The sequence below is a fragment of the Christensenella minuta genome, assembly GCF_003628755.1.
Taxonomy (GTDB): Bacteria; Bacillota; Clostridia; order Christensenellales; family Christensenellaceae; genus Christensenella; species Christensenella minuta.
Window position 1 is genome coordinate 2,536,762 of record NZ_CP029256.1, and the last position, 57,671, is coordinate 2,594,432.

Here is a 57,671-nt window from a genome sequence, read left to right on the forward strand (position 1 = left end):
CGATCCGGACCTCCATATCATCGAGGTGGGGGAAAGCATGCGTGTGGTGTGCAAACGCTTCCTTGGCGAAGGGATGACGCCGGAGCAGGTGGCGGAGCGCACGCAGATGCCCGAACGCTTTATCAAAAACTGCATGAAATGACGCAGGAATGCAAAAACAGCCGGGGCAGCCCGGCTGTTTTTTGTTGACAGGCGGCGAGATGCGAAGTATGATTAGTATGAAAAGTATAATAAGTATGAAAAGTATGAATTTTCAGAAAGGGAGGAACCGTATGAAAGGAAAGTATATGGGTACCGTCAAAGTAGGGTCGAAGGGGCAGGTCGTGATCCCTAAGGAAGTGCGGGATCTGTTTCATATCGAGCCAGGCGAGACGCTCTTGCTTCTTGCCGACATCAATCAGGGCATTGCCATCGTGAAGAACGACGCTTACCTTAATTTCGCGCAGGAAGTGTTCCGGGCGCAGGAAAAGCCGGAGGAACCGGAAGGATAACCAAAATGGATGTATTGGCTGTCAAAAACTTATGCAAAAAATATGAATCGTTCGAGCTCAGGAACGTCTCGTTCGGGCTGCGGGAAGGGACGGTCACGGGCTTCATTGGCCGCAACGGCGCAGGAAAGACGACGACACTGAAATCGCTCCTTAATTTTGTGCATCCGGACGGCGGGGAAATCCGCTTCTTCGGACAGGAATTTGTAGGGCACGAGCTTGCAGTCAAGCAAAGGATCGGCTTTGTTTCGGGTGGAATCGACTATTACCCGATGAAGAAGCTCAAGGCTATCACTGACGTGACGAAGCGCTTTTACCCACAATGGGACGGCGGCGCCTACCGCCGCTACATGAAGCTTTTCGGCCTTGACGAACGGAAAACGCCGAAGCAGCTTTCCGAGGGCATGAAGGTGAAATATTCCCTTGCGCTCGCGCTTTCCCACCATGCAGAACTGTTGCTGTTCGACGAACCCACGAGCGGGCTAGACCCGGTCTCGCGGGATGAACTGCTGGACATTTTCCTCAGCCTTGTGCGGGATGAAGGCATCACGCTGCTGTTCTCCACGCACATCACCACGGATCTCGAAAAATGCGCGGACAATATCCTTTATATCAAAAACGGGGAGATACTCGCGGATATGGCGTTGGACGATTTTCTCGCCGGATATAAAGTAGCGCGCTTCGCGGGAGACGTCCCGCGGGACGATAGGCTGATCGGCATCAAGCGTGAACGCAGCGGCTGCACGGCGCTTGTGCGTGCCGGGGACCTGCCGGCCGAAGGCGCAGAGCTATCGGATGCGGGCCTCGAGGAGGTCATGGTCCATATGGAAAAGGAGTAAGCGGATATGAAAGACCTGGTTTATAAAGAACTGAAGCTTGCGCTGCACCCGGCGGCAATCATCTTTTTGTGTTTGTCGTCCATGCTCATGATTCCAAGCTATCCGTATTTCATTATTTTCTTTTATACCTGCCTCGGGGTGTTTTTCATCTGTATGTCGGGCAGGGAAAATAAGGATATTTATTTCACGATGCTGCTGCCGGTTCAAAAAAGGGAAATTGTCGGCGCGCGTTTTTTACTGGTGGCGCTGATCGAGCTGCTGCAGTTTGCGGCAGCGGTGCCTTTCGCGTTTCTGCATAATGCTGCGTATCCCGGGCCGAACGCTGCGGGCATGAACGTAAACGTGGCCTTTTTCGGGTTTGCGTTCCTGCTGCTCGGTCTTTTCAACCTCGTGTTTTTTACAAAGTATTACAAGGACCCGAACAAGGTCGGCACACCATTTTTGCTTGGCTGCATTGCGTTTGCGGCGGGTATGCTGCTGGTCGAGGCATGCATGCATGCCCTGCCCTTTGCGGCAGCCTATCTGAACGCGCAGGGAACGCAAAACCTGCCGCACCAGCTTGCCGCCCTTGCGTGCGGCGCGGCCCTGTGGGCGCTTTTCACCATGGCTGCCTACCGCAGGTCCGTGAAGCGGTTTGAAGCGTTTGACCTGTAAAACCCCTATGCCGGAGATGCGAAAACGGCCCGGGACCCGGGCCGCGGTTTTTACCATTTTCCTGCGGAGGAATCCTCCATCATTATATCCATATCCGCGGCGGAGATGCTTTTGCAGGTAAGCCTTGTGCGGTTCATTCGGGAGTTGCGGTAGAAAAAATAACGCAGGCGGTCGGCTACGATGCCGCAGTTTTCCTGCTTGATTTCCATCAGCATCAGCACGAACTGCGAAGGGCTGTACCGCGTATATACGTCGCTCTTGCGCAGAGAAGCGCTTGCCGCGGCAAGGAACTGCTCCACTGTTTTTTTGGTCTGCCCGCCGCTCGTGAGCGGCGTCCCGTCAAGCTCCGAAAGCGTGCACAGCATCAGGAATACGGACTGGCCGCTGCGTTCCATGTGCCGGACGACGAAGCGGTATATGTTGGTGAACACCTCCAGATTGCAGAAAAGCGCACCCGAAGCGCCGGCTTCCGCAATCTTGCTGCGTACCTCCAAAACGGAAGGAACGACCTCCTGCATGCCTCCTGTGATCTTGCTTCGCAGCGCACGCATTCGCTGTGAAGGCTTGAGGCCAAGGTCGTCGAGCATCAGGTTGGCTGCCGCATCGTAGGCCTCGAGGGCTTCCTGCACACGCTTTGTTTCATAAAGGCAGTCGATATACATCAGCGAGAGGTCTTCCTCGTAAGGATAAAGGCCGGTCGCCTTTTTCAAACGGGCGAGAAACGCGTCGTAGGCTTCCTGCTCGCGCACGAGGGGCTGGGCCGTACGGAACAGGTCGCAGTACATTCCTTCATATCTCACAAAAGCGCCCATAACCCAGGGCTCGCCCGAGGAATGGGGCAGGAATCCCTCCCGGTACAGGTCCATTGCTCGGAAACACAGCGCCAGCCTGTCCCCGGCCGCCTGCCCTCCGTCCTTCAGCTGCCGCACGGCCTCTTCGTATTCCTCGATATCGATCCGGCAAGGCATTTCCCCTGAAAAGCTGTAAGAGCTTTTGGCATGGAGGATACATTCCCGGGGAACGCCGCGTTCCCCGAGCAGCTTGCGCAGCCGGTATACGATATTTTTCAGGACGGCGAGCGGGTTTGCGCAGTCCGCTTCGCCCAGCAGCACCTCGATCAGTTCGCCTTGGGGGATCATGCTCCCGCGGCGGCACAGCAAATACTGGAAAAGCTGCACAACCTTGCTGTTGCGTGCGTCCCTGGGGATGACGGCTGTTTCGCCATAAGTTACTTCAAATCCTCCGAACATAGTTACGGTTAATTCCTTCAAATAAAACACTCCTCCCACATATGGCGGTCACTGTTCCAGCTTCCGTCTTACGGTGTCGGGCGACAGGCTGTGGGCAATTGCTGTTTCCGCGCTGATTACGCCGTCCGTGCACATCTTTATAAGGCTTGCGTCCATGGTGGCCATCCCTTCCGCCGCCGCCGAGGCGATCGCCGTTTCGATCTGGTGGGTCTTTGCCTCGCGGATCATGTTGCGGATGGCCGTGTTGCACCGCACGATCTCGAACGCGGGTACGACATTGCCGGACACAGAGGGCACAAGCTGCTGGGAGATGGTCGCCTGCAGCACCATTGCCAGCTGCGTCCTGATCTGCCCCTGCTGGCCGGGGGGAAATGCGTCGATAATCCGGTCGACAGTGTTTCCCGCACCCATCGTGTGCAGGGTAGAGATCACAAGATGCCCGGTTTCCGCGGCTGTCATGGCTACGCTGATCGTTTCGTGGTCGCGCATTTCACCCAACAGGATCACGTCCGGCGCCTGGCGGAGCGCAGCGCGCAGGGCGACCGCATAGCTTTCCGTATCGGTCGCGATCTCCCGCTGGCTGATAATGCTTTCCCCGTGCCGGTGCAAATATTCGATCGGGTCCTCGAGCGTGATTACGTGGCTGTTGCGCGTCCTGTTGATGCGGTCGATGATGCACGCAAGCGTCGTGGATTTTCCGCTTCCCGCCGGTCCCGTTACAAGAACGAGGCCCTTGGGCATACTGCCGAGGGAAAGGACGCTCTCCGGGATTCCAAGCTCGCGTGGGTCGGGCAGGCTGAAAGCGATTACGCGTACGACCGCCGCGAGCGAACCGCGCTGGCGGTATATGCTTACGCGGTAACGCGATATGCCCGCAAGGGAAAAGGAGAAGTCGTCGTCCCCGTGCTCAAACATGTTCTTCGGATCGCGTTTGCCGAGGGCATACAGTTCCCGGATCATAAGATCCGTATCCTCCGGCCGCAGGAGCGCGTCTCCCTGGCGCACGATCCGGCCGCTTACCTTCAGGGCGGGCGGCATGCCCGCGATAATGAATATATCCGACGCCTGCTGCACGGCCGCCGCTTTGAGTAACTGTTCCGCTTTCATTGTCTTTATATTCCTCCGCTGCCGTTCTGCCGGAAAAGGCCCCGGCCGGCATTTTAATCCATAGATAAAAGGTTCGTTTCCCGCTTCGTTTCCGGATAGGGCAGCGCCCGCACCTGCCAGAGGACGCGCTCCCATTTTCCGGTGGGCGTTCCGCCCGGACCGAGTCCGAACAGCACCTGCACGCACAGCTCGCGCGTGTCGTCCACGGGCTGCGTAAAGCTCACGAGGATTCCGCCGTCCCGCGTTTCCGCCGTATACCCGTCCCCGCCGAGGGCGGCCGCCCAACCGGGCTCTTCTGCGGTTTCCGCCAGCTGTGCAAGCCGCCGCTCCGCCGCCGTATCCGCCGCATAATAGGCGCGCGCGGCCTGCGCGGTCTTTTCTGAAAACGTAAGGTCCGCCCGCGCCGACGCAAGGGCCAGCGCGGCGAAAGCGGTCAGGCACAGAATCACGAATACTGCCAGGATAGACACCCCGCCGATGCCGATGCCAACCTGCGCGCGCTGCGCTTTTTTATCCTTCATGGGTCCCTCCATAGCGCGCCGTATCCACGGCGAAAAGCGCCGTGCCGTTTTTTTCGAGCGAAAGGTGCACGGACAACAGTCCGTCCTTTTCCGAGGCCCCGGCCTTCAGCACATACGCCGCCTCTTCCACGTCCTCCACGGGCCTGAAATCTGCGCCGTAAAACACAGCGCCCTCCGGAATTTCCCCGGTTGCCCGGAACGTTTCCGCGCTTTCCTGCACGAGCATGACCGCTGCGGAAAGCTCCGCACTCTCCCTGCTGAGCGTTTTCGCCTTTGCGAACATACTCGTGCATACGGCGGCTGCGATGGAAAAAAACAATATGATAATGACGATTTCCAGCAGAAACAGCCTGCCCTTTGATTTTTCCATCCTTATCCCCGCTGAGCCGCGGCCCTCTGGCACACCGCGCTTTCAAATTCGTTGCCGAGCGTGTCCGTCACACCGATCCGCAGGAGGTCTCCCTCCCGGGAAAGGCGCAGCCCGGAAAGCTCCATGATCGGCTGGCCATAGGCCGCATCCACCGCCGTGCCCGTTTCCACGGTCGCTTCCATCAGCTTGTCCCCGCTGACGAAGATCCACGTCTCATAGTCCTTCCCGTTTGCGGAAGAGGGCAGTACCAGCGCGTCGCCGCCGTCCACCTCGGCGGTGGAAAATCCATCTGCGCCGCCTGCCTGCCGGACCTTTTCCGTCATATAAACGAGGGAACTGCGCATATGGTAGCCTGCCGTCATCTCAGACGAGATACCCCGGTATACATTCGCGCCCATCACCACGACAAAAAGGGACAGCACCGCGAACACGCAGAAAAGCGACAACGCAAATACGATATCTATAGTATGCTGTTTTCGGTCCATCCGGCTTCCTCCCTTCCGGGTACGGCTCATCCGTCCAGTAAAAATACAAAGATTTCGGGCATCAGGTTATCGCCGACGGGTTTCAAATGGCAGGAATATTGCTCCGTATCCAAAATAAGCCCGTAATGCTCTTCCAGATATGCCGCGTCCCGCGGGTAGCGCCCTTCGATGGCATAGCACTGTACGGCTGCCCGGCGCACCGCTTCCTCTGCGGTCGCCCGGCCCTGCTCGCGCGTCCGGCGCCCGATCCCCGCGGTTCCCAGCAATACGGTGACGAACACTGCGAGGAAGCATAAGGCGGGAACGATGATTTTCCATGGAACGGCGCTTTTTTCGCGTCCGTCTGTAAACACATTGCGCATCATAGGCTCCTTATCCGATGGCGGACATCACGCCGAGGAGCGGCAGCATCACCGCCAGCAGGATCATCCCGACAATGACGGAAAGCACCGCGACGAGCGTCGGCTCGAGTGCGGAAACGAACGCATTCATCCGCCGCGCCGCCTCTTCTTCATACCGCGCGGCAATGCGCTCCATCACGCTGTCGAGCGTTCCCGTCCGAAACCCCACAGAGATCATTTTTCCATACAGGCCGGAAAACATACCCGCATTCCGCGCCGCATCCGCAAAACCCATGCCTCCGGCCATTTTTTGCTTCATCAGGGCAATCCTGCGGCGGCTTCGTTCATCTTCCGTCAGCTCCTCCGTCATAGAAAGAGCCTCGTCTACGTCCATCCCGCTTCCAAGCATCAACGCCATCGCGGAGGCGAATTTGCCTGAAGCAAGGGCGGCAGACGTTTTTTTGAACATACGCGTCCGGCAGGAAGCAAGGAAATTCCTGCCGCGTTTCGATGTGCGCAGCAGGAAAAAGAGGACAACGAGCGCCCCGGTCACAATCACGATCACCGCCGCATACCGGCTTACCGCGCTGCCGAACTGCAGAAGGCCCTGCACAAATCCCGACATTTCGCTTCCGAGGCTGCGGAAAACCTCCTGGAAAACGGGCAGTACCTGGGTCACGATCACGAGGATCACGGCAGCCATCATAACGATCATCACCAGCGGATAGGTGACGGAACTTTTGATGTTGCGCGCGAGGGCTTCCTGCCGATCGTAGTAGGCGGCAAGGGAGGAAAGCACCTGTTCGAGCCTGCCCGAGGCCTCGCCGATCTCCACCATCTGCGCCATATAATGCGGGAACCTCCCGGATGCGCGCAGCGCGGCGGCGAGCGTGCCGCCCGCGCCCACCGTATCCGCAAGCTCCAGAATGATGCGCGCCCCCTCCGTATTTTTTAGGTCTTCCCCAATCACGAGGAGTCCCTCCTCAAGTGGGATTCCCGCTTTCAGCGTATAAGCGAGCTGTTCACAAAAAACCGTGATCTCGCCGTTTGTCAGTTTTTTGATTCCGGCCATAACCGTTCCTCCCGGGCCCGTACCCGTCTTCCGCCAGGCGCCGCCCGGCAGAAGGGGATGGGGCGTTCGCTGCAGCTTCGGGCCAAAGGCAGGATAACCCCGAACCGAAGCGTAGTCTCAGTAATTGTACATGGCGTTGTAGCTGTCGCCGCCGCCCGTATAGTTTTCCTTTTCCCCGCTCGATGCCGCGAGCGTGGGGTCCATGCGTACCCAGTCCGTCCCGTCGAAATAAATGATGTTGTCGATCCATCCCGTGCCCTCGATATATACGCTGATCCACGCGTGGTAGATTTCTTTGCCGCCCGTGGTCACATAGCCGATCACGAGCCGGGTGGGGATGCGCTGCGAACGGAGCATGGCCGTCATCAGGGAAGCATAGTCGAAACAGATTCCCTTTTTGGTGCCGAGGGTCTCGTCGGCGTCCGGTAGGTACCCGGTCTCGCCCGCCACTGCGTCCGCCTTGTCGTAATCGTAGGAAATGTTGTCAATCACATAATCATAAACCCGTGCAATAACGTCAAGATCATCCGCCGCGCCTTCTGCAAGCGCCGCTCCCTGCGCAACCGCCGCGCTCTGCGGCGTGAAATTTACATACTGGTTAGGGTAAAGGTAGGGAAGGAATTCGTTTTCCAGCACCACGTCCGCCGTCCCGGCGCATACCGCCGCATATTTGTCGCCCTCTATGTTCCTGAGGATTGAAAACCGATAGGAACCGTTTCCGCAGTTTAAAGGGAATACCTCCTGCTTACCGGTGCGGAGGTCGTAATTATAGGTCTCGCTGCCGCAGGATATCTGGAATTTCACTTTTTCGCTGTCGCCCGTATACAGTGCGCAGGCATAGCCCTGGGATACGTTCGACAGGTCGATCACGGCGTCTTCCGCCGCAAATTCCTGCGTGCCCGGCGCTTCGGGAACCAGGACGGAAGGCTCGCTGCTGCGCGTACCCGTCCCCGCGGATGCCTCCGCCGGGGAAGCCGGTACAGGCCCGCCGCTTTGCTCCGCGGATACACCGCCGCAGGCGGAAAAAACAAGTGCCGTAAACGTCAGCGCCGCCGCAGCCAGGATTTTGATGAAATTTAACCGACGCCCCATTTAAATACCTTCTGAATAATGTATTATTTATGTTCAGTATAAACGACCGGACCGCCAATGTAAAGCAGGGCAAGACGCGGAAACGGTTAAATTTGCGCTGAAAACGCCCCCTGCCGGGGGACGCGGACGGGTATGGAGGCACGCCCGCGCAGCCGGGAAAAACAGGCGGCGGGGAAAGGCATGCCTGCGCTCCTTGTGCGAAATATCCGGCTGGGGCGCAGGGATGCGGGCGGAAGCTCCTGCGCAAACAAAAACGGAGCAAGCTTGCTTTGCTCCGTTATCGCTGCTCTATGCTGCGCAATAGGCCGCGTCATTGCTCCTGCGTCCCGCCTGCCGGTTTTGGCGGGGAGAGTGCTGGCTCGCCGTTTTCCCCGCCGTCCTTTTTCTTCTTTTTCCCGAAGGAAAGCTTTAAAAGGATCGGCGAAAGGATCGTCGTCACGACCACTACGATGACCACCGGGCCGAACAAAAGAGGCGACATCAGGCCCACGGCCGCGCCCTTGTTGGCCACGATCAGGGCAACCTCGCCGCGCGACACCATACCGCAGCCTATCTGCAGGGATTCCCTGTTGTTGAATCCTGAAAGCCTTGCGCCGATCCCGCAGCCCACGATCTTGGTAATAATAGCCACGCCGAGCAGCACCAGCGCGAACACCACGATCATCATGCTCATATCCGTCAGCACGACGGACAGGCCCACGCTCGCGAAGAAGATGGGCGAGAGCAGCGTGTAAGAAAGCGTCTCGAACCGCGACGCCATATATTTTGCGTGGCTGGTGTTGGAAAGAATCAGGCCTGCGATAAACGCGCCCGTAATATCCGCGACGCCGAACCATTCCTCCGCACAGAAAGACATCAGCAGGCAGATTACGAATGCCATCACCACAAAACGGCGGTGATCGTCGATGTGGCGGTCGGACCATTTTTTAAATAAAATATAGGTCACAAAACCGACGCCGACGGCGAACGCAAAGAAACCGACGATCTTAAGGAGGACAATGCCCACCGCGACGGATGGGTCCGCAAGGCTGGTAATGATCGTCAGGGCAATGATGCCGAGGATATCGTCGATCACAGCCGCACCTAGAATCGTAATGCCCACCTGGCTGTTCAGCTTGCCCATTTCCTTGAGCGTCTCCACCGTGATACTGACGGATGTCGCCGTCAGGATGACGCCAATAAACACATTCTGCAAAAAGCGGTTGGCGTCAAGGTCAGTCTGGATCACGGAAGGATCGTTGAACACGCCCGCGACCGCAAAGCCGACGACAAGCGGCACCACCACGCCGAGCGCCGCGATGATGAACGAAGCCTTGCCCGCTTTTTTGAGCTGGTGGATGTCGGATTCCATGCCTGCGGAAAACATCAGGACGATCACGCCGATCTCGGAAAGCGCTTTAATAAAGTTCGTGTTGTCGATGATCCCGAGACAAGCGGGGCCGAGGATGATACCCGCGAGAAGTGCGCCCACCACCTGCGGCATTTTAAACTTGCGGGTTACAAGACCAAGCAGTTTGGTGCTCAGCAGGATAAGCGCCAGATCGAGTAAATATTTGTAGTCCATAAGTCCACTTCCAAACTAAAAAATTTATCGAACGGCCAAAGGCCGATTCTAACCTATAGGAACCTCTATCATTATACATCCCGTTTCCGGAAAAGCAAATAAAAAATTCAGCCGCAAAAAAAAGGCCCGCAAAATGCGGGCCGGACGTTTCATTTTTCCGTTTTTTTCCTTTTGAGCAGGCGTTCCATCCTGCCCTTCAGCAGGGCCCTGCGCCGGGCTGTTTCCGCGGGATCAACGGATACGCATACCACGTCGCCTTCACGCGCCCCGGCGGGCAGCGCGGCTCCCGGCAGGGAAACCATACTGCCGTCCTCGAGCTCAACGACGGCGCGGTCTCCTTCAAAACGGTCGATCACATAACGCATATCCCATACCTCCTGCTGCTTTTATTTTAGCACAGCGTCACATAAAAATCACGATTGGGCCTTGGATGTGCCCGATTCGAGGATGGAAACGATGGCGAACAGCGTGAAGCATACCGCGCCCAGCCCTACCATAATATGGGCGGGAACAAAAAAATTGGTATTGGCATACGACGCTTCAAACAGGAACGCCGCAAGGAACAGGCAGGAAAGCGCGGTCATCACGGGGATCATGGGAATGCGCTTTGAAAGCGGGGCGTCCCGCCGCCATACGGACGCAAGCAGCAGAACCTTGCTCGAGATGCTGTAGCAGATGAGCCCGAGGCCGATGAGGACAAAGCCCGGGGCGACGGCCGCCGCGCTGTAGGGGTTCATAATAAGGATGCCCCAAAGTATGCACACGGTGCCGAGCACGCCCACCATAACGCTCCACCTCCAGCGTTCCCGGCTGCCGAATTGGTTCTCGGTCTGCCGCAGGATTGTCGCCACGAGAGCAATCAGGCTCGCACACACGAGGCCGAGCCCGATCATAACATGCCCAGCCACAAAATCGGGTGTGGTGCCGCCCGCAAGGAGGAACGCCCCACGGACGAGCGCAATCGCCGCGCAAATGACGGGGACGGCAAAATAAACGCCATAGGTGCCCTTGGAATATCCGCCGGAAACCGCCTGTCCATAAGCCAGCTTGGCCGAGTTTTGCGGGATCATCGAGAATTTCCCCGACGAAACCGCGACTGTCGCCACACAGCAGGCGACAAGGCCGACCCCGAATACGACGTTGCCGGACACATAATCCGCGGACGTGCCGCCGGAGGAAAACAGCGCGATGCCGCAGGCCGCCGTACCGATGCCCGCCGCATAACCGAGCAGCGGATAAAAAATACGGTCGGCGCGGTTGAACCGCTTGATGATCTGCCGGATGATCGTCGCCGCGGTGGAAAATAGCGCGATACAGATCGCTGTCAGGGAAATAAGCACATTGCCCGCGATCACGTAGCCATCGCCGATGCCCATGCCCCGGACATAAAGGCCGAAGCCCAGACAGACCGCGCCCATGATAAGAGGGATCGCGCGGAAAAACACACTGATTTTTAGATTCATAGCCATTCACTCCGTAAAAATATTTCATGAAACTGATGCTTTTATCATAACCGCCGCGCTTCCCCCTAACATTAAAAAAGGGCTTTCCCCGACCGGGAAAAGCTCTTGAAGCCACGAAATATTGAACAAGAGGGATCGCCTTGCGGCGAATTGCGGCGCGCTCCGGTCCTTTGCAGAACGCGAGTAGTTTCCGTACGCCCCGCTGCCTTGCGCCCCGCGCCGGTGCCTGTTTGCTGCCAGGCGCTTCACATTTAGGGCGTCACGCATACCGGGAGTCCGTGCAGCCGCCGGATTTGTGCAGGAATGCCGGTTGCTTTGTCCTTAGGGACATTCGGATCATTTCAAAGCTTCGGTGAATACGCGCTCGACCTTGTCCTTAGTGGGAACTCCCTCGTGAACCTTCACGTCGTCCACGAAAAACGTAGGGACATACCAATAATCGTACCCCTGCGTTTTCCCTGCCTCGCGGTTTTCTTCGATTACCTCAACGTCCACCTGGTTATATTCAGGATGTTCTTTTTTCAGCTCATCCATTAATTCAAACGCGTGCCTGCAATGCGGACAGCCGTCAAGCACCATCATCTTTACATGCCTTGCCATAATATCGCCTTCTCCTCCCTGTGCATTTTAATAAAGATACCCATTTGCACGCTTTTTTAAACCGCTGTTTTGCAGTATAATGAAGCTAAACGGACAAAGGAGACGTAAGGGATTGAATTTTTTCGAGACTGTATATACAATGGTAAGTAAGATACCGCGCGGAAGGGTTGCTACCTACGGTCAGATCGCGCGTCTCGCGGGCAATCCGCGTGCGTCGCGTATCGTGGGCTGCGCGCTGCATATGTGTCCCGCGTCCGGCGGCATTCCGTGCCACCGCGTGGTGAACCGGGAAGGGCGGCTCGCCCCGGCGGACGCGTTCGGCGGCGCTGGGATGCAGAAAAGCCTGCTTGCGGCGGAGGGCGTGTCCGTAAACGCGGACGGTTATGTGGATTTGGAAAAGTATTGCTGGGACGGCAGGGAACACGTTCCGGAATAAGTGATAAAAAAGGAGAAAGAACATGGCTGAAAAAAAGAAAAAAGGACTCATACAGGAATTTAAGGAGTTCATCTCCCGCGGAAGCGTGATTGACCTTGCGGTCGGCGTAATCATCGGTACTGCGTTCACGGCAATCGTCAATTCGCTGGTGAACGATATCGTAATGCCGCTGATCGGTCTTTTGACGGGAGGGCTTGATTTTTCAATGTTCAATATCAAGCTCACCGGGGATTCCGCCCTTATGCTGGGCTCGTTCATCGGCGCGGTCATCAATTTCCTGCTGATCGCCCTCGTGATCTTCCTGGTCGTCAAGGGGATCAACAGCATCCACCTGAAAAAGCCGGAACCGGAAGAACCGGAGAAGGCGCCCCGCCTGTGCCCGTACTGCAGGACGGAGATCGCGGACGACGCGACGCGCTGCCCCCACTGTACGTCGATCCTGCCGGACGACGCGTGTGCCGACGAAGCGGCGGCCAGGGCCGAAGCGAAATAATTCCTTCCTGATATATAATAGGAATAAAAATGCCGGGAATCATTCCGGCATTTTTTAGTTCCGGCAATTTGCGCGCCCCGGAAGGGAACGGACCTATCCGGTCATTGCGCTGCAGCATGAAAAAAAGGGGCAAGGTTGCGGGGAAGAGACAAACGTGCTATGATAGGGAAACCGTTACCGAAAGAAAAACAGATAGGAAATCCTATCCGCCTTGTTGCGATAATACGCATTAAAAAAATAAATCCCACGCTTGCGGCGTGGGATTTTATGTGTTTTTAGGCACCTGCTTTCAATTTAAACGCCAGGACAAAAATTTAATTGTATTATCCTGCCGGTTTCTTCCACGGATAATTGACAATAACAAGTCCGGATGATATATTATTCTCGAAAAGTATAATTTTGAATGGCTGTCGTTTGATATCTTAATGCGTATTATCGCAACAAGGCGGACGGCCCCCCGCAGGCTTAAAGGAATTCTGGAAATTGATTGCATGATGGATGGGCCCGAAAATGAATTGAAGACGCTGCGTCGAAAATAGTACCGGGAAAAAATGGTATTATTACTGACAGTGCGATAAAATACGATTGAATTATAGTGCATAAAAAAAGAATAGTCAACAATAAAGAAGACGATGCGTATATTAAAATTTTAAAATAAATATTTTAAAAGCATGAACTAAAAGACAATGCGAATTAAAAAACGAGGGGCGAGAAAATGAAAATCACTACAATCTATGCGGCGAAAATACTTGGATACATCACGCAAAATGGAAATTCGCTGACAACTGCGGGAGAAATCGTGGAAAATGTGGGAATTTCCTATCAGTATTGCCTGAAAGTAATGAACGAAATGAAGCATGCGGGAATCCTGGTCTCGGAACAGGGCTGCAAGGGCGGCTACCGGTTGAAAACGAAGCCGGAAGACGTCAGCCTGTACGATATACTCGATTTGTTTGAATACAGCCGTTCCGCGGAGAAAGAGAAAGAACGGGAAGGATTGGAGAACGATCCTTTCAATCGGTTCATGAAGCATATTCATGAAAAGGAGGCGGAAGACCTCAGGCATTTTACCATCCGGGACGTTTACGGGAAGGAAAGCAATATCGAAAAACTCATACAGGAAAAATTGGCAATGGCAAAATAATGAAAACGGCAGAGAGAAGGGAGTATGACATGAAAACGCGCAGAAGCTGCAAAAGGATGATCTCCGTGATACTGTGTGTTGCGGTGGCGCTGACAGTTGTAAGCGGCGGCGTCGCTTTTGCACAGGAAACAGGAACGGCGGGTACGGAAGGAGGCATGTGCCTTAAGGGCTGCACGCTGGAATCAGGACATGAGGGAGAATGCGTCCTTGCGCCCGCGGGCACGGAAGACGGCCCGGCCGATGAAGAATCAACAGAGGCGGAACAATTACAGGCGAGGATCGACGCACTGCCGGCTCCGGAAGAAACGGTCGGCATGGACGATGCTTCGCTTGAAGCGCTGAAGGCAGAGATGGACGCGATCTATGCGGAGATCGACGCGCTGGCAGACGGCGCACAGGCGCTGGATACGGCAAAACTCGGCGCGCTGGCACAGGCATTTGCGCCCGCGCCCATGATGGCGGTGGTACCGGTGCAGGTGGATGAAAGCGGATATACGGAATGGACTTCCACCGATTCCCTGCCTTCCAGCGGAAAATATAAATTGATGAACAGTGTTACCCTGTCCGGAGATGTGACGGTCGGCAAATGGGCGGGTTCGCGCCCGGGGACGCCATCTGACACACTGGTGCTGGACTTGAACGGGCATACGGTAACGGCGGCAGGCGGCCGGGCGTTTTTTGTACAGGTGACGGGCGGGCTTACCATTGAAGACAGTGCAGGCGGCGGAAAAATCACGAACGCAGGAGTTTCCGACAGCATGAAAACACTGGTTCAGGTTAACGGAGGAGCCTTTACACTAAAAGGCGGCACGTTGGAAAACGTTACTTCCGGTGGAACGGCTCTGTTTCTGAACGGCAATAGTACAACAATTATTTCAGGCGGTACGGTGGAAAACGTTGCGCAAGGCGCCAATGCGGTTTATGTAAACGGCGGTTCTTTCTCAATGGAGGGCGGCTCGGTGAAGACCAGCACGACTTATTCTTCCAAAGCGGCGATCTATGCAAATAGCAGCGCTGCCTCCATCGAGATTTCAGGAGGGAACATAGAATCCGCAACGGTAGGCGTCTATGCGGCGGTTACCCCTGTCACGGTAACGGGCGGAGCGATTACTGCCGGCGCCCAGGCTTTTCAGACGCGCTATGCCACCATACCGGAAGACAGTACGGTGACGGTGGAAAGCGGCGGGGCAGTGTTTTATACATTCAGCGGTTCTGACAACAAGGTATACGGCGGGGATTTTGACGCGCCCGCAATCGTGGAGGAATACACCTCGGAACAGCCGGGAACCGCAACTATATTTGGCGGGACTTATACGGTGTCCCCAATGGATTATGTAGATGGGGGAAGCGCTGCGGCTAGTTACACGGAAGCTGGGAAAGACGGCGTCTTTGTAGTCGGAACGAGTGATAAAATCGCCGATAAGGTCAGCTTGGCGCCAACGGGTTCTCAAATTGAAGTACTGCAGGGGGATATCGATTTATCGATCGCGGCAGACGGCGTGACTGTAATAAATTCCGGCAACGGCACAGTAAAGGTAAACAATGCGGAAGTTACCCAAGATCCGCTGGTCACGCACACGCATCATGCCGTTAAGATAGATGCGAAAGAGGCGACGGCAACGGAAAATGGAAACATTGAATATTGGTATTGCGCGGATTGCGGAAAATATTTCAGCGGCGAAGCGCTGACGCAGGAGATCAGCCTTGCCGATACGGTGATTCCGGCAACGGGCGAACCGGGCGCGCGGGATGTTTATTACAAAGACGCGTCGACAGGCATAACGCTGCACGCGGATACCAGGGCGGTGCCGGAAGGCACGTACCTGGTCGCAAAGCCGGTCACGGAAGCAGAACAGGATTACGCGGCCGCGAAGGAACTGCTGAAGGATAAGGCGGGCAAATTCGTGCTGTACGACATCACGCTGGTGAACGCGCAGGGTGAAGCGATCCAGCCGGCAGGCCCGGTGATAATCGGTATCCCGGTTCCTGACGGATACGATAAGACGGCGCTGACGGTGCACCATATAGGCGATGATCATACGGCGGAGGAATACGGCGTGGCGGAAAATGAAGGAATGGCATATATCCAGACGGAGCACTTCAGCAAATATGCGCTGGCCGAAAAGGGAAGGATGAGTGGAACGGGCGGCACGGCTGCGGACGGCGGCACGCCGAAGACGGGAGATACGGCGGATATGACGCCGTACATCCTGCTGGTGACGGCAGCGGCGGCAGCGGCGGCAGCGGCGGCCGTAACGCTGGTGGTGCGGAACAAAAAGCAGCATCAGGCAAAATAAGCGGACAGACCGCAAAACGGCGGCTATGACTTTCATAGCCGCCGTTTTATTATAATCCTGTGGCGCAGGCTCAGGACTCCGTTTTCCCGGCGCTCTTTTGCGCCGCAAGCGCGGCCCTGTGCTTCTTTACGCTGTGTGCCGCGACGATTTCTCCTACGGCCACCGCACAGGCGACGCCAATCACCAGGGGCATGTTCACCATGTCCGTTCCATCCGGCGCTTCTTCGAAAAAGGTGAAAAACAAGGTCATACACAGCAGCGCAAACGGGACCGCGGCGACGAGAAAAATCCGCGCCTTCCCACCCTTCACGCGGTAAGGACGCTCCCGGTCCGGATCCACCCTGCGCAGCTGCCAAAAGGAGGGAAACAGGAACAGGTAGCACGCGAGCAAAAGGTCTACATTGAGCGCAAAAAACATCCAGAACACATCCGTGCCGCCGCCCGTTGCCTCCAGTATGGCAGCAGCCGCCAGAAGCACGGAAATCACGGTTCCATTGGTGATATTCGCGCCAAGGGGCATGCCTTCCTTTTTGCTTTTAGAGGCGAGGAAGCGCGGCAGCGTGCCGTACTGCGCGGCATGCTGGGTCACATAGTTCACCCCAAGCGACCACGTGAGCATGTTGGTGATGAGCGTAAACAGGAACAGGAAGCCGCATATGAGGATCAGCGGCCCGCCCGAAGCTCCGGCAAGGATGCGCAGGCTGTCAATAAACCCGCTCGCCTTGGAAAGCTCGTCCGTGGGAATGGCTGCGCCGATGCCGAAGGTGGCAAACAGGTAAAAGGCGGTAATCAAAAGACCGCCCCAGATGATGGCGCGGGGCAGCTCCTTTTTGGGATCCTGCATGTCGCCCGCGTAAGTAGTCACGACTTCAAAGCCGATGAAATTGAAGATGATGATGGAGATGAAAGGAAGCCCCGCCGCACTGGGCAGGAAATCCGCAAAGGAATCCGCAGGATTCGCGACCCCGCGCGTCACGGCGGCATAAACGCCGAGTCCCCCGAGGACAAGGATCAGCCCGGCCTTTAAAAGGGCGCCGATATTCACCAGCCACTTGCTTTCGCTGATGTGGTAATTGGAGAGCAAAACTACCAGCCAGACGATGCCAAGCTGGACGGCCAGCCCCGCAAGCGGCGGAACGGCGATTCCCGTCGTCGCCGTAAACACCTGCGTGAACATCACGAGGGTGGAAGTGATCCAAATGGGAAAATTGATCCAGTAATAAAACGCGGCACGCGATCCGGTACGGATGCCAAAGGCACGCTTCACCCAGTCGCACAGGCCGCCCTGGTCTTCATAGGTCGTGCCGAGTTCGGCGTTCACAAGTCCGTAAGGCACAAAGAAACCGAGAAGCAGCAGGATCCACCAAAAATACTGGGAATTCCCGATTGCCGCCGCGGGCGCAACCGCGTCGATCGTAAGCACCACGCATACCGCGGCAAGGATCGCGTCGAACAAACGGAGTTTTCTTTTTGCCATAGTTTTCTCCCGGGCCAGAGTGTGACGTGGAAATGGTGCTTCTGGTAAAGTGCCTCCATGATACCATGTTCCTAAAATAGCAGTAAATACGTTTCAAATAAAAGGATGCCGCGTTCCATCATGTGGAAATTCGTTCCGTCCGGCGGAAAAATATTTCATCCCTTCACTAAAAACGGGCCGCACCGCGGCCCGTTCCGTACCTGCGCATACGCCTTCCGGCGATGCCTATTTATAACCGGTTTTGTAAAGTCTCAATCATCGTTTCAAGCGTCTTCAGGCGCGCGTACCGTTTGCAGTTTGATTCTACCGCCACCCACGGCGCGAAATCCGTGTTCGTATAGCGGAACATATCATCCGCCGCCTGCGTATACGCTTCCCATTTGTCGCGGTTGCGCCAATCCTCCTCCGTGATTTTCCACCGTTTTTCGGGCGTGTTCTGCCTGTCCTCGAACCGCCGCAGCTGTTCGTCCTTGTCGATGGCCAGCCAGAATTTGAAAATAACCGCGCCCCACCTTGCCAGCATGGATTCAAATTCGTTGATCTCGTTGTATGCCTGGCTCACCCTTGCCGCAGGCGTCAGCCCCTCCACGCGCTCCACCAGCACACGCCCATACCATGTGCGGTCAAAGATCGCAAAGTGCCCGGTGCGGGGCAGCGCACGCCAAAACCGCCATAGGTATTGGCGGTGCAGTTCGTCCGGCAAGGGAGCGGCAATGGGCGTGACCGCATACCCGCGTGCGTCAAGGGCCTCGGCCACGCGCTTTATGTTGCCGCCTTTGCCCGCCGCGTCGTTGCCCTCATAGGCCACAACCACGGGAATTTTTTTGAGATACAGTTTGTTTTGCAGCTTAAAAAGCTTGTCCTGGTATTCCTTGAGGCGCTCGCGGTATTCCTCTTCTCCCACGCTTTTTTTCAGGTCAAGCTCCCCGATGGTTTTGTGGGGAAGCAGCCTGAAGCGCGGGTCGATTCTTGGCGTAAAGGCCCCATCCGATATTTCCTTCCGCTTCTTGGCGAGCGCTTTTTCGAGGTTTTCCACAATGGAGGAAAAAACCGCGGCCCGCACATACCGCTTGTCCGTAGCGGCAACCGTGCGCCACGGAGCGTGCGGCGTATCCGTCGCGCAGATCAGCGAGTCGTAGAAATCCGTGATCTCGCCGTGGCGTTTCAGGTTTTTAAAATCATTTTCGGTCACCCGCCATGCCGTGCTCTTTTCCCGCGCCAAAGCCTCGAGGCGTTTTTTCTGTTCTTTTTTATCGATATACAGGAAATACTTAAGGACCAGGTAGCCGTCGTCCGCCAGCTGGCGCTCGAATATGTTTACCTCCCGGAGGCGCTTCTTCAGTTCTTTTTCCGAATCCAGCCCCATAGACAGGGCGCTGTACCATGCGCGGTCAAAGATTGCCATACGGCCCCGGGAAGGGATCTTCTCCACAAAACGCGCGAGCCACGGAAGGCGCAGCTCGGAAGGCTCCGGGGGACGCGTATTGTATACGGTAAAGCCCCGTGCGTCGAAGTTGAGGATCAGGGAATTCGTAACCGCACCCTTGCCTGCGGCGGAAAGCCCTTCAAAAAGGATGATTACGGGGATATTCTCGCGGATGGCCTCCTGCTGGAGCCATGCCAGCCGGGGCTTTAACGCCTCCGCCAGCGGCGCATATTCGTCCTTTGGCATATTCGCACGTAAATCCAGTTCCTTTAACATAGCGGTCTCCTTTTTCCTATCCCCGGATGGCAGGGGCCATAATATATCCCTGCGCCTGCCTGCCGTGATCGTAAAATGTTCCCGAGAGCTTCCATACGGGCAGGTTTTGTCCGGCGGCGGACATGCCCCAGTCGTAAACCAGTTCGGCCCGGTCCAAAACAGCCTTTTGCGGGTGGGAGGTAACCGTACCAAATTCAACGGCCACATAACAGCGGTGTGTTTTCATGATTTCCGCGAGCGCCTCTCCCGGCGGCATCAGCTCCGCTTCGCGGTAGGGCGCGTATTGGTACAGGCCGGAATAGACCTCATAAATTCCGTCGTCATCGAACAGTATATCGATCCCGCCCCATAACGCGGGATCGTTTTCCGGTGCGCGGAAGACGGCCTGCTTTCCATTCACGCGCTCCGTACCGTCAAAATCCACGCCGAACGTATCGTTTATGTCCGCAGGGCCGAAGGCCTCCTGCCAGAACCCGTGCTCCTGCAGGAATTTCGCGGCGTCGGCGGCGAGCGCTTCGTCCGGCTCGTCGGGCGGGAAGCCGTCCGGGTCGCGCAGGTGAAGCATCCAGCCCCCGTCCGGAAAAACAGTCAGGGATTCTCCGCCCTCAGCCTCGAGGATCAGATGCCCGCCGTCCTCCCGGGGCTGTCCCGCGATAGACAGCTTTTCGGCCAGCCCGGCCATTATGCCTTCCTGCGATACGGCGCGCACGTAGGTCATCGCCGTCCTGGGAACTTCTTCCTGTCCCGTGAATTGAGCCTCTTCCGGCACCATGAGGGTGTAAGAAAACCCATATTTGAATTCACGCCCGTTTTCCGCCGCCGTAAAGCCGAGCGCGACGGCGGGCAAGAGGGCAAGCACCGCGGCGCAGGCGATCTTTTCACGCAGGAGGGCTTCCTTTTTTCCCGCAAGCATGGAAACGAGTGCGAAAAGGGAATAGCCGATCGCGCCGCCGAAGGCGTTCAGCAGGATATCGTCGATATCGAAGGCCCGTCCGCCCGGCAGTACCGCCTGCAACAGTTCGATCAGCAGCGTAGCGCCGAGGAAAATGAGCACAGCCTTATACAGCCTGTCTAATTTGGGAAATACCCACGGCAGGAATACGCCCATAGGCACGAACATCAGGATATTGAGGAAAAGGAGCTGTAGGGCCACCTCCGACGTGCTGAGGAGGGCGTCGGCAATACTCGAAAAGGGAACGAGGTTCGCGCCGCCCGCCGCGTCAAAGCCGCTTGGCACAAGCGTCATCATACCCACGCAAATAAGGTAGGTCAAAAAAAGGTACCGCAGCACATGTATGCCCGCGCCGGCAGGGAAACGCCTGCGCGTAAAAAGCCATATCACGGCATAAACGGGCGCGGCTGCCAGCAGGCCGAAAAGTCCGGTCCAAAACATCGTATGGATATTGCTTCCCATATCTCCAAAATACATGATTCACCTCATACCGGTTTGATGGAAACAGGATCGCATACTCTTGTAAATTTTTTGTATCATAAGAACCGGGTGAAACAGGAAATAGCGAGATACCTGCTCCGGCGTTATTTCAGCATTTCGCGGACGATGGCCGCAATGTGGATCTGCGCCGTATCGAGCGCAGGCACCGAAAGATCGCCCGGGCGGAGCATCAGCGGAAGCTCCGTACATCCCAGCACAACCGCGTCGGCGTGTGAATTGCGGATTAATTCCTCCGCAAATTCAATCATGTCTTCCTTATCTTCCGGGTCCACGATACCGTCCGCCAGCCGCGGGAAGATCATGCTGTGCACAAATTCCCGGCCCTCCCAGTCGGGGATCAGCGCCTCGATCCCGTACCGCGGGAAGATTTCCGTGTAAAGCCCGCTGGTCATGGTGAATTTTGTACCCAATATGATGACCCGCGCGCAGCCCGCGTCGGCGGCAAAGCGGCAGGTGGCTTCCACAATGCTCACGAGGGGCAGGGGAGACTTTTCCTCCAGCTCACGGAACACGATGTGCGGCGTATTCGCCGCAATAGCTGCAAATTCCGCGCCCGCATTTTTTAAGTTGCGCACGGCGGCAAGCAGCATGGAAACAAGTGGACTCCAGCTTTCCAGCTTCACAAACGCAAGCATTTCCGCCATGTTCACGCTTTCGAGCGTAAGGGAAGGATAGCTGCCATCGTTTTTCGCGGCGCGGTATCCGTCTATGATCCCGCTGTAATAATCGAGCGTGGACGCGGGCCCCATCCCGCCAATGATGCCTGCTTTTCTCATAAGGTTCCTCCGATGCGTTTGTCCTGATTCCAGTGTACCGCCTGCACGCTGCCCCGTCAACGCAAAAAACCGGGGAGCAGCCCCGGTTTTTTGCGCTTCAAACAGCCGCATGTCCTTCCGGCCGGCTTGCTTAAAAGCTCTCGAACTGTGCTGCTCCCTTGGTCATAAGGTTGCGGTACAGCACGACGTCCAAAACGACAGCAAGCGCAAGCGCCGCAAGCATCACCGCGTGGCCGAAGAACAGCGCGAGGACCGCCGGAACGATGGTGAGGAGCATCCCCACCAGCATAGTGACGAGTGTGGGCTTGCTTTGCTTAATCACCGTCACCTCGTTCGTCCAATCAAAATTCGGGCTGTTCAGGTTCGCCTTCAGCCCGAAAAGGGCAGTGAAGTAGCTGTACGCAAGCGGGACCGCATACATCAGTACGATGAACAGCGGATCGGGCTTAAGCGCGATATTGAACAGCGTCCCGCAGATAAGGACCGTAGGGATATAAAGCGTCATCGCCACGTTGAGCTTTGCTTTCAGCACAAGGCGCGTATCCACGGGAAGCGAACGCACGATCCAGAGGTTTTTCCCTTCGAGGGAAACGGACGCCGCCGTGGTGCAGCCGATGGCGATAAAGAATGCGATCCCCATGGGCGCGGCCGCCGAAAGCAGCTGCCCAAACTGCGGGATATCGGAATAGACCCCAAAGCCGTCTACCCCCGAAACGAGGAGGATAATGGCGGCAACGACAAGCAGCAGCGGACCGACCGCCGTATTCAACACATACTGGGAAGAGGAAAAATACCGTTTCATTTCCCGGCGGTAAAGCGCCTTTTTCGGCGTTGCCTCCTTAAGCTCCGTCATCTTGTAGTTTGCCGCCGCGCGGGTTGTGGTGATGGAGGTGTTGAGCCGTTTGAACAGCTTTGAGACCACCGCCGTAAATACCGCGAACGCCCCAAAGGAGATCGCGAGGAACAGTACGAGGGCAAGGACGTCGAAGCCGCCCACCGCGTTGCCGTAAAGCGCGGTCATAGGATAGACGCCCGTAAGGACATTGTTGACCATTCCGCCCACGTCCGCAAAATTCACCATGATGTCGCCGGAATTGGTCCAGAACCCGAGCCAGACGACCATGAACGCCATAAACGCCGCCACCGTCAGGATCACGTTCATGCCGTTTTTGCGCTTGAAGCGGGAAGCGGCCATGGCAATCAGCGTACCAATCACCGTCGCGATGATAAGCGGCAGCATGGGGATGGCAAACAGCGTCACGATAAAAATGGGGTAGAACGCCGCCGCGGGCTGCGCGACGATCGCGTAGGCCACCCCGGCAGGCGCCATTACGCCGAGGACAAACAGGATGTTCAAAAAGTACAGGATCAAAACGCGGCTTGCAATCAGCGTGCTCGTTTTAATGGGAAGCGCCATCTGCAAATCATAATCGCGGAAGCCGAACAGCGTGCCGTTCACCTTATAGATCGTGGTGAACAAAACCATGACGGATGCGGCCATCATCATGATATTCAGCACAATATATTCGGCGTGCAGGGATTTCAGGCTGTCCATCATCCCCATGCTCATGCCGAATACGGCAAAAATAATGATGATATAGCATACCGTGAGGAGCACCGTCATACCCGTCGACTTCGAATGCTTTTCATGCGTATACCTGGCCTTGTTGAAGCCAAACGAGGTGCGCATATATGTTTTCAGTAATAAACCAAGGTTATTCATCGATCAACTCCAAAAATACGTCTTCCAGACTCTCGTCGCCCTTAACGTCCTCGAGGCTCCCTGCGCGCAGCAGCTTGCCGTTTTTGATGATGGCAATTTTGTTGCACAGCTTTTCCGCAACCTCCAGTACATGTGTGGAAAAGAAAATCGCGCTTCCGTTCGCGCACATCTCGTGCATCAGCTGCTTGACGATGTGCGCCGCTTTCGGGTCAAGACCCACGAACGGCTCGTCCAAAACAAGCAGCTTCGGCTTATGGATCAGCGCGGAGATCAGGGCCAGCTTCTGCTTCATACCGTGCGAATACGAAGAGATGAGGTCGCCGAGGTTCGCGGTGATCTCGAAGAGGTCCGCATACTGCTTGATGGAAGCCTCGCGCTCCGCCTTCGGGATGACGAAAATGTCGCCGATGAAATTGAGGTACTGGATGCCCGTCATGCTGTCGTATAGGTCCGGATTATCCGGGATATACGCGGTGATCCGCTTGCATTCAATGGGCTTCTCTCTGATGGACATGCCGTCTATCTCGATTTCGCCGCTGTCAAAATCCATAATGCCTACCACGGCCTTGATCGTCGTGGTCTTGCCCGCGCCGTTATGCCCGATGAAGCCGTAGATGTCCCCGTCTTCCACGGTAAGCGACAGGTCGTCGACCGCCTTTGTACCGCCTTTGTAGCTTTTGGTGAAATGTTTGATTTTGAGCATGTTTGTTTTCCTCCGACAAAATTCCCCGGGCGCGCCCTCTTTCCGCCTCCCGGTTATGGTCACATCATAACACATGGTCATATGACCGTCAATAAGTCTCAGCTGATTTAATTAATTTTTAATAATTATCCGGCCTCCCGGCAGCAAAAACGGCCCTGCCGAAGGGCCGCGGGCTATGCTCCCAGCAAATGCTCGACCAGAATTTTTGCCCCGATAGCCACGAGGACCAGCCCGCCAATAATCATGGCCTTTTTTTCAAATGCGCTGCCCAGGCGTTTTCCCGCCACCGCGCCCACAAAGCTCAGAAGGAAGGTGGTAACGCCGATGACCGCCGCGCCCACGGCAATGCTGGCCTTCACCATGGCAAGGCTTACGCCTACGGCAAGCGCATCTATGCTTGTGGCGACCGCCATAAAAAACAATGCTTTGTGGGTAAGCATATCGTCCCGCCGTCCGCACGCATTTTTTTCTTCCTTGCCGCGCACAGCGTCCCCCACCATCTTGATGCCGATGACGGCCAAAAGCCCGAACGCAATCCAGTGGTCAAACGCGCTGATATAGTCGATGACCGAGGTGCCGAGCAGCCAGCCGAGGGTGGGCATCAGCGCCTGGAATCCACCGAAATAAAGGCCGATCTTCACCGCTTCGCGCTTTTTGAGGTCGGGCACGCAAATACCCGTGGACACGGAAACGGCGAGTGCGTCCATCGAAAGACTCACGCCAAGCAGGATAAAGGATAAAATGTCCAATGCTACGTTCTCCTAAAAATTGAATGGACTTCATTATAATATGAAAGCCCCGCTTTTACAATACATACGCGCCGTTTCCATAGCTGCGGGCGGAACCACATAAAAATGCGGCGGGAGAAATTCCCGCCGCGCGCGTGCCTCTTACATCGACGCCCGATAAAGGGCGACGGCGTCCTCCGGTGTGACGGGCACGGGGCATACGCCCATATTGCCGCCCATTGCCTCAAACGCATCCGCCGCCATCACGGGGAGCATCTCCTCCGTTACGCCGAAGGAGGAAAGCGAAACGTCCTGTCCGAACTGCGCGAGGAACCGTTTCATGGTTTTTGCGCAGCCGCTGGCAAGGGCCACCTCGTCCAGCAAAGGATCGGCTCCCATAATAACGGCGGCCCTGGCGAATTTTTTGGGGTTGCTCTTCCATGTATAATCCGTCACCGCCGCCGCGATGGAACAAAGGGCGAGGCCGTGCGGAGTATTATAATGCCCGCTGATGCTGTGGCCCATACCGTGAATGATGTGCGTGCCCGAAATACTGATGGCCGGCCCGGCGATCGTATTCGCGAAGGACATCGCGCTGCGCGCCTCGATATCCTGCGGGTCGTCGAGGCACTTTTTCAAATTCTCCGCAACGAGCTCCATCGAACGCACGGCAAAGATATCCGTGAAATCGTTCGCAATGGTGGAAACGTACGCCTCATAGGCATGGAAAAATACGTCGATACCCGTATTGGCGGTAACGTTTTTCGGCATAGAGAGGGTAAGCTCCGGGTCCACGATGGCAACGGTGGGGTACATCACAGGCGACCAGCCGAAGCCCGGCTTTTTGCCCGTTTCCGGATCGGTCACCACCGCCCACGGTGTGGCTTCGCTGCCCGTGCCCGCCGTGGTCGTAATGGCGATCATGGGCAGCGTTTTGATTTCGTCCGCCTTTTTCCGGGCATATTTTCCATCCAGCACGTAATCGCGCACGCTGCCGCCTGAAGCGCACACCATGGCGATGATCTTCGCCGAATCGAGGGAACTGCCCCCGCCCACGCCGATCACCAGGTCGCAGCTGTTTTCGCGCGCAAATTCCACGCCCGCGTCCACCACTGGAATCAGGGGATTTTCGTTGATTTCCGCATATACGAAGGACTCCACGCCCTGCCCGCCGAGCAATGCCCGTATTTTATCCAGCAGTGCCGTTTTTTCCGGCCGCACGCCCTTCCCGGCAATAATCGCCGCCCGCCTGCCGAGCGGTTTCGCATATTTCCCGACCGTATCCACACAGCCCGCGCCAAACACGATCTTTTCCGGTATATCCGCAACAAAGCTTTTCATATCGATCCCTCCCAAAGGTTCATTTATTCCCAGTATAGCACAGCCCCGCCTTTTTGGCAGAAAAAATTCCCGGCGGCAAAAGAGGCGGCCTTTGCCGCCTCCGAAAAATGTTCTGCGCTCCCTTGCGGAAAAACCGTCAGGCAAAGATCACTTCCGCTGCCTCACCCACGGCCTCTGCCGCCTCCCGCGGCGCGCCGCCGTCCGTTATCAGCACGTCGATATCGCGCCACTCGGCATATTGCACTACCGCATTGGTCACAAATTTGCTGCTGTCCGCCAGTACGATCTTCTTCCTGCTGTTTTTCAGCACGTCCTGCTTCATCTGCGCGTCGGGAAAGGTCTTGACACTGGGGCCGCTGTGCGACTGGAAGCCGCTTGTCCCAAGCAGCGCCACATCGAATTTAATGGTGCTCACCGCATTGGTCGCCCAAAAGCCGCTGGTCGCCATCGTCACATCGGAAAACACGCCGCCCACAAAGTGGAGGTCGAGTCCCTTGCCCGTGAGCGCGTTCAAAGCGGCAAGGGAATTGGTCACGAGGGCAACGTCCATGCCGCTGTGCAGAAGCTTTGCAACCTCAAGCGCCGTGCTGCCCGAATCGATGAACACCACGCCGCCGTCCGAAAGGAAATCCAGCGCGCGCAAAGCGATCGCCGCCTTCTGGCCCGCGTTTTCCATGGACCGGCCGGAGACCGGGCGCTCGCGGTATTCGCTTACTGCCACCGCGCCGCCGAAGCTCTTTTTAACCGCGCCGCGGTCGTTGAGGTAGATCAGGTCCTTGCGGATCGTTTCGGAGGATACGCCGAAAAATTCGGCGATTTCACCGATACGTACGCTCCCACTGCTGCGCACCATCTCCGTCAGCTGTTTGCGCCGTTCCGCGGCGAGCAGGTTTTTCTTCATTATAGTATTCCCTCCTTTTAGTGCGCGCCCATCTTTTCGCGCACAATGCCCGCGGCCTTTGCCGGGTCGGAAGCGCCGGTGATACCCTCGCCGATGATAATAACGTCCGGGGCCATGGACGTATAGCTCTCGATGTTTTCGGGATTGATACCGCCTGCGAGCGCAAGCTTCGCATGCCGCACAAAGCCCCTCATCTCACGCATAAAAGCGGCAAAATCCCTGCCGCTGCCCTGCGTGTCTTTGGCCGTGTGCAGGCAGATATAGTCCGCGCCCATCGCGTCCAATTCGCCGATGCGCCGGGGAAGGTCGGGGTGCGCGATCGTATCCACCATGATCTCGCCGCCGTGTTTTGCCGCGGCCTCGACCGCTCCCTTAAGGGTCGCGTCCTCTGCGGCGGCCAGCGCAGTCACGATGTCCGCGCCCGCTTCAAAGGCGGCGTTTGCCTCGTAAAAGCCGCCGTCCATGATCTTGAGGTCGGCAAGGATCTTGAGATGGGGGTAACGCGGGCGGAGCTCGCGTACGGTTGAAAGTCCCTTCTCAATAATCAGAGGCGTGCCCACCTCGATAAAATCCATATATCCGGAGATGCGGTCCACGCAATCGCAGATCGTCCGTGTATTGCAGCCACAGTCGAATGCCACCTGAAGTTTCATAGCCTATTACCGCCCTTTTGATTATTGAACTGCCATATTGTTATTATAAGCGGAAAGCATGTTGGAGTCAATTGGAAATAATATGGAATAAAATTGGATTAATTGCGATTGATTGTGAAATTGACTGTGGAAAAAGGAAAGGATTCCTTTCGTATTTTATGGTATACTGGGGGTATCCAAAGGCACAACGGAAAGAGGTGCGAAAAGGTGACGAGAGCAAAGCGCGTCCTGCGCGTAATTGGCATTATCCTTGCGGTGGTTGCAGTCCTGTTCGTAATCCTGCTTGTTTTCCTGACTGTGGCGGAGTACCGTCCCCAACCGGTGGAAGAGGTTGCGGTCACGGGGACGTCCGGTGCGCCCATAGACGGGCATGTGCGCGTGCTCACCTTCAATATTGGTTACGCGGGCCTTGGAAAAGACCAGGACTTCTTCATGGACGGAGGCGGCATGGTGCGCCCGGACAGCAAGGCCGATGTGGAAAAAAACCTGAGCGGCATCGGAAGCACGCTGGCCGGACACCCGGCGGACGTGGTGTTCATTCAGGAAGCGGACGTCGGTTCGCACCGCTCGTATTACCTTGACGAGGCCGGATACCTCGCGGACCTTACGGGGAAAAACGCCGCCTTTGCATATAATTACAAGGCCGCATTTGTTCCATACCCCATTCCCATGATCGGGAAGGTGGAAGGCGGCCTTTTGACGCTTACGGACTACGGGGTGGAAAGCGCTTCGCGCGTGGCGCTGCCCGTACCCTTCAAGTGGCCAGTCAGCACCTGTAACCTGAAACGCTGCCTGCTGGTGTGCCGTGTGCCGTACGGGGGACATGAACTCGTGCTTGTAAACCTCCATCTCGAAGCTTACGACGGCGGGGAAGGAAAGACCGCGCAGACGAATATGCTGATGGATTTCCTGACCGAAGAATATGAAAAGGGGAACTATGTGATCGCGGGCGGGGATTTCAACCAGACCTTCCCGGATATCGGGGGCTATCCCGTGGTCGATGCGGAAAACTGGATGCCCGGGGTCCTCAGCGCGGACATGCTGCCAGGGGGCTGGCAGTTCGCGGTGGATGCCTCTTCGCCCACATGCCGGCTGCTTTCCGGCCCGTATACCGGGAACCGGGAGCAAACGCAGCTCTATGTGATCGATGGTTTCATCCTGTCGCCTAATGTGGCTTTAAACTCGGTACACACCCTTGATCTCGACTTTGAATATGCAGACCATAACCCGGTCATGCTGGATGTGGAGTTACAATAAAATTATGGATCAAAACGATATGGTTCCGTCCGGGAAAATGCCGGACCCTGTAGATCAAAAGAACGAACCGGCCGCGCCGGAGGCCGGGAAAGGCCCGGTGACGCTCGACGAAATGGAACAGATGCTCGACGAGCTTGCGGAGGAGCTGCCGGAGGCGTTTTTCTACGGGCTGAACGGGGGCGTCGTGCTTCTTTCGCAGACAGAGCGGCATCCGCGCGGGCAGGGCGGGCTTTATACGCTCGGCTGTTATTTCTCCGGCGGTGAAATGGGCCGTTATATCGCGATTTATTACGGCTCGTTTTTGCGTGTCTTCCCGGGCGCGTCGCGGGAAAAGATCCGCAGGGAGCTGCGTAAGACCCTGCGGCATGAGTTCCGGCATCATGTGGAATCCCTGTGCGGGGAAAACGGCCTCGAGGTCGAGGACGAAGTGTTTTTACAGAATTACCTGCGTTCGCGGGGCGGAAAATAAAGGCGGTTATTGCGGAGGACGGGGTTTGCCTATGAAAAAATTAGCTGTATTGTTTCTTGCGTCGGTCTTGGTTTTGAGCGCGTGCTCGGGCGGGCCGCTTTCTTCGGGAAGCCCGGGCCCAGTGCAGTCGGCGGCTGAGGCAACGGCGAGCCCCGCTCCCGCGCCCACAGGCCCGCCGCCGGACATAGGGGAACTGGTGGCAGGATTTTCTTTTGAATATCCTCCGCTGGCCGCGCTTTATCCGCAGGACGGAGAACGGGGCTATGAAACCGTCGTTAACAATCCGGATATAACGGGCGGGCTCATAACGGCTTACGAGGCATGGGCTGAAGCGGTGTCCGCACATTGCGCCCGGCAGTTTAAGGCCTATTATGAAGACTGTACGTGGAGCGTGGGCAGCGAAATGCAGGCTCCCGGCTGGCAGGTGCTTGCGGCAGCGGCGCTTGCCTGTGAAACGCCCAGGGAACTTATTGCCCGGTTCCAAACGCTTGTCACGCCCTCTGTCAGCGTGGCCGCGGATGGGGAAGGACACACGGATTTTGAATTTGCGTTGCTCCCGAAAACTCCGCAGGAGGCGTTTCCCCTGTCAGATATCAAAGGAGATCCGATCCCTGCGGAGCTTTTCACGAGCACTTATCTGCTGACCATTTACGACGAGACGGGGGAGCTGCGGGAAGACAGCGGAGCGTTTGCAGGGCTTTCAGAGCGGCTCGCCTTCCCGTTTGCCGAGCGGTACGGCTTCAGCGACTGTTGGTACGACGACCGGGACGGCGGCGCGCGGCGGCATACGGGAACGGACATCCTGTGCCCCGAGGGCACGCCCGAGCTTGCTTGTGTAGACGGCGCAATCCTTGCCGTGGGCGGCGGGGAAGGGACCGGGAACTATGTGGTGCTTGAAGGTGCGGACGGTACGCAGTACCATTATTATCATATGGTGGAGGTATCGCAGCTCGTGCAGCCCGGGAATACGGTGAAACGCGGGGACCCGGTGGGCCTCGCGGGAAATACGGGCAACAGCACGGCAAATCACCTGCACATTGCCATCATTGCGCCGGACGGCGTATATGTGAATCCATATCCCTATCTGCTTGACGCGGAGGACGCTCCGCGTCAGGCCACGGCCCGGTAGCTCACTGGAGCATCCATATCTATAATTGACTTTGAGCCTCAAATATCCGATAATAATAAGGTATATCGAAATTTATTGATTGCCGGAGGCGAAAGTAAGTTGAACTTCACAGAGAATGAAAAAAAATGGCAGGAAAAATGGGCGGAAACGGGTATTTACAAATACGATAAAGACAGTAAGAAACCCAAGCACTACGTATTGGAAATGTTTTCCTATCCCTCGGGCGCAAAGCTGCACGTAGGGCATTGGTATAATTACAGCCTTTCGGATACCTATGCGCGCTTTATGCGTATGAACGGCTATAATGTGTTCCATCCGATGGGGTTTGACGCGTTCGGCCTTCCTGCGGAGAATTACGCGATCAAGACGGGCATCCATCCGCAGGATTCCACCATGCAGAACATTGAGACCATGGAAGAGCAGCTGAAGGCCATCGGCGGTACGTGGGACTGGGACTATGAAGTCAAAACCTGTATGCCCGACTATTATAAATGGACGCAGTGGTGCTTCCTTCAGCTCTATAAGCACGGCCTTGCCTACCGCAAGGCGGCGCCGGTCAACTGGTGCCCGTCGTGCAATACCGTACTCGCGAACGAGCAGGTTGTGGAAGGCTGCTGCGAACGCTGCGGAACGCAGGTCACTAAAAAACACCTGACCCAGTGGTTCTTTAAGATCACGGACTATGCGGAGCAGCTTTTAGAGGGTCTTGGCCGCATCGACTGGCCGGAAAAGACCAAGCTGATGCAGAAAAACTGGATCGGCAAATCCCAGGGCGGCGAAGTGAAATTCGATATCGTGGGCGGCGGGGATTTCACCGTGTTCACAACCCGCGCAGATACGTTGTTCGGCTGCACCTATGTGGTGATCTCGCCCGAACATCCGCTGGTGGAACAGATCACTACCTCCGTCCAGCTTCCGGCCGTGAAGGAATACCAGGAATACGCGGCGCGGGCAAGCGAGATTGACCGCCTGTCAACCACGCGCGAAAAGACGGGCGTATTCACGGGCGCATATGCGGTCAATCCCATCAACGGGCGCAAGGTGCCGATCTGGACGGCGGATTACGTGCTTGCCAGCTATGGCACAGGCTGCGTGATGGCGGTTCCCGCACATGACGAGCGCGATTATGCCTTTGCGGAAAAATATAATCTGCCCATCGAGCGGGTCATCAGATCCAAGGACGGCTCGGACGATGCGCTTCCCTTTACCGAGCACGGCATTCTCGTAAACAGCGGGAAATACGACGGCCTCACCACCGAAGAGGGAAAACAGGCGGTTTTGGGCGCCCTCGCAAAAGAGGACCGCGGCGGCTTTAAGATAAACTACCGCCTGCGCGACTGGCTGGTTTCCCGCCAGCGCTATTGGGGCGCGCCCATCCCGATGGTATACTGCGAAAAGTGCGGGGAGGTCCCCGTGCCGGAGGATCAGCTTCCCGTACAGCTTCCGTATGACGTGGACTTCACGCCGGACGGGACTTCGCCGCTCGCAAAGAACGGGGAATTCGTAAACACCACCTGTCCCGTTTGCGGAGGACCGGCGAAGCGCGACGTGGATACGATGGACACCTTTGTGTGCTCCTCGTGGTATTATCTGCGTTATCCCGACAATAAAGATAAAAAGGAAGCGTGGAACAGGGAGCTTATTGACAGTATGCTGCCCGTGGATAAATATATCGGCGGCGCGGAGCATGCGTGCATGCACCTGCTGTACGCGCGTTTTTTCACCAAGGCCTTTCATGATATGGGCTATGTAGGCTTTGACGAACCGTTCTCGTCCCTCGTGCACCAGGGCGTGATCCTCGGGCCTGACGGCGAGAAGATGAGCAAAAGCCGCGGCAACGTGATCTCACCGGACGAGCTTATCAAAAAGTACGGCTCAGATACCCTGCGTATGTATCTCGCGTTCGGCTTTAATTATGTGGAGGGCGGTCCGTGGAACGACGACGGGATCAAGGCGGTGAGCCGTTTCCTCGAACGTGTTGAGCGCCTTGTGGATGCGGTGGCTCCCATGCAGGGCGGCAGCGGCCAGCTGGATTTCGACGTAAATTACCAGCTCAATTATGCGGTCAAAAACGTAGCGCGGGATATCCCGCAGTTCTCGTTCAACACTGCGGTCGCGCGTATTATGGAACTTGTGAACGCAATGTATAAATATATGGACGGCCAGCCGGACGCGGCCTTTTTAAAGGAAGCTGCGAAAAAGCTGTGCCTGCTCCTCGCACCGTTTGCTCCGCACTTTGCAGAGGAAATGTGGTCGCGCCTCGGCGGGGAATATTCGATCTTCAATCAGGATTTTCCAGTGTGCGACGAAAGCGCGCTTAAGCGCCCGGTCGTAAATATGGCGGTGCAGGTAAACGGCAAGGTGCGTGCGAAATTCGACATTTCCGCGGACGCGGGCAGGGAAGAGATCGAGCGGTATGTGCGCGGCGAGTTTGCAGAGCTGTGGGAAGGCAAGGAGATCGTGAAGTTTATTGTGGTCCCCGGCCGCATCGTCAATATCGTGGTGAAATAATTAAGGAAAAATCCCACATGTGAATAAAGTGCTTGGGAATATTGAAAAGTTTGTTGAAAGTTCTGCAAACGGCGTTCGTGTTCCGGCGGGAAAGCCACCGTGTGGAGAGGCGCGCCGCGCCGGATATTTGTCCTCGCGGAAAAAAGGGATATTGCCGCGAGAAAAGAATAAAAAATGCCTTGTCCTCACGAATTTTTTGTGGTAAAATCATTAATGCTGTAACGAATGGAATTCATATTCCGGAAAACCAAATTTAAGTGGAGCAGTGGCTGAGATGGCTTAAGGCGCACGATTGGAAATCGTGTGAACGTTAATAGCGTTCCGGAGGTTCGAATCCTCTCTGCTCCGCCAAAAAGAAGCTTGCGCCGAAGGTGCAGGCTCTTTTTTGATAAAATGGGAAGGATTCGAACCGAGGGAGGTTCAACAGAGCGGGAGCCATCGGCGAAGCGCGATGTATCCTCTCTGCTCCGCCACATCGCAGTAAACTACGCTGCGCTTCAAAGCCTCGCTTTTAGCGAGGCTTTTGCGTATGCTCCGTTGCTGCTCCTTTTCCCCACGCGACCCGCTTCGCTGAGCTCGCGTGGAGCCCCGTTTTTAGCTGCATCTATTTCGCATCAATGACACAAAAACAGAACCCGGTTTTTAGCCGAGTTCTGTTTTTCTTATGCGGATTGTAGAGCTTTTTTTCATTCTTCAATATTTCTAATATTAGCGGGATGAATCAACTGACAGGATTTGCTTTACATGATATAATCAAATAGTAAATTGATATGACTAGGTGAAGAATGTGGCAAATAGAAAATATAAACTCATTGATTTATTTTGTGGTGCCGGAGGCCTTTCGTTAGGTTTTAGTAATATTTTTGGACATCATTTTGAATCGGTATGGGCAAATGATATGAATCAATATGCGGCAGATACCTATAATGAAAATTATGGAAATAATTGTGTTGTCGGCGACATAGTAGACTTGTTGGCAGATCCACATATAGAAATTCCAAATGCCGATATTGTTATTGGCGGGCCACCATGTCAAGGATTTAGTCTGTTAAATAAAAAAAGAGACGGAGACAAAAGAAGAAGCCTTTGGCGACCATTTATGGAAGTAGTGGAACGTTCGGGAGCGGAAGTGTTCGTAATGGAAAATGTCCCACAATTACTCAACTCAGAAGAACTTGAAGAAATTGAGCAGTATGCTACACGTTTAGGATTTTTTCCATTAGCGAAAGCTAAATTGTGTGCGGCTGATTATGGTGTGCCACAAATCAGATATAGGGCATTTATAATTGGTTGTCGGTCTACAGACCCAAATAGTAATTTCCCTCCATTAAAAACGCACTATAATCCTTCCGATTTGAACTCTACAAAAGGGCTTAATTTGCAGGAAGGATATGTCAAAAATCCACAACCGTGGACAACGGTGAGGGATGCTATTGGAGATTTGCCGGAGCCACGGGGAACCGAGATTAGGAAGGACATAGATCCACCTCTTAATTTGCATTTTGGACGTAATCCTACAAAAATTAGTATGAAACGTTATAAGTCAATCCCTGATGAAGGGATGAATCGATTCGATTTGCAACGGATTGCCCCGGATATAACCCCAAAATGTTGGAAAAACAAAAAATCCGGCGGGACGGATTTATTTGGACGACTATGGTGGGATCGACCATCTGTGACTATACGCACCGAATTTTTCAAACCGGAAAAAGGACGTTATTTACATCCGGTGGAACATCGTCCTATTACGCATCGTGAAGCTGCTAGAATACAATCTTTTCCGGATTCCTTTCGCTTTGTAGGAAGCAAAATAGAAATTGCCAAACAAATTGGTAATGCTGTCCCGCCGTTATTGGGTGCAAAAGTTGCCGAGTGTGTAGAAAAACTTTTGAGGACTAAATCGAATAAGAATGACTGACGTATTTGATCCCATAAAAAGAAGCCAAATAATGGCGCATGTGAGAACAAAAAATACGGCGCCGGAAGTCAAATTAAGAAGTATCTTACACAGGAACGGCTTCAGATTCCGTTTGAACCGCAAAGATCTTCCCGGTAAACCCGATATTGTATTGCCAAAATATAAAGCGGTTATATTCGTTCATGGATGCTTCTGGCATGGACACGCTTGTCCACGTGGACAAAGGCCACAAACAAATATGGAGTTTTGGAACAAAAAAATCAATAAAAATATAGAACGTGACAAATCGGATATAATCAGGCTTAGAGAGCTTGGATGGCGAGCATTAGTAATTTGGGAATGTGAACTTAAAAAACAAAATCAAAATGCTTTAGTGCTACGCTTAAAAAATTTTTTAGCTGGAAAAAATAATGAGAAAGAGAGTGATGATATGGCCCGTCGTTCCCGACCAAACGATATTCCCGAAAAACTCCGTCAATCACTAATAGAGCTACTGACAAATTTTTCAGAGGAATTAAAAAAATCCAATTTGCGATCTAAGGTCGTCGCATTGGTACCTGCATTTCATACCTTGCGAGATTTAGGCAGCTCACTCATTCCTAAGAGTCAAGCTATCTCCGCTCGTGATCGTATTATTTCTTATCTCAAGCAATATCCGAGAACGGTAATTGATGGGGATGAGTTAATGGTCGTTTCGGGGATCAATGAATGGGCTAGAAGGGTCAGAGAATTGCGAGTGCAATTTGGGTGGTGGATATATTCCGGGGTGACATTTAATCAGATGGCTCAAAACTCAGATGATGTAGCTTCATTTAAAGAGATGGGGGTCGATCCTTCTAAAGTCAGGCCGGATCAATATGTACTTATGCGTACTGAACAAGATAGAGATGCAGCACATCGCTGGAATGTGCTTAATGAAATACGCAAAAAGAAAATTGCAGTTAAAGATAAAATTATTGAATACTTGAGGAAAAATGTTGGTGTTCAGGTTACGGGTGAAGAATTGAATTATTTGGCTGGTGATACAAAAGAATGGGCTCGACGTATTAGAGAATTACGTACGGAAGAGGGTTGGCCAATAGTTACTAAAAATACCGGGAGATCGGATTTGCCGGTCGGGGTTTACCTTTTGGAGGAAGATCGTCAGGCATATGAGCATGATAGAAAAATTCCAGATCCTGTACGAGTGGCAGTATTGGAACGTGATCATTTCAAATGCGTGGAATGTGGTTGGGATAGAACTATGATCTCAAGGGAAGACCCACGGAAAATGCTTGAACTTCATCATAAGCAGTATCATAAAAATGGTGGGGATAATACTAAAGAAAATCTTATTACACTGTGCAATGTATGTCATGACGACGTGCATCGACATAGTTGATTTAGTAAAATGCTACTATCAACCACCAAAAACCTTTACTTAATCACGTTTCTTTGCATAGTTCGGTTAGGAACCCCCATGCCACGTCGTAGCAAACTACGCTGCACTTTAAAAGCCTTGCTTTTAGCGAGGATTTTGCGTATACCCCGTTGCTGCTCCTTTTCCCCGCGCGATCTGCTCTGCTGGGCTCGCAGGGCCCCGTTTTTTGCCTGCATCTATTTTGTATGAACGACACAAAAAGAAGCTTGCGCCGAAGGTGCAGGCTCTTTTTTGATAAAATGGGAAGGATTCGAACCGAGGGAGGTTCAACAGAGCGGGAGCCATCGGCGAAGCGCGATGTATCCTCTCTGCTCCGCCGCGCCGCGGCAAGCTCCGCGGTTTCAAGGCCCTCGCTTTGCGAGGGCTTTTTCGTGCTCCGGTAAAAACTTCATTCGCGGTCCCCGTTCCGCTGAAGCAGCCCCCGGGCCGCATCCATGCGGAAATATTGCCCCGTATATGCAAGGGGCGTTTTTTTCCATTCTTTGCGGCTTCTTGAAATGATCTTCTCCAGCGGCCCGATCCCGCCGGTCGCGGAATAGGCCGTAACGCACGCAGCTCCGGTCGCGCAGGCGATGTCTACGGAATCAGCCAGCGAATATCCGCGTATGAGCGCCGCAAGGAAACCTCCGATGCTGGTATCCCCGGCCCCTGTCGCGGACCTCACGTGGTCAATGCGGTAAATGCTGGTGAAAATCTCCCTGCCAGCCCATTGCCCGGGTTCCGCGGGCATGCCCCGTCCCATACCGGCAAGGGCCTCGGCGCCCTGCGTGGCGGCGTAATATCCCCGGGTCCCGCATTTGATAACGACGATCTTCGCGCCCATATCCAAGAGCTTTTTCCCGAGGCGGGGCAGGTAGTCGATATCGAGATTTTTCAAAATATCTCCATCCATTGCCTTCAGGCGGCAAAATTCATCATGGTCGAACATAAACAGCGCCTCTTCGATGCTGGGCATAAAAATGTCAGTAAAGGGCAGGACGTTGCCAAAAAGCCCCTCCCAGTCGGCATTGATGCCGTTTGCATCCTCATCCGGGTAAGAGGTGTCAATGGAGGTCGTGACCCCAAGCTCCTTTCCTTTCCGCAGGATATTCCGCAGCTCGGCCCCCTTGTTTTGCGCAAGCTTTTTCATACAGGTCGGGTAGCCGATGTGCAGGATTTTAGCCTGCCGCACCAGATCGAAATCGATATCATCCGCCCCAAAAGTGTGGTTTGCCGCCGGATTGTGCAGGAACATGCGGTCAAATCCGGGCGGCGCGAGCACAACGCTGTAGGAAGTAAGTTCGCCCCGGCCGGCGGAGAGATATTGCGCCTGCCCAACCTGTTCCTCCAACAACCTTTTGACAACGTCCCCCGGGATGTCGTCCCCGATCCTGCCTATCAGCGCGGTCCTGATGCCGAGCTTCGTGAGGGCGATGCCGGTGTTTGCCACGCTTCCCCCGGTCGAAAGAACCAGCTCATCCGTTTCGAGCAGCTTCCCGGGCTGGAACACCTTGTCGGCCCGGGCGAATTTAGAAGGTAAAACGGGGGTGATATCGAGGCAGATATGACCCGCGCATATAATATCGCACATCGTTCAGTCCTCCAGGATCGGTTTGGCATGTTCTAAAAGATATTCCTCCGCCTCCCTGCACCACAGCATGTTGCTTTGAGCGCAGATATCCCGCAGGTCCGCAAAAAACGGATCGGACTTGCCTTTTTCGGCGAACTCGTCGATCGCCGTGAGCGGCAGGTCGGCGTTGCAGTAGATCAGCTTTTTTGCACCGGGAATGCGGGGGAGGCTTTTCGTAGTCTCCGCGGCGCAATTGAGCCCGCCAATGTGGGAGATCAAAACGGATACGTCGATCTCTCCGGCCTCGATCAGCCGCAAAGCCTCCCGCATATCGTCGATATCCCCGCCGGATGTGCCGATGATATGCTTATAGTTGTAATGAACGTCGTAAAAATTGATGGATGCGTAAAAATCCTTCCGGGTCGGGCCCGCGAAGAAATTGATGCAGGTATCAATCCCCGAAAGGGAGTCGGCCTGCTCGATCACGCCGGGGACCGGGGCCATGACCAGGATATCGTCGAATTGGTTCCGGCCCGCGCCCAGAAAGCCCGGAAGGTCCCCGATCCCGTTCGTATTCAGTATTTCAAGTTTCACTCCGTTTTTGCCCTTTAACAGGGCCTGGGCCCGGGCGACGCGCTTTTCGTCGATGTCCGTTAAAACGATCCGCGCAGGTCGGTTATCCAAAGCCATGGCGGCTTCCGCCGCACCGAGGCCCATCGGTCCGCATCCGGCAAGAATCGCCATGCTCCCTCCGGGACGGAGGCCCATCATGTGGTCCTTGTTGTTGGGCGCAAGGTGAAAAGAAGAACGCAGCGCCGAAATCAGGCAGGAAATCGGCTCCGCCATGGATGCCTTGAAGTAAGCGTCCCCGTCAAACGGCAAGAGATACCCGCCGTCGATCACCTCGGAAGGGACGATGATGTTGGTCGCGTTGCCGCCGTAGGTCGTATAGCAATATCCGGGCGATTTGATCTCATCGCCGAAAAACATTTTTGCCTGCACCGCAAATATGTCCCCGGGCTTGTAATCCTTTTTTACCTTGCACCCCACCCGCAGGATGCGCGCGCACAGCTCGTGCCCCATAATGATAGGATTCCTGCCAATATCGTCCGGGATGCACCGGTGGCCGCTGCCTTGGAGCATCGCCTTGTAGCTGGACATACATAAACTGTCCGTCATGACCTGCGCGAGTATTTCATCGTCCTGGATATCCCTGAGCTCAAATTCTTCAAAACGCAAATCTTCTTTTCCGTATAACCGGACTGCTTTTATCTTCATCCGTTACTCCTTTTCAAAAGCCATAGGCTGTGCGTGCAATGATCTCGTCCTGCAGGGACGCGTCGAGGTTCACGAAATATTCGCAGTAACCGCCGACCCTTACGATCAGATTTTGATATTTCTCCGGCTCCAGTTTCGCCTGCCTGAGCGCCTGTGCGTCGACAAGGTAAGCCTGCAGCTGCGGGCCGCCGTCCATGATGTAGGCCTGCAAAAGCGCCTTCAGCGCACGGGTCCCGGCTTCGTTTTTGATAATTTCCGGGCTGATCTTCAGGTTCAGGGCATACCCGCCCGTAACCTCCCCGTGGTCAAGCTTGAGGACGGAGTTGAGCAGGTTGGTCGGCCCGCTTGTGTCCTTCCCCTGAGACGGCCCCATGCTGTCGCTGAGCGGTTCGCCCCTCCGCCTGCCGTTCGCGGTCGCCCCGGTGATCTCCCCGTGGTAGATATGGAAAAAGTAACCGAACAGCGTGCTGACGTATTTATCCCTTGCATGCGGCGCGTTCAGCCGCAGGGCAGTACCGCACATCTTAGAGAGGATGGCCCGGGCGACGGCGTCCACATCATCCTGGTCGTTGCCGTAATGGGGCGTCCTGTTTTCAAGGAACAGCCGTATTTCCTCGTTTCCGGCGAAGTTGCTTTGTAAAATTTCCGCCATCTGGCCGATGGAAAACCGTCCGTCCTCATACACATGCTTTTTGACGGAAGCCATTGCGTCCGCCGCGGTGCCCAGCCCGTAGGCGTAAAAGGACCAATGGGGCCCAAGCTCGCTGCCGCCCTGGAACATATCGCAGCCCTTCTCGAGGCAGCCGTCTATCATCAGCGAGGCCAGCGGGTCAAAGCAGCGGCCGGGGATCTGCGCGATTTTGCTGTCGGCCTCGGCCTTGTCCGCCAATACGGCCTTTTCCAGCACGCTGCAGTACTCCCGGAAAAAGGAATCATAACTGCTAAGCTCCGTTTCCCCGGCGCGGTATCCTGAGAACACGTCCTCGAACAGCATGGGGAAGGCGATGGGGTCGGTCACGCCCCAGTTCGGCTGTTTGCCGGGAATCATGATCTCCACACATCCCATATTGTAATAATCGTTGGCATATTGGTCGCCGTAACCGAGTTTTTTCAGGTTGGCGGTCCACACGGCGTCGTTTAGAAGCATAGGCTGCCCGCTGCCCGCCTTGATGGATTCGATCGCCATGTCGTAAAGCCAATCCGGGTTTTTGCTGCTAAAGCGCAGACCGATGTTGGGGTAAGGCAGCCGCATTTCACGCGTCACCTCGAGGCAGAGCGCCGTCAGGCCGTTTGCGGCGTCCGCGCCGTCCGGCGTGATGCCGCCCAGCGTCATGCTCTGCACGGTCCGCATTTTGGGCTCGTTGACCTTCAGCCAGAGGCAGCATAACAGTTCCTTTGCTTCGTTTTTGCTGATAACGCCGCTTGAAATATCGCGTTCGTAATATTCCCGCATATATTGGTCGAACCGTCCGAACGACAGGGCGGAGCTCCAACAAAAACTGGCCATGATGTGCAGCAGCCAGGTAAACTGGACGGCCTCGCGGAAGGAACGTGCCGGACGCAGCGTGATCGCCTCGCATATGTCCGCCATTTCCCCGAGCTCCCGCTTCCTGGAGGCGTCCTCGTGCCTGCTGCATTCCCGCAGCTTGGCAGCGTAACGTCCTATGAAACGGCTGGCGGCCTGCGCTACGGTTTTTGCGCAGAGGTAATATTCCCGCTGCTCCCCGCTGAGCGCTTCCCGGCGCAGCCGCCCGTCGATCGCGTCCAGCAACGGGCCGAGGCCCTGGCGGATGATACGGCCGTAATTCAGGCTGAGGTGGTTGGCGGCAAACCAAGGCAGGGAATCGATCTCCCGCCGGACGTCTTCGCCATAATCGATCTTGAACCCGCGTTCCAGCTCGCGGCCGATCTCATATTTCTCGATGTCTTCGTCCCGGAATTCCTCCTGCATATCCGCAATCAGCTTTTGCAGGTCCTCGAAGGTGATGCTGCCATCGTGGTAAACGCGGCCCATTAGCGTCCAGCGGCTTTTCTTGGTGGTAAATTCTTCCTCGAAGGTCTTGACCCGGCCCCTGTCTCCGCACGGCTGTTGTCCCGCCTGCTTTTTTGCCGACAGATAATCGCTTACAATGCGGATGGCCTTGCCGCGCTGCTCCGGATAGGGAATGTCCTCCCCGGCGACGGGGCACAGGCCGGTCATACTTCCCGCAATGAGTTCGTAAGGCAATACGGCCAGCGGGGCATTGTCAAGGATGTATGCCTGCGCTTTGGCGCGCCGCATCTGGATGCTTTCGCCGCGGGTCCCGGCGAGGGAACAAAAAGCCAGCTCGTAAAAGAAGGTCTTCCTTACGCCCGCGTGGTTCAGCGCCTCAATGTTTTTTTTCATGGCTTCGATTCGTTCATTCATAAGCTCCGCTCCATTCCTTTCCGCCGAACGCAAGGATCCTGTTTCTCCAGGAATCGACGGTCTCACGCTTTGGCGTTGAAAATTCGGGCATAACGGTATTGAGCCGCCGTGCCTTACTAAGGCCCATATTATGATAGGGCATGAGTTCAAATCCCAGTATGTTCTTATGGCCCGCCGTCAGGGCGGCGATCGCCCGGAAATGGGTGTCGTTGTCATTGAGCTGCGGGATGATGGGGCAGCGCAGCACAATTTTTGCCCCGGCCTCGTCAAGCTTCTGTATCGTTTCTCTTACGGGCCTGCCGGAGACTCCTGTGTGCCGCAGATGCAGCGCTTCGTCCGTCAGCTTGTAGTCCACAAGGAATAGGTCGGTATAGGGGATCAATCCGAAGTAGCCGGAAAAAGGAGCGCTTCCGTTCGTTTCTATGGCCACGCCGATCTTTTCCCGCGCCGCCAGCTTTGCGGTGGCAAGGGTAAACGGAAGCTGGCACATCGGCTCTCCGCCGGAAATGGTCAGCCCGCCGCCCGAGGCCTTGTAATAGCGCATATCCCGCAGGGTCTGGGCGACGATCCCGGCAGGGGTGGTTTCGGTCCCGGAAAGCACGAGGGCGCCGGATATGCAGGCGGGGACGCAGCGTCCGCAGCCGACGCACAGGCTCCGGTCAAAAACATGTATCCCGTCCCGGACGAGATGGGCGTGCTGCGGGCAGGCCTCCGCGCATGCGCCGCACAGGCTGCATTTCGCTTCCTGAAACATAATCTCCCGTCCCCCGTGCAGGCTTTCCGGGTTGTGGCACCATGTACAGCTCATGTTGCAGCCCTTGAGGAAAACGGTTGTGCGGATACCGGGTCCGTCGTCGACGGAAAACCGCTGGATACCGAAAATCATTCCATGCAAATTTTCGTTGTTCAAATGACGATCACCTCGGTCTTATCGCTGATCCCGTCGAGCGTTTTTCCGCCGATCCCTCCGTCCGTGATCCATAGGTCAATATCTTCCCAACCGGCAAACCGGATCATCGCGTCCTGCCGCTCCTTGCTCGAATCGGCAAGCAAAACGGTTTTGTTCGCGGCGGCGATCATTGCCTTTTTCACTTCGCTCTCCCCGAAATTTTCCACACAGGGGCCGGAGCGGCCGTAAAACCCGCTCGTGCCGAGGAAGGCGGTATTTGCCCTGATCTCTCCAAGCGCCTGCAGCGCCCAGTGTCCTGTCGAAGCATTGCTCGTAGGCTGCACTGCCCCGCCGAGCAGATACACCCTGCTGTCCGCAGGGGAAAGCGTCTGCGCGGCATACAGGGAATTGGTAAAGACGGTAAGGCGTTTTTTGTTAAGCAGCAGCCGGGCAAGCGCGGCCACCGTGCTGCCGGAATCCAGTATAACGATGTCGCCGTCGCAAACGAAGTCAAGCGCCCTGCCCGCGATCCGGGCCTTCTCCGCTTGGTGCTCGATGGATTTCTGCCCGAAACTCTGCTCGTTCCATTCCGTACAGACGACCGCGCCGCCATAGCCCTTTTTGGCGATACCGCTTTTTTGCAGATATAAAAGGTCCTTGCGGATCGTCTCGACGGATACGCCGTATTCCCGCGCGAGGGCCTGGGTGCTGATCTGCCCGTCCTGCATCAATGATTTTGCGATTTCGTCTCTCCGGTTTAAAGCTGTTTTTTTCATAATACAATAAATTCCAATCGAAAAAAGTGTATTTTATTTGATTTGTCACCTATAGTATACCACTATTCCAATAAAATGGAACCGAAATTTTGCAAAAGCGGAAATTTATTTTTGTACGGGGAAGGGACGCGGCCTGCCTTTTTTCTGATAATTGTCAAAAAAAAAAGAAAAAATCAGAAGAATGAGACCGGTTTTGAGACCGGCGGCCCTTAAAATAAACAATATAAGAAAGGTATTATATTATGTTGGAAGCAGCACAGAAAAGAATTCGGATTTGTATAGACCGATGGGACCGCAGCAGGCTGGAAGGAAGGGCGTATCATCCCATCCTGCGGCAGGAGGCACATTTTTCAGATGTCAATCAGCTGTGCACCAACCTGGAAAAGGTGTTCGATGCAGTCAAATATCCCGCGGCCGCGACGCAATGCCGTGTATTCGGAAAGAAATCGGAAGATGCGGGAAAAAACGGAGTGAAACAGGCTATGACACAGGAAAAGACAGCAAATACGACATGTGCGGCAGGAAAAAAAGCGACGTTCATCGTGCAGGTGATGTACCGGCAGAACGCAACCTGGCAGGGACAGGTCGTGTGGTCGGAAAAGAATGAAACCAGGCAGTTCAGGAGCGCGCTCGAGCTGATTAAGCTGATCGACAGCGCGGCGGAAGAAAGTGGCCTCTGATAGGAAGCAAGATAGCTGGAAGGAGTTAGCAATGAAGGTAAGAAAATATAAAGTGAATCTGAAAAAGATGCTGGTCATCGCACTGGTGGTCGCATTTTTCGTTTCGGCGCTTAATATCTCGGCATTTGCAATGGATGGCGAGCAGGGGACAGGCGCTGCCGATTCGGCGGCAAATACGGAACTGAACGTAGAGCCGTCCGCTTCGGCAAGCGCGGAGCCGTCCGCTTCGGCAAGCGCGGAGCCGTCCGCTTCGGCAAGCGCGGAACCGTCCGCTTCGGCAAGCGCGGAACCATCCGCTTCGGCAAGCGCGGAACCATCCGCTTCGGCAAGCGCGGAACCATCCGCTTCGGCAAGCGCGGAACCGTCCGCGGAACAGACAAAAACGCAGGATGTTATCCAAGAAGAAGTACCGGCGGCGATGAGCCTGCTGGGAAGGGGAGGGCCCTTGAACCGGAATTATACGGTAACCTATGATTCAAACGGATACTTTACCGCGCCCAGCGATTCCAGGACCTATGCGCCGGGCGCTAAAGTGACTGTGCTGGACGGCGACAAGGCTGCGCACGACCAAAGCGGCAAGCATACTTTTCTTGGCTGGAGTACGAGTAAGAATGACAAAATAGTCAATACATCCGAGCAATACCGGCGGTTGGTCGCGTCGGGCCGGTTCTATACGGGCGGCGAAACCTACATTATGGGAAACGGCAATGTGACCTTCTATGCGGTATTCGGGTCAGCCACGCCCTCTCCCTCGGAACTCTTTTACTTCCGTAACGATACCGAGGCGGATGCCGGCGTAACCGTGTACTACAGCAAAAATGGAGAAAGCCTGCAAACGATAGGGAGCGGCGAGCGGATCGGTTTCACCAAAAGCGAAATCAGCGGCATCATGTTTTTTGTCAGGATAGACGAAGGGCATACGTATCAGGGAATTTCGTATACGGCAGGCCAGCAGGCAGAAATCAACGTAGATATTGATAAAGCGCCCAAATCGCTGGGCGGTTACAATTTTTCAAATGCGATTGCAAGCGCAAAGGCGCAGGGCTGCTTCCGTGAATTCCATTATTCTGCATTCTGGGCAGCGCATCAGGGCGAGGGCGGCGTACGTGCCTTTAAGGTTCTGACAAATGAAAAACCAGTCGAGCTGACCAGCATCACCTATTATGCGAACGATACTTCGGGTCGGTCCACCGGACAGTCGGTTGTACAAAATAAGGCTGCGACACTTTTGGGCAGCGGGACCTTTACGCGGACCGGATACACGCTCGCAGGGTGGAACACAAGGGCGGACGGCAAGGGAGTCTCCTACAGCCTCGGCGGGACCTATCAGGTGGGAACCAGTGCGGTTAAATTGTATGCGGTGTGGCAGATACAGACTTATACGGTGACGTTTGAAGCGGGAGAGGGCGGAAGTCTCGCGCAGGGAATGCAGACGGTATTCACGGATATCAAGTACAATACTCCGTGGAATCAGGCGGTTACAGAACCGGCGCCTGTTCCGGACGAAGAATATTATTTTGCGGGATGGACTCCGTCACTGCCTTCCGCTGTAACAAAAACCGCGGTCTATACCGCGCAGTTTGCAGAAAAAACGGAAATTACGTTGACGGCAAACAGTGACGACAGCAAAACCTATAATGGCTCCCGTCAGACAGTCAGCGGATATTCCGGCGTGCCGGAAGGCCTTACCGTCACAGGCGTCGAGGCGCAGGGAAGCGGCACGGATGCCGGAACCTACACCGTGGCGTTCACGCAGAAAAATGCGGTCGTCAAAGACGCGAACGGCAGGGACGTGACCGATCAATATAAGATTACGTATGTTACGGGCACGCTGGCCATCGGCAAAGCAGGCCTGACAATCACGGCAAACGACGCTTACCGGGAATACGGGAAGGAAAATCCGGCGTTCAGCTTCACCCAGTCCGGCCTTAAGGGTACGGATACGGTAGAGGGCGTCGGCCTTGCGGTGACGCTCGACTGCGCGGCAGGCGCGGCCTCGCCGGTCGGCCCGTACGATATCGTGCCCTCGGGCGCGGCGGCAACAAAGAATTATAATGTAAGCTATGCAAACGGCACGCTGACCATAACGTACAGCACGGCGCTCACGCTGGATGCGGAAGCATACAGTGGAACATATGACGGTATCAGCCACGGCGGGATCACAAAAGCAGCGCCTTCCGTGGAAAACGCAGCCATTACCTACAGCATCGACGGCGAGAACTATTCGCCCGCTATGCCGCAGTTTACGAACGCGGGAGATTATCCCGTCTATGTCAGGGCAGAGGCTCCGAATTATAACCCGGCGGTAGCGCGGGTAACCGTGGCCGTCAAAAAGGCGGACCTTACGGTCACGGCGGAAGATATGGCGAAAGTATACGGACAGGAAAATCCGCAGTTTACCGTCTCCTATAGCGGGCTGGTGAACGGCGAGAGCGGAGCGGTGCTTTTGGGCACGCTCGCGTTCGATTGCGCAGCGGATACGCTGTCCCCGGTTGACAGCTATGCGGTCACCCCCGGCGGCCTTACTTCCGATAATTACGAGATCAGCTTTGCGGAAGGCGTCCTTACGGTAACGCCGAAGCCCGTCACCGTTACGGCGGAGAACAAGACGAAAACGGCGGGAGACGCCGATCCGGCTCTGACGGCAGTAGTGAGCGGCCTTGTCGGCAGCGATACGCTCCAGTATACGCTGGGCCGCGACGCGGGCGAAGCGGCGGGGACATACGCCATCCGCGTTGCGCCGGGCAGTAACCCGAACTATAGCGTAAAGACGGTGGATGCGGTGTTGACCATTACGGCGGCTCCGGCCGATCCCACACCGGCAGCCCCGACGCCTCCGGAAACGCCCACAACGCCCACAGCGCCCGCAGCGCCCGCAGCGCCGGGTACGCCCGCAGCGTCAGGAACGACAGGCGGTACGCCGCCTGCGGCGGAAGATACGGTCACGGTGCCGGACAACCAGACGCCGCTTGCGGGCAGTGAGGACGGCAACAACGGAGACGGCGGCAGTGCGGAGCAGGAGCCAGTTACCATCGACGACAACCAGACGCCTCTCGCGGGCGGGATCGGGCAGGCGTCATGGGCGCTCTTGAATCTGCTGCTCGCGATTGCGACAGGGATCATCATGATCGTGCTGCTTGCGGGCTACTTCATCGGCAGGAAGAAGAACGAGGCCGAAGAGGGCGAAGGAGCGCAGCTCCATACGGCGCGCGGTGAAGAGGGCGAAGAGCAAGGCAAGCTGAAGCGCAAAGGGATCGTAAGGCTGCTGAGCATCATCCCGGCGGTGGCTGCTATCATTGCCTTTATCCTGACGGAAAACATCTGGAATCCAATGGTGTGGACGGACAAATGGACGCTGCTGATGGCGGTAATCGCAGTTGTGCAGGTCGTGGTGGCGGTCTTCACGAAAAAGAGCCGCAAGGATAAGGAAGATGAAGAACCGGAAGGCGGAATTCGTGCGGAGCGTGTGTAAACAGAGAAACTGACAGAGAAAAATAAAACAGGGGCTGTCCGGATAAAACCGGTACAGCCCTTTTTTTAGCCGCCTCGGTTCTCCCGGCATACGGGACGGGGAGGCCGGCGGCAAAGCGGCCCCGCTGCGGTTGACAGGGACGCTTTGGGCCTGCGCCCGCTCCATACCGTCCGGTATTGCTTCCGGGCCTTTGGCTGGTTAAAAACAGCTGGGGAAAGCGGTTTTTGACCGGCCTGCCTGCCGGAGAGAAAATGCAAAAATCAATGGAATAAGACTACAAATGGCTGCAAACTGTGATATAATATCTCTTTGTGGAGGGAATATCATGGAATGTAAGAAATGCGGCACAGTGATGTATGCAAGAATATCAAAACAAGCTTCTAACGCAACGCAGGTCTATATATGCCCCAAATGCCACGCCATCGTGTATGTTTGGCCGGACGGAGAAGTAAAGGAAGAAAAGAGCGGCCGCGCATAAGGAGCCGGGAGATGCCGCCGTACTCCTTTATGAACAATATGCTTGCCGTAAAATAATTGCTCCTGCGATATGAAATCTACCGGACGGGCTGGACCGGTGGATTTTTTATTGGATCATGGCCCGTTTGCAGTTTTTTATGGCTGCTCCTTTTTGGCCATAAAAAATACGGATCAGGTAAAGTATGGTATAATGATAGAAATAACGGAAGGGTAGGCGGCATGAAAAAATTTGCAAAATTTTGGATTCTCGTCCTTTGCATTATGCTTGTCGTAATCAGCCTGTCTGCGGTAAAGCTGGTGTCGGACATCGGCAATTACGGGCGTTTGATTAATTATGTCGGCATTGTGCGCGGGGCTTCGCAGCGGGAAGTCAAACTGGAAACGAACCATATGCCCAGCGACGAACTGATCGAATATATCGACGGGATATTGGCCGAGCTTGAGACGGGGAAGGGACGGTACGGCCTTGTGATCCCGCAGGATACGGCCTACCGGAAATACCTCTCGGCCCTTTCCGGCCAGTGGAACATCGTCAAGGACGAAATAGGGAATGTAAGGAATGGAGGAAATACCGCCGCGCTTATTGACGAAAGCGAGGAGCTGTTCCAGATTGCCAACGATACCGTATTTGCGATCGAGGATTATTCCGGCCGGCAGACTGCGGACCTGTCCGGGCTGATTTTAGTGCTGACGATCGCCTGTATCGCCGCCTGTACGGTTGTGGTCGTGGTGTACGTCAAAAAGATGCTGGCGCTCAAGCGCAAGAACGAGACGCTGGAAAACCTGGCGTTCCGGGACGAGCTCACGGGCGCGTATATCATGGAAAAATTCAAACAGGAAGCGGCGGGGATCATGGAGCGTAATCCGGGCGAAAAGTTTGCCGTTGTTTATATTGATTTTGAAAATTTCAAATATGTCAACGACGTTTTTGGCTATGAGTACGGCGACGATATCCTGCGGTCCTATGCCGGGTTGGCGATGGGCGGCCTCCGGGAAAACGAAGTGTTTGGCAGAAACGCGGCAGACCAGTTTGCCGCCTTGTACCGCTATGGGGAAAAGGACGACCTCATCCGCCGGCAGGAGCGGATCGCCCACGTCCTGACCGAGCAGACAACCGCGCTCAAAAATAAATATATGATTACCCTGGTATACGGAATCTGCTGCGTGGAGGACGTCGGGGACATGCGCGATATGGCGACCCTGCTGGACCGGGCGAATTTTGCGCAGAAAACAGTTAAAAACTCCTCGGGCGGAAGGCATTATGCGTTTTATAACGAGAGCATCCGGGAGAAGATGATCAAGGAAGTAACCATCAAAAGCAGGATGCAGGATGCGCTCCAAAAAAACGAATTCCTGGTGTACCTGCAGCCAAAGGTGGGCCTCAAAAGCGGCCGGGTCGAGCGTGCGGAGGCGCTTGTGCGCTGGGATATGCCCGGCAGGGGAGTCCTGCCGCCAAATGCGTTTATCCCTATTTTCGAGCAGCACCAGATGATCGGCGCACTCGACCAGTATGTGTTTGAAAAAATTTGTATCTGGCTGCACGACCGCATTGCGGCCGGCCTTAAAGTGCTTCCCATCTCGGTAAACGTCTCCCGTATCCAGTTTTACAACTCGGATTTTGTGTCCACCTATGCAAAAATCAAGGACCGCTATAAAATCCCGGACGGCCTGATGGAAATTGAATTCACGGAATCGGTCGCCTTTGAAAACCAGGATTATATGATACAGAATGTAGAGCATATGCGCAGGCACGGCTTCCTTTGCTCGCTGGATGATTTTGGAACGGGCTATTCCTCCCTTGGAATATTAAAGGACCTGTCGATTGACGTCCTGAAGCTGGATGCGGTTTTCTTCCGGGCCAAATCGGAAAAGAGCCGGACCTACACCGTGCTCAAGGGAATTATATCGATCGCGCGTGCCCTGCAGATCAAAACGGTCGCCGAGGGCGTGGAATACAAGGAGCAGGTGGATTTCCTGCGGAAGGAAGGGTGCGATTGCGTCCAGGGTTTTTATTTTTACCGCCCCATGCCCATCGCGGAGTTTGAAGCGCTGATCGCCGGACAGGGATCCCCTCCGCAATGACGTGCCGTGCCGCAAGCGGCAAATAAAAAATTCCCTGTCTTTTCATTTTCACAGGATGTGGTATAATAATAGGCATGCCGGGGAAGAGCGTTTGCTTTTTGCCCGGCATGCCTATTACATTGAATTTTGATTGGAGTTTTGTATGTCCAATACGACGAAAAGCCTGATTAAAAGCACATTGATCCTCGGCGCGGCCGGCGTGATTGTCAAAATCGTCGGCGCGCTTTACAGGATTGTCCTTGCGGATTTCATCTCGCTCGAGGGGATGAGCTATTACCAGCAGGCGTTCCCGGTCTATTCGGCCCTGCTCATCATTTCTACGGTGGGGCTTCCCATCGCGATTTCAAAGCTCGTTTCCGAGCGTGTTACCACCGGGGATTATAAAGGGGCGTACGCCGTTTTTAAAACGTCGCGCGCTTTTTTGGTGCTCGTCGGCGTGATCACGTCCGTGGCCATGTTCTGCCTCGCGGGGCCGATCACGCGGCTCCAGGCGCTTCCGGGCGGGCAATATTCGCTGATGGCGCTTGCGCCCGCGCTGTTCTTTGTTTCCGTAATGTGCGCGTACCGCGGCTATTTCCAAGGTCTCCAGAACATGAAGCCGACCGCGCTTTCGCAGATCATCGAGCAGTTCGTCAAGGTGGGCGCGGGGCTCGCGCTCGCGTATTTCCTCCTGAAGTGGACGGGACGCATGGAACTGGGCGCGATGGGCGCGCTTTTGGGAATATCGATTTCCGAAGCCGCCGCGCTTTTGTATACGATGGGCGCGTATGGCAGGCAAAAAAGGCAAATGACGACGGATATGATGGCGGCCTATAAACACCGCCTTTCATGGGCGGAAGTAAAGCCGCTGCTGGGCAAGGTCCTCGTGCTTGCGCTGCCAATCACGGTGGCGGGGCTGGTCATGCCCATCGTCTCTTTCGTGGACTCCGTCATCATCCCGCGCAGCCTGTTCTCCATCGGCTATGCGGATACCGCCGTGCGCAGCATGTATGGAACGCTTTCGGGCGGCGTTATCACGATCATCAACCTGGCGGCCATCGTCTCGCAGGCGCTGCAAATGAGCGTCGTCCCCGCGATCAGCGAAGCGATCAAGCTAAAGGACAATGAGCGCGTCAGGGCGAACGTGCTGCACGGCATCAAGTTTGCGTTTTTGGAAGGCGTACCCGTGACGGCCGCGTTTTTCATTTTTGCCTCGCCGATTTTTTCGTTTTTGTATCCGAGCTCCACGCCCGAACAGCATGCGCTCGCGACAGGGCTTTTGATGACAATGTGCTCGGTCGCGGTATTCCTGCCCTTCATGCAGACCATGACGGGCGTTTTGCAGGGCATCGGCAAGCAAAACCTGCCGCCCATCGCCCTTGCGGTCGGCGCGGTGGTCAAGGTTGGGCTGAGCCTGTTCTTGATGAGTATTCCGCAGATCAACATCTACGGCGCGGTCATCGGAACGGTGATGTGCTATGTGATTGCCGCGGTCATGAACTATTTGTACGTGCGAAAATATACGGGCGTGCGGATCAAATGGGGGGAACACCTCTTAAAGCCCATTGCCGCGACGGCGGTGATGGCGGCAGTCGCCTATTTGGTGTATTCGCTGATCGCGCCGTATTCCAATGCGGTCGGCGTGATCGTATGCGCGGTCGTAGGGCTGCTGGTTTATTTCTTCATGCTGGTGCTTGTGAAAGCGGTAAACGAGCGCGAGCTGGAACAGATTCGCGGCGGGAAAAAGCTGACGAGAGTCCTGAAAAAAATCCATGTATGGCGGTAGTTTGCCGGGAAGAACCGGCCCGCATAAATATTTTCCGGGTTAATTCTTGACAAAAAAATACGATATGTTATACTGTAGTTAATCGAATAGAGTCCGGATCGTTCATGGTTGATGATTCGGATCACCGAACATGGTTATGAGTGCCTTTGTTTTTACAAGGGCACTTTTTTTATTGCAACAATCTAAGCTTTACAAAATTCGTTTTATAACAACAACTGCCGGAAGAGACGCCCATAGGCGGAATGTTAATATGCCGGGAATACAGGATATCCGTTTTTTCGTAAATTAAAAAAGAACAGTTTCGGGGAGGCCTTCCCCAAAAAAATAAAAGGAGAGAAATATTATGGACAGAAGGAAAAGATTTTTGACAATGTTGGTATGCTTTGTGCTCGCCGCCTTTATGCTTACCGCATGCGCCGGGGGCGGTGCGCCCGCCGCAACGGAAAGTGTCGCCGCCGGGCAGGGCGCGGAGACAGAAACGCCCGCCGCGACGGATACGGCGGAAGCCGGGACCGAAAGCTCGCCGGCGATCCTCACTTCGGCAGACGTAGGCGACGTTTCCGGAATTGAAGGCTGGGACGGTCCCGTAGAAAGCCAGGTTATGACGGCCGGAGAAGACGGCGACCAGTTTGGCACGGCGGAGTCGACGGTCGTCGTCGGGAAAGGGCCGAAAGGCGAGGTCTCAACCCCCTGGACGGAAATAGCGCTGACGGATGAGGAAAAGGAGCAAATCAGGAGCGGAAACTATAAAGCGGCGATCTGCTTCCACTATACGACGGACGACTGGTACGTAATGCAGCGCAAGGGAATCGAGGAAACGTTTGCAGACCTCGGCATAGAGGTTGTGGCCGTAACGGACGCCGGTTTCTCCGCGGAACAGCAGGTATCGGATATTGAAAACGTCCTCGAGCTCAATCCGGATATTATCATCAGTATCCCCGTCGATGAAACGTCTACGGCCGTCGCATACCAGAAGGCCGCCGACGCGGGGGTGAAGCTGGTGTTTATGGACAACTGCCCGAGCAATATGACGGCCGGGAAGGATTATGTCTCCATCGTGGCCGCCGACCGGTATGGCTGCGGGATGATCTGCGCCGACCTGATGGCCAGGGAGCTTAATTACGAGGGAACCGTCGGGGTGATCTATTACGACGCGGATTTCTTTGTAACGACACGCGATTGCGCCGGGTTTGTAGACCGGATGAAGCTGAAATATCCCAATATTGAAATCGTTACGGAGATGGGCTTTGCGGATGCGACGCTCTCCGGCGAGGTAGCGGACGCAATGCTCGCGCAATATCCGGATATCGACGGTATCTTCGGAAGCTGGGATGTCCCCGCGGAATATATCGCTTCGTCCGCGTCGGCCGTCGGCAGGGACGACCTGGTCGTAAACTGCGTGGGCCTGGGCACCACCACCGCTTCCATGACGGCCGGGGACGGCATCATTAACACGATCTCCACACAGCGGCCCTACGACCAGGGCTGCACGGAAGCGCTTCTCGCATGCTATGGCCTGCTTGGGAAGGATGCGCCCGAATACGTAACGGTTCCCGCCCTCGGCGTTACAAAAGAGGGCAGCGAAAATTCGGCGTCCCTGAAGGATGCGTATCAGCTTTTCTATCAGATCGATACCCTTCCGGATTGGCTGCAGCAACTGATGTAATTTAACTGCATGGCTTTAGCGCCCGCAAAGGCGGGCGCTAAAGTCAAAAATGGAGGTGAAGACTGGAATGGGAACGCCCTTATTAAAAGCAAACCATATTACAAAAGCATTCAATGGAGTTACCGTGCTCGATAATGTGGATTTCTCGGTAGACGAAGGCGAGGTACACGCGCTTGTCGGCGGGAACGGAGCAGGAAAAAGCACGTTGATGAAGATTATTACAGGCGTATACACGCATGATTCGGGAACGCTGGAGCTCGATGGAAAGCCCCTTTGGTTTAAGGATTACAGCGAAGCCACAAAAAATGGCGTCAGGATGATTTTTCAGGAATTAAGCCTGGTGCCCACCATAACCGTCGCACAGAATATTTTCCTGAACCATGAAATCAGCAACAGGGGAAGGCTGCTGGACTTAAAGAAGATGAACAGGAAAGCCGCGGAAATCCTCGACAGCCTTGGCGTTGAAATCAGCCCTGCAACAATCGTCGGAACCTTAAGCGTTGCGGAACAGCAGCTCATAGAAATCGCAAAGGCGCTTTCGGAAGAAACAAAAATCCTGGTGATGGATGAACCCACCTCCTCGCTCTCGGAAACAGAGGTAGAAACGCTGTTCCGCATCGTAAGGAAGCTGAAGGAGCAGGGCGTGGCAATCGTGTATATATCGCACAGGATGAATGAAATACTGAAAATTGCGGATAAGGTAACAATCCTTCGGGATGGACAGCGCATCATCACGGAACAGGCAGAAGTGCTTACCGTTTCCGAGATCATTAAATATATGCTGGATGAACACGCAAAAGACCTGAAACCGAATGTGAATTATGAAAATATCAGGTATGACCGCTGCGTGCTCGAGATAAAAGGACTTACCGTAAATTCATGGGTGCGGAATATTGATTTCAAGGTTTATGAAGGCGAGGTCGTAGGATTTGCGGGCCTTATGAACAGCGGCAGGACGGAAATACTGGAAGGAATATTCGGCCTGCGGCATACCGAGTCCGGTGAAATCCTGGTCGATGGCAGGCAGGTCCCCCTTAACAGGGTGGATGCTTCAATCGGCGCGGGGATGGCGCTCGTTCCGGAAAACAGGCGGGAGGAAGGGCTTGTGCTCGGACATTCGCTTGAAACCAACATGATCCTGCCGTCTCTCGACCGGCTCAGGAAAAAAGCATTGCTCGACCGTACGAAAATCAGGTCGCTTGTTGAAGAAAACGTTCAAAAATACAATATAAAAACCGACAGCGTGCACAAGATGATCTCCCAGCTGTCCGGCGGAAACCAGCAAAAGGTTGTATTCGCAAAATGGCTTTCCACCCAGCCTAAACTGGTGATGTTCGACGAACCGACCATAGGGGTTGATATTGGCGCGAAAACCGAATTTATCGATTTTATCAGGGGATACGTAGCAGGGGGAAACGCGGCAATATTTGTTTCATCGGAAATATCGGAGCTGGTTGCGGCATGCGACAGGATTTTTATCCTGAACCGGGGCAAAATTTGCGCGGAGCTTTCGGGCAAGGAGATCGAGAACGAGGAGGTAATTCAAAATGAAATCCAGCAGTACAAGTCTCAAAAAGTCGTTTAATTGGAATAAATATATTGTCTATATCATTTTTGCCGTAATGTTCATTATTTTCAGCGCGATCCTTGGGACCACCTTCCTTTCGGGAAGCAACGTCCTCAATATCATACGGCAGACGGCGACAATCAGCATTATGGCGGTGGGCGGCGTGTTCGTGATCGGCGCGGGCATGATCGACCTTTCCGTCAGCTCCATCGTGCCGCTTTCCTCGCTGATTACGGCGCTGATCCTTACAAATACGGGAAATATCCCCCTGAGCATCGTCGGCGGGCTTGCGGTCGGCGTGGGAGTCGGCTGGGCCAACGGCTTCCTGATTACGTTTGCCAAGCTACCCGCGTTTCTCGCGACAATGTGCATGATGGGCGTTATCAAGGGCGTAGCAATGTGGGTTACGAATACGCAGGCCGTACCGACCAATAACCCGGCGTTTAACTACATCTTTGGCGGCGGGGACGTAGGCCCGGTCCCGGTGCTCATTTTCTGGACGGCGGCGTTTGTGATCGTAGGCTATATTGTCCTGAACCGCACCTCGTTCGGGGTCAGGACGCTTGCAATCGGCGGGAATGAAACAGCCGCGAAATTTACCGGAATCAAGGTAGACCGCTATAAAATACTGATTATGATGATCAGCGGCGCGTGCGCCGCGGTTGCCGGCATATTATACACGGGCAGGATGCAGGCGGCCCGCTATACCTTTGGCGACGGGGACGAAATGTCGGTCATTGCGGCCGTAATCCTCGGAGGGGCAAGCCTATCGGGCGGGACCGGCTCCATGGTGGGGGCGCTTGTGGGGGCGATCCTTATGGGGATGCTCAATAACGCGCTGCTGCTTTGCGGGTTTGATTCAAGCGTGCAGATGATCCTCAAAGGGATCATCATTATCCTTGCGATTGCGGTCACAAATAAGCTCCAGAAGAGATAAGCATGCCGGATTCGGGCAATATGGCCCGCTCCCGTGCATACCTAACCAAATAAAACAATTAAAGGAGGAAAAGACAATGAAAGAGAAAAAACGGATGTGGAACTACAGGGAATTTCCGGAGGACCCGGAGGTAACGGCGCTCATGCCCGGTTTTGAAATCCAGTATATGATTACGGGCGATACGGTGGAAGAAAACGAGCATCACTGCGTTTTCGGGCATTGCGTATTCCCGCCGCATTCCATGCACGGCCGCCACGGCCACACGCGCTCCGCGGAAATCATTTACGTCATCCGCGGACAAGTGACCAGCGGCTATGTGGACGAAAACGGCAACGATGTAGAGGAAATCTGTACGGAAGGCTCGTCTACCTATACGCCCCCAAATGTGACCCACTGGGTTAATAACCCGTTTGAAGAGGAAGCGGAATTTGTATTTGTCTATACTTGCGCGCACAGTATTCCCGACAGCGGGTATTATGACGTAAAGACCGAAAAATAGCGGAGGGGAAGCAATGAAAGCGGTTAAAATCGTAGGACAGGAAAAAATAGAGGTTGTCGAGACTCCGGTTCCGGAAGTCGGGCCGAACGATGCGCTCGTACGCCTGAAAGCGACTGCGCTTTGCCGGAGCGACCTTTACAGGTATCACGGTACCACATGCTTTGACGACGACAGCGCAAACACGAATTTCACCCCCGGGCATGAACCGTGCGGGATCGTTGAAAAGGTCGGGGACAAGGTCACAAACGTAAAACCGGGCGACCGGGTCGGCTTGTTCATGTTTGTCGGGTGCGGGGAATGCGAATATTGCCTCCGCGGGGATGAGATGCTGTGCAAACAGTTTGGCTGCATCGGCTTCCAGCGCGACGGCGCGCACGCGGACTACATCGTGCTGCCCGGCGCAAATTGCCTGAAAATACCGGACGAAATGTCGTTTGTCGCCGCGTCGCTGCTGACGGATGTGGGCGGCGGCCTTTATACGGCGTGCCGGAACCTGGACGTCAAAGGCGGGAAATACGTCGTCATCGTGGGCGCGGGCCCCATGGGCTGCGGCGGTGTGATGATGGCCAAAGCGTTTGGCGGCAAGGTCATCATTGTGGACGTGGATTCGGGCCGGCTTGATTTTGCGCGCGGAATCGGCGCGGACTATGCCATAAATCCAAAAGAGGAAGACGTCGAAAAGCGGGTGCTGGAAATCACCCACGGACGCGGCGCGGATATCGCCATTGAATGCACGGGAAACGAGGTCGGCGCAAATACCGCCCTTAATGTTGTACGCCCGCTTGGCCGGGTGGGAATCATCGGCGAAAATTCAAGCTGCACGTTTGATCCGAGCGCGCAGGTAATCCATAAACGGCTGACGATCCTGGGATGCTGGGTGTTCAATAAGAACGATTGGGGAGAAATTGTGGATTTTGTCCTGGAAAACAATGTTCCAATCGAAAAGCTTGCCACGCACAAATATGGAATCGAAGACGCGGAGGAAGCCTACCGGGTGTTTGATTCCCACGGCGCGCAGAAGGTTGTATTTGTCTGGGACGAATAGGGGTCCTTTCTACTTAGGTCGGGGTAAAAGCGCCTTTTTTGAAAAGGCGCTTTTACCATTGTTATCCCGTCCCCGGCGTGCCGTCTTTATTTTAATTCGAAGTCCGAAAACAATATGTTATAATTGAATAAACAACACAATCCGGCCGTCCGGCCATTTTTTTCAGGTTGTACAAGGGTGAAATTATGGATAAAGAGAGAGCTTT

51 protein-coding genes and 1 tRNA gene (1 of these 52 running past the window's edge) are annotated in these 57,671 nt (G+C 55.0%); 25 read left to right on the plus strand and 27 right to left on the minus strand.

The window, feature by feature from the left end:
- The 4 genes from B1H56_RS12105 to B1H56_RS12120 all read left to right on the plus strand — a co-directional run.
- On the plus strand, nt 1–142 hold the end of the coding sequence (locus tag B1H56_RS12105; RefSeq protein WP_066520894.1) for a VOC family protein. Its footprint begins 326 nt before the window's first position; the window shows 142 of its 468 coding nt (coding positions 327–468); the start codon falls outside the window, past its left edge; it ends in the stop codon at nt 140–142.
- Between the two features lie 130 nt (nt 143–272).
- Nucleotides 273–491, plus strand: coding sequence for an AbrB/MazE/SpoVT family DNA-binding domain-containing protein (locus B1H56_RS12110; RefSeq protein WP_066520896.1), 219 nt, complete (start codon nt 273–275; stop codon nt 489–491).
- A gap of 5 nt (nt 492–496) precedes the next feature.
- Nucleotides 497–1,327 carry an ABC transporter ATP-binding protein gene (locus B1H56_RS12115; RefSeq protein ID WP_066520898.1) on the plus strand — a complete coding sequence of 277 codons (831 nt, stop codon included), beginning with the start codon at nt 497–499 and terminating at the stop codon, nt 1,325–1,327.
- Between the two features lie 6 nt (nt 1,328–1,333).
- Nucleotides 1,334–1,981 (plus strand): ABC-2 transporter permease, encoded by a 648-nt coding sequence (locus B1H56_RS12120; protein ID WP_066520900.1) that lies wholly within the window; start codon nt 1,334–1,336, stop codon nt 1,979–1,981.
- A 50-nt stretch (nt 1,982–2,031) separates the two neighbouring features.
- On the opposite strand, the gene B1H56_RS12125 is transcribed toward B1H56_RS12120, so the two are convergent.
- From B1H56_RS12125 to B1H56_RS12190, 12 genes are all read right to left on the minus strand, one after another.
- Nucleotides 2,032–3,252, minus strand: coding sequence for an AfsR/SARP family transcriptional regulator (locus B1H56_RS12125; RefSeq protein WP_147554698.1), 1,221 nt, complete (start codon nt 3,250–3,252; stop codon nt 2,032–2,034).
- A 27-nt stretch (nt 3,253–3,279) separates the two neighbouring features.
- Nucleotides 3,280–4,338 (minus strand): type IV pilus twitching motility protein PilT, encoded by a 1,059-nt coding sequence (locus B1H56_RS12130; protein WP_066520905.1) that lies wholly within the window; start codon nt 4,336–4,338, stop codon nt 3,280–3,282.
- Between the two features lie 53 nt (nt 4,339–4,391).
- Nucleotides 4,392–4,859 (minus strand): hypothetical protein, encoded by a 468-nt coding sequence (locus B1H56_RS12135; protein WP_066520908.1) that lies wholly within the window; start codon nt 4,857–4,859, stop codon nt 4,392–4,394.
- Nucleotides 4,849–5,229 (minus strand): type IV pilus modification PilV family protein, encoded by a 381-nt coding sequence (locus B1H56_RS12140; RefSeq protein WP_066520911.1) that lies wholly within the window; start codon nt 5,227–5,229, stop codon nt 4,849–4,851. Before B1H56_RS12140 ends, B1H56_RS12135 begins: the two co-directional genes overlap by 11 nt.
- 2 nt (nt 5,230–5,231) lie before the next feature.
- Entirely contained in the window at nt 5,232–5,714 is a 483-nt protein-coding gene (locus tag B1H56_RS12145) for a DUF4860 domain-containing protein (RefSeq protein WP_066520913.1), read from the minus strand.
- A gap of 26 nt (nt 5,715–5,740) precedes the next feature.
- Nucleotides 5,741–6,079, minus strand: coding sequence for a hypothetical protein (locus B1H56_RS12150; RefSeq protein ID WP_147554699.1), 339 nt, complete (start codon nt 6,077–6,079; stop codon nt 5,741–5,743).
- Between the two features lie 7 nt (nt 6,080–6,086).
- On the minus strand, nt 6,087–7,127 hold the full coding sequence (locus B1H56_RS12155; protein WP_066520915.1) for a type II secretion system F family protein: 1,041 nt from the start codon (nt 7,125–7,127) through the stop codon (nt 6,087–6,089).
- Between the two features lie 117 nt (nt 7,128–7,244).
- Nucleotides 7,245–8,219, minus strand: coding sequence for a transglutaminase-like domain-containing protein (locus tag B1H56_RS12160; protein WP_066520917.1), 975 nt, complete (start codon nt 8,217–8,219; stop codon nt 7,245–7,247).
- 310 nt (nt 8,220–8,529) lie between these two features.
- Nucleotides 8,530–9,783: a cation:proton antiporter gene (locus B1H56_RS12170; protein ID WP_066520920.1), complete on the minus strand. Its 1,254-nt coding sequence runs from the start codon at nt 9,781–9,783 to the stop codon at nt 8,530–8,532.
- A 149-nt stretch (nt 9,784–9,932) separates the two neighbouring features.
- Nucleotides 9,933–10,148: a DUF3006 domain-containing protein gene (locus B1H56_RS12175; protein WP_066520923.1), complete on the minus strand. Its 216-nt coding sequence runs from the start codon at nt 10,146–10,148 to the stop codon at nt 9,933–9,935.
- A gap of 48 nt (nt 10,149–10,196) precedes the next feature.
- Nucleotides 10,197–11,246, minus strand: a complete 1,050-nt coding sequence (locus B1H56_RS12180; RefSeq protein ID WP_066520926.1) for a DUF2776 family protein — start codon at nt 11,244–11,246, stop codon at nt 10,197–10,199.
- A 336-nt stretch (nt 11,247–11,582) separates the two neighbouring features.
- A complete protein-coding gene (locus B1H56_RS12190; RefSeq protein WP_066520931.1) occupies nt 11,583–11,846 on the minus strand; it encodes a glutaredoxin family protein in 264 nt (87 codons plus the stop codon).
- A gap of 79 nt (nt 11,847–11,925) precedes the next feature.
- On the opposite strand from B1H56_RS12190, the gene B1H56_RS12195 reads away from it, so the two are divergent.
- From B1H56_RS12195 to B1H56_RS12210, 4 genes are all read left to right on the plus strand, one after another.
- Entirely contained in the window at nt 11,926–12,282 is a 357-nt protein-coding gene (locus B1H56_RS12195; protein ID WP_066520934.1) for an MGMT family protein, read from the plus strand.
- A gap of 22 nt (nt 12,283–12,304) precedes the next feature.
- Entirely contained in the window at nt 12,305–12,775 is a 471-nt protein-coding gene (gene mscL, locus B1H56_RS12200; RefSeq protein ID WP_066520936.1) for a large conductance mechanosensitive channel protein MscL, read from the plus strand.
- Nucleotides 12,776–13,490: 715 nt separating this feature from the next.
- Nucleotides 13,491–13,919 (plus strand): RrF2 family transcriptional regulator, encoded by a 429-nt coding sequence (locus B1H56_RS12205; protein ID WP_066520938.1) that lies wholly within the window; start codon nt 13,491–13,493, stop codon nt 13,917–13,919.
- A gap of 29 nt (nt 13,920–13,948) precedes the next feature.
- A complete protein-coding gene (locus B1H56_RS12210) occupies nt 13,949–16,216 on the plus strand; it encodes an autotransporter outer membrane beta-barrel domain-containing protein (protein WP_147554700.1) in 2,268 nt (755 codons plus the stop codon).
- 70 nt (nt 16,217–16,286) lie between these two features.
- Here B1H56_RS12210 and B1H56_RS12215 read toward each other — a convergent pair whose 3' ends face one another.
- From B1H56_RS12215 to hxlA, 10 genes are all read right to left on the minus strand, one after another.
- A complete protein-coding gene (locus B1H56_RS12215) occupies nt 16,287–17,693 on the minus strand; it encodes an APC family permease (protein WP_066520943.1) in 1,407 nt (468 codons plus the stop codon).
- Nucleotides 17,694–17,922: 229 nt separating this feature from the next.
- Nucleotides 17,923–19,395 (minus strand): polyphosphate:AMP phosphotransferase, encoded by a 1,473-nt coding sequence (gene pap / locus B1H56_RS12220; RefSeq protein ID WP_066520946.1) that lies wholly within the window; start codon nt 19,393–19,395, stop codon nt 17,923–17,925.
- A gap of 16 nt (nt 19,396–19,411) precedes the next feature.
- Nucleotides 19,412–20,824 carry a VanZ family protein gene (locus tag B1H56_RS12225; RefSeq protein ID WP_066520948.1) on the minus strand — a complete coding sequence of 471 codons (1,413 nt, stop codon included), beginning with the start codon at nt 20,822–20,824 and terminating at the stop codon, nt 19,412–19,414.
- 107 nt (nt 20,825–20,931) lie between these two features.
- The gene (locus B1H56_RS12230) at nt 20,932–21,624 is read right to left on the minus strand and encodes an aspartate/glutamate racemase family protein (protein ID WP_066521225.1); all 693 of its coding nucleotides are present in this window, start codon (nt 21,622–21,624) and stop codon (nt 20,932–20,934) included.
- Nucleotides 21,625–21,754: 130 nt separating this feature from the next.
- Nucleotides 21,755–23,347 carry a putative ABC transporter permease subunit gene (locus B1H56_RS12235; protein ID WP_066520950.1) on the minus strand — a complete coding sequence of 531 codons (1,593 nt, stop codon included), beginning with the start codon at nt 23,345–23,347 and terminating at the stop codon, nt 21,755–21,757.
- The gene (locus B1H56_RS12240) at nt 23,340–24,050 is read right to left on the minus strand and encodes an ABC transporter ATP-binding protein (RefSeq protein ID WP_066520952.1); all 711 of its coding nucleotides are present in this window, start codon (nt 24,048–24,050) and stop codon (nt 23,340–23,342) included. The genes B1H56_RS12235 and B1H56_RS12240 overlap by 8 nt, the downstream gene beginning before the upstream one ends.
- Before the next feature lie 173 nt (nt 24,051–24,223).
- Nucleotides 24,224–24,799, minus strand: a complete 576-nt coding sequence (locus B1H56_RS12245; RefSeq protein WP_242862015.1) for a manganese efflux pump MntP — start codon at nt 24,797–24,799, stop codon at nt 24,224–24,226.
- 141 nt (nt 24,800–24,940) lie between these two features.
- Nucleotides 24,941–26,119 (minus strand): iron-containing alcohol dehydrogenase, encoded by a 1,179-nt coding sequence (locus B1H56_RS12250; RefSeq protein ID WP_147554701.1) that lies wholly within the window; start codon nt 26,117–26,119, stop codon nt 24,941–24,943.
- 136 nt (nt 26,120–26,255) lie between these two features.
- Entirely contained in the window at nt 26,256–27,020 is a 765-nt protein-coding gene (locus B1H56_RS12255) for a DeoR/GlpR family DNA-binding transcription regulator (protein ID WP_066520953.1), read from the minus strand.
- 17 nt (nt 27,021–27,037) lie between these two features.
- Complete coding sequence (gene hxlA, locus B1H56_RS12260; RefSeq protein WP_066520956.1) at nt 27,038–27,673, minus strand: 3-hexulose-6-phosphate synthase; 636 nt, start codon at nt 27,671–27,673, stop codon at nt 27,038–27,040.
- Nucleotides 27,674–27,880: 207 nt separating this feature from the next.
- Here hxlA and B1H56_RS12265 point away from each other — a divergent pair, with 207 nt between their 5' ends.
- The 7 genes from B1H56_RS12265 to vsr all read left to right on the plus strand — a co-directional run bounded on the left by B1H56_RS12265 (nt 27,881) and on the right by vsr (nt 36,338).
- A complete protein-coding gene (locus B1H56_RS12265) occupies nt 27,881–28,930 on the plus strand; it encodes an endonuclease/exonuclease/phosphatase family protein (protein WP_066521234.1) in 1,050 nt (349 codons plus the stop codon).
- A gap of 4 nt (nt 28,931–28,934) precedes the next feature.
- Nucleotides 28,935–29,399, plus strand: a complete 465-nt coding sequence (locus B1H56_RS12270) for a metallopeptidase family protein (protein ID WP_162939006.1) — start codon at nt 28,935–28,937, stop codon at nt 29,397–29,399.
- Between the two features lie 31 nt (nt 29,400–29,430).
- Nucleotides 29,431–30,528, plus strand: coding sequence for a M23 family metallopeptidase (locus tag B1H56_RS12275; RefSeq protein ID WP_066520959.1), 1,098 nt, complete (start codon nt 29,431–29,433; stop codon nt 30,526–30,528).
- Between the two features lie 99 nt (nt 30,529–30,627).
- Complete coding sequence (gene leuS, locus B1H56_RS12280; protein WP_066520961.1) at nt 30,628–33,039, plus strand: leucine--tRNA ligase; 2,412 nt, start codon at nt 30,628–30,630, stop codon at nt 33,037–33,039.
- Between the two features lie 259 nt (nt 33,040–33,298).
- A tRNA-Ser gene (locus B1H56_RS12290) sits at nt 33,299–33,390 on the plus strand.
- A 436-nt stretch (nt 33,391–33,826) separates the two neighbouring features.
- Nucleotides 33,827–34,957 (plus strand): DNA cytosine methyltransferase, encoded by a 1,131-nt coding sequence (locus tag B1H56_RS12295; RefSeq protein ID WP_197502982.1) that lies wholly within the window; start codon nt 33,827–33,829, stop codon nt 34,955–34,957.
- Nucleotides 34,950–36,338: a DNA mismatch endonuclease Vsr gene (gene vsr, locus B1H56_RS12305; RefSeq protein WP_082771082.1), complete on the plus strand. Its 1,389-nt coding sequence runs from the start codon at nt 34,950–34,952 to the stop codon at nt 36,336–36,338. The genes B1H56_RS12295 and vsr overlap by 8 nt, the downstream gene beginning before the upstream one ends.
- Before the next feature lie 427 nt (nt 36,339–36,765).
- On the opposite strand, the gene B1H56_RS12315 is transcribed toward vsr, so the two are convergent.
- From B1H56_RS12315 to B1H56_RS12335, 5 genes are read right to left on the minus strand one after another with little or no spacing between them, the layout of a single operon-like run.
- Complete coding sequence (locus B1H56_RS12315) at nt 36,766–37,947, minus strand: carbohydrate kinase family protein (protein WP_066520970.1); 1,182 nt, start codon at nt 37,945–37,947, stop codon at nt 36,766–36,768.
- 3 nt (nt 37,948–37,950) lie between these two features.
- Nucleotides 37,951–39,204, minus strand: a complete 1,254-nt coding sequence (locus B1H56_RS12320) for an MDR/zinc-dependent alcohol dehydrogenase-like family protein (protein WP_066520971.1) — start codon at nt 39,202–39,204, stop codon at nt 37,951–37,953.
- 13 nt (nt 39,205–39,217) lie between these two features.
- Nucleotides 39,218–41,611: a pyruvate formate lyase family protein gene (locus B1H56_RS12325; protein WP_066520975.1), complete on the minus strand. Its 2,394-nt coding sequence runs from the start codon at nt 41,609–41,611 to the stop codon at nt 39,218–39,220.
- On the minus strand, nt 41,604–42,521 hold the full coding sequence (locus tag B1H56_RS12330) for a glycyl-radical enzyme activating protein (RefSeq protein ID WP_066739817.1): 918 nt from the start codon (nt 42,519–42,521) through the stop codon (nt 41,604–41,606). The genes B1H56_RS12325 and B1H56_RS12330 overlap by 8 nt, the downstream gene beginning before the upstream one ends.
- A complete protein-coding gene (locus B1H56_RS12335) occupies nt 42,518–43,276 on the minus strand; it encodes a DeoR/GlpR family DNA-binding transcription regulator (RefSeq protein ID WP_066520982.1) in 759 nt (252 codons plus the stop codon). The genes B1H56_RS12330 and B1H56_RS12335 overlap by 4 nt, the downstream gene beginning before the upstream one ends.
- A gap of 242 nt (nt 43,277–43,518) precedes the next feature.
- Between B1H56_RS12335 and B1H56_RS14890 the strand changes: the two genes are divergently transcribed.
- From B1H56_RS14890 to B1H56_RS12380, 10 genes are all read left to right on the plus strand, one after another.
- Nucleotides 43,519–43,956, plus strand: coding sequence for a hypothetical protein (locus tag B1H56_RS14890; protein WP_242862013.1), 438 nt, complete (start codon nt 43,519–43,521; stop codon nt 43,954–43,956).
- A gap of 31 nt (nt 43,957–43,987) precedes the next feature.
- Nucleotides 43,988–47,428: an MBG domain-containing protein gene (locus B1H56_RS12345; protein ID WP_066651166.1), complete on the plus strand. Its 3,441-nt coding sequence runs from the start codon at nt 43,988–43,990 to the stop codon at nt 47,426–47,428.
- 325 nt (nt 47,429–47,753) lie between these two features.
- Entirely contained in the window at nt 47,754–47,906 is a 153-nt protein-coding gene (locus B1H56_RS14665; RefSeq protein WP_156468703.1) for a hypothetical protein, read from the plus strand.
- Nucleotides 47,907–48,124: 218 nt separating this feature from the next.
- Nucleotides 48,125–49,987, plus strand: coding sequence for a putative bifunctional diguanylate cyclase/phosphodiesterase (locus B1H56_RS12350; protein ID WP_066520986.1), 1,863 nt, complete (start codon nt 48,125–48,127; stop codon nt 49,985–49,987).
- A 142-nt stretch (nt 49,988–50,129) separates the two neighbouring features.
- Nucleotides 50,130–51,752, plus strand: a complete 1,623-nt coding sequence (locus B1H56_RS12355) for a putative polysaccharide biosynthesis protein (RefSeq protein ID WP_066520987.1) — start codon at nt 50,130–50,132, stop codon at nt 51,750–51,752.
- 343 nt (nt 51,753–52,095) lie between these two features.
- Entirely contained in the window at nt 52,096–53,418 is a 1,323-nt protein-coding gene (locus B1H56_RS12360) for a substrate-binding domain-containing protein (protein ID WP_066520991.1), read from the plus strand.
- A gap of 49 nt (nt 53,419–53,467) precedes the next feature.
- Nucleotides 53,468–55,003, plus strand: coding sequence for a sugar ABC transporter ATP-binding protein (locus tag B1H56_RS12365; protein WP_235829092.1), 1,536 nt, complete (start codon nt 53,468–53,470; stop codon nt 55,001–55,003).
- Complete coding sequence (locus B1H56_RS12370; RefSeq protein WP_066520995.1) at nt 54,966–55,922, plus strand: ABC transporter permease; 957 nt, start codon at nt 54,966–54,968, stop codon at nt 55,920–55,922. Before B1H56_RS12365 ends, B1H56_RS12370 begins: the two co-directional genes overlap by 38 nt.
- 76 nt (nt 55,923–55,998) lie before the next feature.
- Nucleotides 55,999–56,421, plus strand: a complete 423-nt coding sequence (locus tag B1H56_RS12375) for a cupin domain-containing protein (RefSeq protein WP_066520998.1) — start codon at nt 55,999–56,001, stop codon at nt 56,419–56,421.
- Between the two features lie 13 nt (nt 56,422–56,434).
- Nucleotides 56,435–57,466 carry a zinc-binding dehydrogenase gene (locus B1H56_RS12380; protein ID WP_066521005.1) on the plus strand — a complete coding sequence of 344 codons (1,032 nt, stop codon included), beginning with the start codon at nt 56,435–56,437 and terminating at the stop codon, nt 57,464–57,466.
- The last annotated feature ends 205 nt before the right edge of the window (nt 57,467–57,671 follow it).

Excerpts from the sequence above, each read along its gene's own strand:
- B1H56_RS12110 (WP_066520896.1), top strand. The coding sequence starts at position 273 with ATGAAAGGAAAGTATATGGGTACCGTCAAAGTAGGGTCGAAGGGGCAG.
- B1H56_RS12115 (WP_066520898.1), top strand. The coding sequence starts at position 497 with ATGGATGTATTGGCTGTCAAAAACTTATGCAAAAAATATGAATCGTTC.
- B1H56_RS12120 (WP_066520900.1), top strand. The coding sequence starts at position 1,334 with ATGAAAGACCTGGTTTATAAAGAACTGAAGCTTGCGCTGCACCCGGCG.
- B1H56_RS12130 (WP_066520905.1), bottom strand. The coding sequence starts at position 4,338 with ATGAAAGCGGAACAGTTACTCAAAGCGGCGGCCGTGCAGCAGGCGTCG.
- B1H56_RS12135 (WP_066520908.1), bottom strand. The coding sequence starts at position 4,859 with ATGAAGGATAAAAAAGCGCAGCGCGCGCAGGTTGGCATCGGCATCGGC.
- B1H56_RS12140 (WP_066520911.1), bottom strand. The coding sequence starts at position 5,229 with ATGGAAAAATCAAAGGGCAGGCTGTTTCTGCTGGAAATCGTCATTATC.
- B1H56_RS12145 (WP_066520913.1), bottom strand. The coding sequence starts at position 5,714 with ATGGACCGAAAACAGCATACTATAGATATCGTATTTGCGTTGTCGCTT.
- B1H56_RS12150 (WP_147554699.1), bottom strand. The coding sequence starts at position 6,079 with ATGATGCGCAATGTGTTTACAGACGGACGCGAAAAAAGCGCCGTTCCA.
- B1H56_RS12155 (WP_066520915.1), bottom strand. The coding sequence starts at position 7,127 with ATGGCCGGAATCAAAAAACTGACAAACGGCGAGATCACGGTTTTTTGT.
- B1H56_RS12160 (WP_066520917.1), bottom strand. The coding sequence starts at position 8,219 with ATGGGGCGTCGGTTAAATTTCATCAAAATCCTGGCTGCGGCGGCGCTG.
- B1H56_RS12170 (WP_066520920.1), bottom strand. The coding sequence starts at position 9,783 with ATGGACTACAAATATTTACTCGATCTGGCGCTTATCCTGCTGAGCACC.
- B1H56_RS12175 (WP_066520923.1), bottom strand. The coding sequence starts at position 10,148 with ATGCGTTATGTGATCGACCGTTTTGAAGGAGACCGCGCCGTCGTTGAG.
- B1H56_RS12180 (WP_066520926.1), bottom strand. The coding sequence starts at position 11,246 with ATGAATCTAAAAATCAGTGTGTTTTTCCGCGCGATCCCTCTTATCATG.
- B1H56_RS12190 (WP_066520931.1), bottom strand. The coding sequence starts at position 11,846 with ATGGCAAGGCATGTAAAGATGATGGTGCTTGACGGCTGTCCGCATTGC.
- B1H56_RS12195 (WP_066520934.1), top strand. The coding sequence starts at position 11,926 with ATGAAGCTAAACGGACAAAGGAGACGTAAGGGATTGAATTTTTTCGAG.
- mscL (WP_066520936.1), top strand. The coding sequence starts at position 12,305 with ATGGCTGAAAAAAAGAAAAAAGGACTCATACAGGAATTTAAGGAGTTC.
- B1H56_RS12205 (WP_066520938.1), top strand. The coding sequence starts at position 13,491 with ATGAAAATCACTACAATCTATGCGGCGAAAATACTTGGATACATCACG.
- B1H56_RS12210 (WP_147554700.1), top strand. The coding sequence starts at position 13,949 with ATGAAAACGCGCAGAAGCTGCAAAAGGATGATCTCCGTGATACTGTGT.
- B1H56_RS12215 (WP_066520943.1), bottom strand. The coding sequence starts at position 17,693 with ATGGCAAAAAGAAAACTCCGTTTGTTCGACGCGATCCTTGCCGCGGTA.
- pap (WP_066520946.1), bottom strand. The coding sequence starts at position 19,395 with ATGTTAAAGGAACTGGATTTACGTGCGAATATGCCAAAGGACGAATAT.
- B1H56_RS12225 (WP_066520948.1), bottom strand. The coding sequence starts at position 20,824 with ATGTATTTTGGAGATATGGGAAGCAATATCCATACGATGTTTTGGACC.
- B1H56_RS12230 (WP_066521225.1), bottom strand. The coding sequence starts at position 21,624 with ATGAGAAAAGCAGGCATCATTGGCGGGATGGGGCCCGCGTCCACGCTC.
- B1H56_RS12235 (WP_066520950.1), bottom strand. The coding sequence starts at position 23,347 with ATGAATAACCTTGGTTTATTACTGAAAACATATATGCGCACCTCGTTT.
- B1H56_RS12240 (WP_066520952.1), bottom strand. The coding sequence starts at position 24,050 with ATGCTCAAAATCAAACATTTCACCAAAAGCTACAAAGGCGGTACAAAG.
- B1H56_RS12250 (WP_147554701.1), bottom strand. The coding sequence starts at position 26,119 with ATGAAAAGCTTTGTTGCGGATATACCGGAAAAGATCGTGTTTGGCGCG.
- B1H56_RS12255 (WP_066520953.1), bottom strand. The coding sequence starts at position 27,020 with ATGAAGAAAAACCTGCTCGCCGCGGAACGGCGCAAACAGCTGACGGAG.
- hxlA (WP_066520956.1), bottom strand. The coding sequence starts at position 27,673 with ATGAAACTTCAGGTGGCATTCGACTGTGGCTGCAATACACGGACGATC.
- B1H56_RS12270 (WP_162939006.1), top strand. The coding sequence starts at position 28,935 with ATGGATCAAAACGATATGGTTCCGTCCGGGAAAATGCCGGACCCTGTA.
- B1H56_RS12275 (WP_066520959.1), top strand. The coding sequence starts at position 29,431 with ATGAAAAAATTAGCTGTATTGTTTCTTGCGTCGGTCTTGGTTTTGAGC.
- vsr (WP_082771082.1), top strand. The coding sequence starts at position 34,950 with ATGACTGACGTATTTGATCCCATAAAAAGAAGCCAAATAATGGCGCAT.
- B1H56_RS12315 (WP_066520970.1), bottom strand. The coding sequence starts at position 37,947 with ATGTGCGATATTATATGCGCGGGTCATATCTGCCTCGATATCACCCCC.
- B1H56_RS12320 (WP_066520971.1), bottom strand. The coding sequence starts at position 39,204 with ATGAAGATAAAAGCAGTCCGGTTATACGGAAAAGAAGATTTGCGTTTT.
- B1H56_RS12325 (WP_066520975.1), bottom strand. The coding sequence starts at position 41,611 with ATGAATGAACGAATCGAAGCCATGAAAAAAAACATTGAGGCGCTGAAC.
- B1H56_RS12335 (WP_066520982.1), bottom strand. The coding sequence starts at position 43,276 with ATGAAAAAAACAGCTTTAAACCGGAGAGACGAAATCGCAAAATCATTG.
- B1H56_RS14890 (WP_242862013.1), top strand. The coding sequence starts at position 43,519 with ATGTTGGAAGCAGCACAGAAAAGAATTCGGATTTGTATAGACCGATGG.
- B1H56_RS12345 (WP_066651166.1), top strand. The coding sequence starts at position 43,988 with ATGAAGGTAAGAAAATATAAAGTGAATCTGAAAAAGATGCTGGTCATC.
- B1H56_RS14665 (WP_156468703.1), top strand. The coding sequence starts at position 47,754 with ATGGAATGTAAGAAATGCGGCACAGTGATGTATGCAAGAATATCAAAA.
- B1H56_RS12350 (WP_066520986.1), top strand. The coding sequence starts at position 48,125 with ATGAAAAAATTTGCAAAATTTTGGATTCTCGTCCTTTGCATTATGCTT.
- B1H56_RS12355 (WP_066520987.1), top strand. The coding sequence starts at position 50,130 with ATGTCCAATACGACGAAAAGCCTGATTAAAAGCACATTGATCCTCGGC.
- B1H56_RS12360 (WP_066520991.1), top strand. The coding sequence starts at position 52,096 with ATGGACAGAAGGAAAAGATTTTTGACAATGTTGGTATGCTTTGTGCTC.
- B1H56_RS12365 (WP_235829092.1), top strand. The coding sequence starts at position 53,468 with ATGGAGGTGAAGACTGGAATGGGAACGCCCTTATTAAAAGCAAACCAT.
- B1H56_RS12370 (WP_066520995.1), top strand. The coding sequence starts at position 54,966 with ATGAAATCCAGCAGTACAAGTCTCAAAAAGTCGTTTAATTGGAATAAA.
- B1H56_RS12375 (WP_066520998.1), top strand. The coding sequence starts at position 55,999 with ATGAAAGAGAAAAAACGGATGTGGAACTACAGGGAATTTCCGGAGGAC.
- B1H56_RS12380 (WP_066521005.1), top strand. The coding sequence starts at position 56,435 with ATGAAAGCGGTTAAAATCGTAGGACAGGAAAAAATAGAGGTTGTCGAG.